This is a genomic window from Polaribacter sp. (genome assembly GCF_049276715.1).
Taxonomy (GTDB): domain Bacteria; phylum Bacteroidota; class Bacteroidia; order Flavobacteriales; family Flavobacteriaceae; genus Polaribacter.
Map to the genome: position 1 here is coordinate 1 of NZ_JBASWY010000015.1, position 57,671 is coordinate 57,671.

Annotated in this window: 50 protein-coding genes and 1 pseudogene (1 of these 51 running past the window's edge); 19 read left to right on the forward strand and 32 right to left on the reverse strand. The window is 29.8% G+C overall.

Features of this window, described 5'->3' with window-relative positions:
• Positions 1-275: 275 nt before the first annotated feature.
• Both WAO74_RS03580 and ligA read right to left on the reverse strand, forming a co-directional pair.
• Complete coding sequence (locus WAO74_RS03580) at positions 276-998, reverse strand: DUF4294 domain-containing protein (protein ID WP_422159757.1); 723 nt, start codon at positions 996-998, stop codon at positions 276-278.
• Between the two features lie 35 nt (positions 999-1,033).
• Positions 1,034-3,031 (reverse strand): NAD-dependent DNA ligase LigA, encoded by a 1,998-nt coding sequence (ligA, locus tag WAO74_RS03585; protein ID WP_422159758.1) that lies wholly within the window; start codon positions 3,029-3,031, stop codon positions 1,034-1,036.
• Positions 3,032-3,107: 76 nt separating this feature from the next.
• Between ligA and WAO74_RS03590 the strand changes: the two genes are divergently transcribed.
• Positions 3,108-3,770, forward strand: coding sequence for a hypothetical protein (locus WAO74_RS03590; RefSeq protein ID WP_422159760.1), 663 nt, complete (start codon positions 3,108-3,110; stop codon positions 3,768-3,770).
• 228 nt (positions 3,771-3,998) lie between these two features.
• Here the strand turns inward: WAO74_RS03590 and WAO74_RS03595 are convergent, their stop codons facing one another.
• Positions 3,999-5,441 (reverse strand): glyceraldehyde-3-phosphate dehydrogenase, encoded by a 1,443-nt coding sequence (locus tag WAO74_RS03595; protein WP_422159762.1) that lies wholly within the window; start codon positions 5,439-5,441, stop codon positions 3,999-4,001.
• Positions 5,442-5,575: 134 nt separating this feature from the next.
• The gene (locus tag WAO74_RS03600) at positions 5,576-6,973 is read right to left on the reverse strand and encodes a trypsin-like peptidase domain-containing protein (RefSeq protein WP_422159764.1); all 1,398 of its coding nucleotides are present in this window, start codon (positions 6,971-6,973) and stop codon (positions 5,576-5,578) included.
• A gap of 131 nt (positions 6,974-7,104) precedes the next feature.
• Between WAO74_RS03600 and dapF the strand changes: the two genes are divergently transcribed.
• The 5 genes from dapF (at position 7,105) to WAO74_RS03625 (ending at position 10,738) form a co-directional block, all read left to right on the forward strand.
• Positions 7,105-7,875, forward strand: coding sequence for a diaminopimelate epimerase (gene dapF, locus WAO74_RS03605; protein WP_422159766.1), 771 nt, complete (start codon positions 7,105-7,107; stop codon positions 7,873-7,875).
• Positions 7,876-7,979: 104 nt separating this feature from the next.
• Entirely contained in the window at positions 7,980-8,372 is a 393-nt protein-coding gene (locus tag WAO74_RS03610; protein ID WP_422159768.1) for a GxxExxY protein, read from the forward strand.
• A gap of 13 nt (positions 8,373-8,385) precedes the next feature.
• A complete protein-coding gene (locus WAO74_RS03615) occupies positions 8,386-8,907 on the forward strand; it encodes a GNAT family N-acetyltransferase (protein ID WP_422159887.1) in 522 nt (173 codons plus the stop codon).
• Between the two features lie 28 nt (positions 8,908-8,935).
• A complete protein-coding gene (gene mltG, locus WAO74_RS03620) occupies positions 8,936-9,964 on the forward strand; it encodes an endolytic transglycosylase MltG (RefSeq protein ID WP_422159770.1) in 1,029 nt (342 codons plus the stop codon).
• Between the two features lie 258 nt (positions 9,965-10,222).
• Positions 10,223-10,738, forward strand: coding sequence for a peptidoglycan-binding protein LysM (locus WAO74_RS03625; RefSeq protein ID WP_422159772.1), 516 nt, complete (start codon positions 10,223-10,225; stop codon positions 10,736-10,738).
• 2 nt (positions 10,739-10,740) lie between these two features.
• On the opposite strand, the gene WAO74_RS03630 is transcribed toward WAO74_RS03625, so the two are convergent.
• The 3 genes from WAO74_RS03630 to dnaA are packed head-to-tail and all read right to left on the reverse strand — an operon-like array spanning position 10,741 to position 13,355.
• Positions 10,741-11,445, reverse strand: coding sequence for an SAM-dependent methyltransferase (locus WAO74_RS03630; RefSeq protein WP_422159773.1), 705 nt, complete (start codon positions 11,443-11,445; stop codon positions 10,741-10,743).
• A 12-nt stretch (positions 11,446-11,457) separates the two neighbouring features.
• A complete protein-coding gene (locus WAO74_RS03635) occupies positions 11,458-11,910 on the reverse strand; it encodes a low molecular weight protein-tyrosine-phosphatase (protein ID WP_422159775.1) in 453 nt (150 codons plus the stop codon).
• Between the two features lie 17 nt (positions 11,911-11,927).
• Positions 11,928-13,355: a chromosomal replication initiator protein DnaA gene (gene dnaA, locus WAO74_RS03640; protein WP_422159777.1), complete on the reverse strand. Its 1,428-nt coding sequence runs from the start codon at positions 13,353-13,355 to the stop codon at positions 11,928-11,930.
• Positions 13,356-13,526: 171 nt separating this feature from the next.
• Here dnaA and WAO74_RS03645 point away from each other — a divergent pair, with 171 nt between their 5' ends.
• Positions 13,527-13,925, forward strand: coding sequence for an acyl-CoA thioesterase (locus WAO74_RS03645; protein WP_422159778.1), 399 nt, complete (start codon positions 13,527-13,529; stop codon positions 13,923-13,925).
• 41 nt (positions 13,926-13,966) lie between these two features.
• Here WAO74_RS03645 and WAO74_RS03650 read toward each other — a convergent pair whose 3' ends face one another.
• From WAO74_RS03650 to WAO74_RS03670, 5 genes are read right to left on the reverse strand one after another with little or no spacing between them, the layout of a single operon-like run.
• Complete coding sequence (locus WAO74_RS03650) at positions 13,967-14,575, reverse strand: IMPACT family protein (RefSeq protein WP_422159781.1); 609 nt, start codon at positions 14,573-14,575, stop codon at positions 13,967-13,969.
• Positions 14,575-15,438: an EamA family transporter gene (locus WAO74_RS03655; protein WP_422159783.1), complete on the reverse strand. Its 864-nt coding sequence runs from the start codon at positions 15,436-15,438 to the stop codon at positions 14,575-14,577. Before WAO74_RS03655 ends, WAO74_RS03650 begins: the two co-directional genes overlap by 1 nt.
• Positions 15,435-16,043: an HAD family hydrolase gene (locus WAO74_RS03660; RefSeq protein WP_422159785.1), complete on the reverse strand. Its 609-nt coding sequence runs from the start codon at positions 16,041-16,043 to the stop codon at positions 15,435-15,437. Before WAO74_RS03660 ends, WAO74_RS03655 begins: the two co-directional genes overlap by 4 nt.
• A complete protein-coding gene (gene ribD, locus WAO74_RS03665) occupies positions 16,036-17,085 on the reverse strand; it encodes a bifunctional diaminohydroxyphosphoribosylaminopyrimidine deaminase/5-amino-6-(5-phosphoribosylamino)uracil reductase RibD (RefSeq protein ID WP_422159888.1) in 1,050 nt (349 codons plus the stop codon). Before ribD ends, WAO74_RS03660 begins: the two co-directional genes overlap by 8 nt.
• 34 nt (positions 17,086-17,119) lie before the next feature.
• Complete coding sequence (locus tag WAO74_RS03670) at positions 17,120-17,581, reverse strand: hypothetical protein (RefSeq protein WP_422159787.1); 462 nt, start codon at positions 17,579-17,581, stop codon at positions 17,120-17,122.
• Between the two features lie 52 nt (positions 17,582-17,633).
• Here WAO74_RS03670 and WAO74_RS03675 point away from each other — a divergent pair, with 52 nt between their 5' ends.
• The 5 genes from WAO74_RS03675 to WAO74_RS03695 all read left to right on the forward strand — a co-directional run bounded on the left by WAO74_RS03675 (position 17,634) and on the right by WAO74_RS03695 (position 22,209).
• A complete protein-coding gene (locus WAO74_RS03675) occupies positions 17,634-18,131 on the forward strand; it encodes a GNAT family N-acetyltransferase (protein WP_422159789.1) in 498 nt (165 codons plus the stop codon).
• Positions 18,132-18,167: 36 nt separating this feature from the next.
• A complete protein-coding gene (gene prmC, locus WAO74_RS03680) occupies positions 18,168-19,046 on the forward strand; it encodes a peptide chain release factor N(5)-glutamine methyltransferase (protein ID WP_422159791.1) in 879 nt (292 codons plus the stop codon).
• A 96-nt stretch (positions 19,047-19,142) separates the two neighbouring features.
• Positions 19,143-20,702, forward strand: coding sequence for an NAD(P)/FAD-dependent oxidoreductase (locus WAO74_RS03685; RefSeq protein WP_422159793.1), 1,560 nt, complete (start codon positions 19,143-19,145; stop codon positions 20,700-20,702).
• Positions 20,703-20,747: 45 nt separating this feature from the next.
• Entirely contained in the window at positions 20,748-21,299 is a 552-nt protein-coding gene (locus WAO74_RS03690; RefSeq protein ID WP_422159795.1) for a Pycsar system effector family protein, read from the forward strand.
• 4 nt (positions 21,300-21,303) lie between these two features.
• On the forward strand, positions 21,304-22,209 hold the full coding sequence (locus WAO74_RS03695) for a hypothetical protein (protein ID WP_422159796.1): 906 nt from the start codon (positions 21,304-21,306) through the stop codon (positions 22,207-22,209).
• Here WAO74_RS03695 and WAO74_RS03700 read toward each other — a convergent pair.
• Positions 22,206-24,047: an adenylate/guanylate cyclase domain-containing protein gene (locus WAO74_RS03700; protein WP_422159797.1), complete on the reverse strand. Its 1,842-nt coding sequence runs from the start codon at positions 24,045-24,047 to the stop codon at positions 22,206-22,208. The two genes, WAO74_RS03695 and WAO74_RS03700, sit on opposite strands and share 4 nt — an antisense overlap.
• Before the next feature lie 190 nt (positions 24,048-24,237).
• Between WAO74_RS03700 and WAO74_RS03705 the strand changes: the two genes are divergently transcribed.
• The 3 genes and pseudogenes from WAO74_RS03705 to WAO74_RS03715 all read left to right on the forward strand — a co-directional run bounded on the left by WAO74_RS03705 (position 24,238) and on the right by WAO74_RS03715 (position 26,506).
• On the forward strand, positions 24,238-24,678 hold the full coding sequence (locus tag WAO74_RS03705) for an ATP-dependent zinc protease (protein ID WP_422159799.1): 441 nt from the start codon (positions 24,238-24,240) through the stop codon (positions 24,676-24,678).
• Positions 24,675-25,551, forward strand: a pseudogene (rimK, locus tag WAO74_RS03710) (30S ribosomal protein S6--L-glutamate ligase). The gene WAO74_RS03705 and the pseudogene rimK overlap by 4 nt, the downstream one beginning before the upstream one ends.
• Positions 25,541-26,506 (forward strand): succinylglutamate desuccinylase/aspartoacylase family protein, encoded by a 966-nt coding sequence (locus tag WAO74_RS03715; protein ID WP_422159800.1) that lies wholly within the window; start codon positions 25,541-25,543, stop codon positions 26,504-26,506. The pseudogene rimK and the gene WAO74_RS03715 overlap by 11 nt, the downstream one beginning before the upstream one ends.
• Positions 26,507-26,646: 140 nt before the next feature.
• Here WAO74_RS03715 and carB read toward each other — a convergent pair whose 3' ends face one another.
• From carB to rpmH, 4 genes are all read right to left on the reverse strand, one after another.
• Positions 26,647-29,502 (reverse strand): carbamoyl-phosphate synthase large subunit, encoded by a 2,856-nt coding sequence (gene carB, locus WAO74_RS03720; RefSeq protein WP_422159802.1) that lies wholly within the window; start codon positions 29,500-29,502, stop codon positions 26,647-26,649.
• Between the two features lie 40 nt (positions 29,503-29,542).
• Positions 29,543-31,063, reverse strand: a complete 1,521-nt coding sequence (gene eptA, locus WAO74_RS03725; protein WP_422159803.1) for a phosphoethanolamine--lipid A transferase EptA — start codon at positions 31,061-31,063, stop codon at positions 29,543-29,545.
• Positions 31,050-31,895, reverse strand: coding sequence for a phosphatase PAP2 family protein (locus tag WAO74_RS03730; RefSeq protein ID WP_422159805.1), 846 nt, complete (start codon positions 31,893-31,895; stop codon positions 31,050-31,052). Before WAO74_RS03730 ends, eptA begins: the two co-directional genes overlap by 14 nt.
• 154 nt (positions 31,896-32,049) lie before the next feature.
• Positions 32,050-32,211 carry a 50S ribosomal protein L34 gene (rpmH, locus tag WAO74_RS03735; RefSeq protein WP_422159806.1) on the reverse strand — a complete coding sequence of 54 codons (162 nt, stop codon included), beginning with the start codon at positions 32,209-32,211 and terminating at the stop codon, positions 32,050-32,052.
• Between the two features lie 223 nt (positions 32,212-32,434).
• Here rpmH and WAO74_RS03740 point away from each other — a divergent pair, with 223 nt between their 5' ends.
• From WAO74_RS03740 to WAO74_RS03750, 3 genes are all read left to right on the forward strand, one after another.
• Positions 32,435-34,048 carry a CTP synthase gene (locus WAO74_RS03740; protein WP_422159808.1) on the forward strand — a complete coding sequence of 538 codons (1,614 nt, stop codon included), beginning with the start codon at positions 32,435-32,437 and terminating at the stop codon, positions 34,046-34,048.
• Positions 34,049-34,277: 229 nt separating this feature from the next.
• On the forward strand, positions 34,278-36,158 hold the full coding sequence (gene yidC, locus WAO74_RS03745) for a membrane protein insertase YidC (RefSeq protein ID WP_422159810.1): 1,881 nt from the start codon (positions 34,278-34,280) through the stop codon (positions 36,156-36,158).
• Between the two features lie 200 nt (positions 36,159-36,358).
• Positions 36,359-36,934 carry a hypothetical protein gene (locus tag WAO74_RS03750; RefSeq protein WP_422159811.1) on the forward strand — a complete coding sequence of 192 codons (576 nt, stop codon included), beginning with the start codon at positions 36,359-36,361 and terminating at the stop codon, positions 36,932-36,934.
• Between the two features lie 40 nt (positions 36,935-36,974).
• Here the strand turns inward: WAO74_RS03750 and WAO74_RS03755 are convergent, their stop codons facing one another.
• From WAO74_RS03755 to WAO74_RS03820, 14 genes are all read right to left on the reverse strand, one after another.
• Positions 36,975-38,294 carry a sugar MFS transporter gene (locus tag WAO74_RS03755; RefSeq protein ID WP_422159812.1) on the reverse strand — a complete coding sequence of 440 codons (1,320 nt, stop codon included), beginning with the start codon at positions 38,292-38,294 and terminating at the stop codon, positions 36,975-36,977.
• A gap of 2 nt (positions 38,295-38,296) precedes the next feature.
• Positions 38,297-39,304, reverse strand: coding sequence for an isoaspartyl peptidase/L-asparaginase family protein (locus WAO74_RS03760; protein WP_422159813.1), 1,008 nt, complete (start codon positions 39,302-39,304; stop codon positions 38,297-38,299).
• 101 nt (positions 39,305-39,405) lie between these two features.
• Positions 39,406-42,372, reverse strand: coding sequence for a GH92 family glycosyl hydrolase (locus WAO74_RS03765; RefSeq protein WP_422159814.1), 2,967 nt, complete (start codon positions 42,370-42,372; stop codon positions 39,406-39,408).
• A gap of 10 nt (positions 42,373-42,382) precedes the next feature.
• Positions 42,383-46,432: an FG-GAP-like repeat-containing protein gene (locus tag WAO74_RS03770; protein ID WP_422159815.1), complete on the reverse strand. Its 4,050-nt coding sequence runs from the start codon at positions 46,430-46,432 to the stop codon at positions 42,383-42,385.
• A 113-nt stretch (positions 46,433-46,545) separates the two neighbouring features.
• A complete protein-coding gene (locus tag WAO74_RS03775; RefSeq protein WP_422159817.1) occupies positions 46,546-47,517 on the reverse strand; it encodes a glycosyltransferase in 972 nt (323 codons plus the stop codon).
• A gap of 189 nt (positions 47,518-47,706) precedes the next feature.
• Positions 47,707-48,522, reverse strand: coding sequence for an enoyl-ACP reductase FabI (locus WAO74_RS03780; RefSeq protein WP_422159889.1), 816 nt, complete (start codon positions 48,520-48,522; stop codon positions 47,707-47,709).
• A gap of 87 nt (positions 48,523-48,609) precedes the next feature.
• Complete coding sequence (recN, locus tag WAO74_RS03785; protein WP_422159818.1) at positions 48,610-50,262, reverse strand: DNA repair protein RecN; 1,653 nt, start codon at positions 50,260-50,262, stop codon at positions 48,610-48,612.
• Between the two features lie 60 nt (positions 50,263-50,322).
• The gene (locus WAO74_RS03790; RefSeq protein ID WP_422159820.1) at positions 50,323-51,213 is read right to left on the reverse strand and encodes a DUF4835 family protein; all 891 of its coding nucleotides are present in this window, start codon (positions 51,211-51,213) and stop codon (positions 50,323-50,325) included.
• Entirely contained in the window at positions 51,206-52,417 is a 1,212-nt protein-coding gene (gene coaBC / locus WAO74_RS03795; protein ID WP_422159821.1) for a bifunctional phosphopantothenoylcysteine decarboxylase/phosphopantothenate--cysteine ligase CoaBC, read from the reverse strand. Before coaBC ends, WAO74_RS03790 begins: the two co-directional genes overlap by 8 nt.
• A complete protein-coding gene (locus tag WAO74_RS03800) occupies positions 52,418-52,738 on the reverse strand; it encodes a DNA-directed RNA polymerase subunit omega (protein WP_422159822.1) in 321 nt (106 codons plus the stop codon).
• A 5-nt stretch (positions 52,739-52,743) separates the two neighbouring features.
• The gene (locus WAO74_RS03805) at positions 52,744-53,604 is read right to left on the reverse strand and encodes an outer membrane protein assembly factor BamD (RefSeq protein WP_422159824.1); all 861 of its coding nucleotides are present in this window, start codon (positions 53,602-53,604) and stop codon (positions 52,744-52,746) included.
• 215 nt (positions 53,605-53,819) lie between these two features.
• A complete protein-coding gene (dapA, locus tag WAO74_RS03810; protein ID WP_422159826.1) occupies positions 53,820-54,695 on the reverse strand; it encodes a 4-hydroxy-tetrahydrodipicolinate synthase in 876 nt (291 codons plus the stop codon).
• A 97-nt stretch (positions 54,696-54,792) separates the two neighbouring features.
• Positions 54,793-55,299 carry a DUF6913 domain-containing protein gene (locus tag WAO74_RS03815; RefSeq protein WP_422159890.1) on the reverse strand — a complete coding sequence of 169 codons (507 nt, stop codon included), beginning with the start codon at positions 55,297-55,299 and terminating at the stop codon, positions 54,793-54,795.
• 45 nt (positions 55,300-55,344) lie between these two features.
• Positions 55,345-56,433, reverse strand: coding sequence for an esterase-like activity of phytase family protein (locus tag WAO74_RS03820; RefSeq protein WP_422159827.1), 1,089 nt, complete (start codon positions 56,431-56,433; stop codon positions 55,345-55,347).
• Positions 56,434-56,518: 85 nt separating this feature from the next.
• On the opposite strand from WAO74_RS03820, the gene WAO74_RS03825 reads away from it, so the two are divergent.
• Positions 56,519-56,911, forward strand: coding sequence for a DoxX family protein (locus WAO74_RS03825; RefSeq protein WP_422159829.1), 393 nt, complete (start codon positions 56,519-56,521; stop codon positions 56,909-56,911).
• A gap of 56 nt (positions 56,912-56,967) precedes the next feature.
• On the opposite strand, the gene WAO74_RS03830 is transcribed toward WAO74_RS03825, so the two are convergent.
• Positions 56,968-57,671, reverse strand: the final stretch of a protein-coding gene (locus WAO74_RS03830; RefSeq protein WP_422159831.1) for an ABC transporter permease/M1 family aminopeptidase. The gene runs 2,953 nt beyond the window's last position; the window shows 704 of its 3,657 coding nt (coding positions 2,954-3,657); its start codon lies off the right edge, out of view; it ends in the stop codon at positions 56,968-56,970.

Sequence of the window (57,671 nt, forward strand, 5' to 3'; positions counted from 1 at the left end):
TTTAATTTAACAATAAAAAATAAATTTATTTTTTTTACTCTTTTTAACACTAACAAATAATGAACTTTTTTCCGAAACGGACTGCAAAGATACAACCCTTTTTTATTATCAACCTAATAAAAATTTAATAAATTATAATCTTTTTAACACACCCCTAAAACCAACCCTATAAATCAATTAGTTATGTGATAAATGAATCAGGAAAAATTAAAATAAATATTTAAATCGAAAAGAAAAACTCGAAATAATAAACTTGAAAATAGGCTTAAATTATACTATTTCCCTTTTTTTCTCATTTTAGAAAACATCAATTTATACTCTTCAACATTAATTTTTGCTTTCTTTTCTAGTATTATTTTGGCAAAATCAAATTCTAACTTGGAATTTTGATTCTTTAATAAATTATCTTGAAAAGCACGCTGAAGAATTTCTTCAATTAAAAAATCTTCGTTCTCAGATTCTGGCCTATATTCATCCTTTAGAGAAAGTTTAAAAAGATTGGCAGTTGTATTATACCAAAATGCCTTCCACCCGCTTCTGAGGCCTTTTATATTATCGAAAGCCGTTAATCCTGTTTGGCGATGAATCAATTTTATTAAAATTCGACCTTCAGTTTTGGTCATTTTCTTTAACTCGGTTGTGAATTCACCTTCAATATATTTTTGAATCTGTCTTGTGTATTTTCTTCTTTTACTTTTAGATTCTATTCTTTCTAGTCTGGCATTTAGAGAATCAAGTCTTTCTGAAGCTAGTTTAGCATAAGGATATGCTTTAAAAACTTTTCTACGAAACCATAAATAGTAACGAATATCTTCTTCTGAATTGAACTTTTGATTTGGAAATAATGTAAATTCATTCAATTGTACTGTAATTGTATCTCCTGGATTTACAAAAATATATTTGTCTGTATTAATGGGTAAAGAATCTAACACTTCCTTTTTTTGAGAAAAAGAAAAGAAAGAGAGACTTATTATATATATGTAGAATAGTTTTTTCAAATTTTTAATTATTCTTGCAATTAAATTAAACCAAATTAAGAAATCTTATCAATAAAATCTTGTTCAGAAATTATTTCGATTCCTAAATCTTGAGCTTTTGTTAGTTTTGATGGGCCCATATTATCTCCAGCAACTATATAATTTGTCTTTTTAGATATTGATGAACTTACTTTACCCCCATTATCTTCGATGGCTTTCTTCAATTCATTTCGACTCATTTGATGAAAAACTCCAGAAACTACATAAGTCTGATTTTCTAATTTATTGGTTTGATTCTCTAAAATTTCTGCAGAGAATTCTAATTTCACTCCATATTGCTTTAATCTATTTATCAATTGAATATTTCCTAAATCTGAAGAGAACTCAATAATACTTTTTGCAATTCTATCGCCAATTTCATCAACATTAATAAGTTCTTCAAAAGTTGATGTCATTAAATTATCTATCGATTTAAAATGTTTGGCTAATTTTTTAGCTACTGTCTCACCTACAAAACGAATTCCAAGTGCAAATAATACTTTTTCGAATGGAATTTCTTTTGATTTTTCAATTCCATCAATCATGTTTTGAGCAGATTTTTCTGCCATTCTTTCTAACGGAATTACTTGCTCAACTTTTAAATCATATAAATCTGCATAGTTTTGAATTAAACCTTCCTTGCGCAACAAATCAACGGTTTCGCCTCCTAAACCATCAATATCCATTGCTTTTCTAGAAATAAAATGTTGAATTCTTCCTGTTATTTGAGGTGCACAACCAAATTCGTTTGGACAATAATGTTTTGCATCTCCTTCTGTTCTGACTAATTCAGTATTGCATTCTGGACAATTGGTTGCGTAAATAGTTGGTGTAGAATTTATAAGTCTTTTTGAAAAATCGACAGCAATAATTTTAGGGATAATTTCACCTCCTTTTTCCACAAAAACAGTATCATTTACCCTAATATCTAACTTTTCAATTTGATCTGCATTGTGCAATGATGCACGTTTTACAGTAGTTCCTGCCAATTGCACAGGCTCTAAATTTGCAACTGGTGTTATTGCACCAGTTCTACCTACTTGATACGTAATTTCGTTTAAAACTGTAGAAACCTGTTCTGCTTTAAATTTGTAGGCAATCGCCCATCTTGGAGCTTTGGATGTGTAACCTAACTCTTCTTGTTGTTGTAAATTGTTCACTTTTATGACAATTCCATCAGTTTCGTAAGGCAATGTGTGACGTTTTGAATCCCAATGATTTACAAAGTTAAAAACCTCTTCTATTGTTTTTGTTAAAGCGATTGTTTTTGGAACTTTAAAACCTACTTTTCTTGCATTTTCTAAACTCTCAAAATGTGTTTTATATTTTCTTTCTTGGGTTACAACTTGATATAATAAACAGTCTAAAGGTCTTTTTGCAACCTCAGAACTGTCTTGCAATTTTAAACTTCCACTTGCTGTATTTCTTGGATTTCTATATTCTTCTTCATCATTTGCAACTCGTTCTTCATTCATTTTGATAAAACCATCAATAGGTAAAATAATTTCTCCACGCATCTCAAAATCTTTAACAAAATCTTCTTTAATTGATAGAGGAATTGAGCGAATCGTTTTTACATTATTGGTTACTTCATCACCTTGAAAGCCATCTCCTCTTGTAACTGCTTTTATAAACTGACCATTTTCATAAGTTAAATTGATGGATGCTCCATCAAACTTTAACTCGCAAGTATATTCAACTTCTGAAGTTCCTAACATTTTTTGAACTCTCTTTTCCCAATCTAACAAATCTTCTTTCGAGTACGAATTGTCTAAAGAATACATTCTATTCTTATGAACAATGGTGTTAAAGTTTTTTGTAATAGTTCCTCCTACTCTTTGAGTTGGGGAGTTTGCATCGAAAAACTCAGGATTTTCTTGCTCTAATTTTTCTAATTCTTTGAGTTTTAAATCAAACTCAAAATCGGAAATTGTTGCATTATCTAACACATAATAATTGTAATTATGATTGTTTAATTCATCACGAAGTACATTTATTCTTTGTTCAGTGGTCATATTTAAAGTTAAAAAAAGTTGTTTAATCTCTTAAAAATTTGTATTTTCAAATGATAATCAAAAATGATTTAAATAAATGAAATACGCTATAAAAATACATAAAATTTCTACAGTTGACGAACTTGAAAATGCTTGGAATATCGAAGATTTTAAAGAACTTTTAAGAAGATTTGATTTTGCAAACGATAATATAAACGATTACAAAGAATTAAAAGAGTTGCTTTTTATGGCAATTTCAGATCAAGATCCAAGTGAGGCTGCAAGAATTGTTTTAGATTACAAATTGTCTGAGCATTTAAACGAACATCAAATAGATTCTGTATCTTATGAAATGTTGGTTGATAAAATATCTGAAGAGTACCCAAAAATAGGGTTGCATAAAGATTTATTTTGCGTAAACCAATTATTATACAAAGCGTTTAATGGTAAATTCCCAAATACAAAAGCAACAATTATAGATTTTGAAATTACGCCTTTAGGAAAAGCCGAAACAACAATTACAAAAGAAATTGCTTTAAAATGTTTTGCACAAAATTTAGATAGCCATAATGTAATTAAAAGATTATTTAGCGATCAATTAAATGCTGAAGAAAAGTTTGTTGAAGCCAATGATATTATTTGGGAAATACAGAAAAAAGAAACGAATTACAGATTAATTACTTCTGATTATTTTATGAGCAGAGAAGAATTTATCAATGAAGAATTTGAAGCTGAAATTGAGTTTTTTGAGGAAGATTAAATTAAACTTCTACAAACTTTAGTTTTTCTAAAAGTTGGCAAACTAGTTTAGCCCTGATTGAGTGGCATGTTTGAGTTCTTTTTTAGTGTCAGTTCGAGTGAATTTGTGAAGAATGAACAAATTTGTATGGAGAACAAACTAAAAAAAACGAGTAACGAAAGCAGGAAATAGCTTCAAAAAAAAACCTGAAACAGATAATATTTCAGGTTTTTGTTATTTGTGTAAATACTAATAATAAGTATATCTTCTCACTTTTGCTATGTGTTTTGCCAAACGCATTACTTGATGAGAATAACCATATTCGTTATCATACCAAACATAAACTACAATAGTTTCTTTGTCTGTAATAGTTGCTTTACTATCGAAAATTGAGGGTGCAGTTGTACCAATAATATCTGCAGAAACCAATTCGTTGTCTAAAGAATATTTTATTTGCTCTACCAAATCGCCTTCTAGCGCATATTTTTTCATAATAGAATTTACAGCATCTGTTGTTACAGGTACTCTTAATTGTAAACTTAAAATTGCTAAAGATCCATTTGGCACTGGAACACGAATTGCATTCGATGTTAATTTACCTTCTAATGCTGGTAAGGCTTTTGCTACTGCTTTGCCTGCCCCAGTTTCTGTAATTACCATATTTAATGCTGCAGCTCTACCTCTTCTATATTTAGAGTGCATATTGTCTACCAAATTTTGATCGTTTGTGTAAGCATGAATGGTTTCTAAATGCCCTTTTTTAATTCCAAAATTGTCTTCTAAAACTTTTAAAACTGGTGTAATTGCATTGGTTGTGCAAGATGCTGCAGAGAAAATATCTACTTTATCAGGGTCATACTGTTTGTGATTTACACCATGCACAATATTTGGAATTCCCTTTCCTGGTGCAGTTAATAAAACCTTGCTTGCACCTTTCGATTTTAAATGTCTACTTAATTCAACATCATCTCTAAAAGCACCTGTATTGTCTATAATTAATGCATCTTTAATATTGTAGGCTGTATAATCTATATCTTCTGGCTTGTTTGCAGAAATCATAAAAACGGTGGTTCCATTAATAATCAATGCTTCATTTTCTATGTCTGTTTGTACGGTTCCTAAAAAATCTCCATGAACAGAATCGATACTTAAAAGTGATGCTCTTTTCTCTAAAACTGTTTGTGTAATTTCACCACGAGTAACAATGGCTCTTAAACGTAATTGAGAACCTTTACCCATTTTAGTCATTAACTCTCTGGCTAATAAACGCCCAATTCTACCAAAACCATATAAAACAACATCTTTTGGAGTAATGTCTTTAGCTTCTTTTACGTTTTTCAATTGTTTTGTTACAAAAGCTACTTTGTCTATACACCCTTTTGGATTTAAATGACATTCGTAAGCCAATTTACCAATATCTAATTTAGAGGATGGTAAATCTATTTGTTGAATGGCCTTTGCAATACTTAATGCATCCTGAATTGTAATAGGTTTATTAACAAATTCTTTAGCATAATTAATTAAGTTTAAAACTTCGCTAGCTCTTTTATCTACTAACGGATTTCTAAAAAGCACTAATTCTATGGATTTATCGTACCATAAATCGTTTACAATATTAATAAACTCTACTGTTGCTCTTCTAGTTTGTGCTTGTTCAATTACTTCTTCTTCGTAATTTAGGGTTGATGACATGGTTTTCTAAACATTTAAAATTTTTGCAAAAGTATTTCTTTTTTTGAAAACACGAAATCGATTTCGTGAAAAATTTAAACATAAAAAAAATCTTGATATTTCTATCAAGACTTTTCATTTATTTATTTGATCATTTATCTAATTGCGTATTTTTCTACTTCACCTTTTAAATTGATTAATTCTAAAAATAACGGATTGCCATTTCCAAAATTACTATCATCTATAGCTGCTTTTGCTTGAGCTGCATTTAATACAATTTTCTTATTTATTTTTGTAATAATAAAGCCTTCTTGAATGCCATAATAACTTAAAGATTTGTTTATATTTTGGGTGATTTTTGCTCCACCTTTAATATCAAACTTTTTCATTTCTTTATCAGATAAATCTTTAAACGAGATACCTAAACTATTAGAAATAAATGTGCTTTTTTTATTTAAAATGACTGTTTTTGTTATTAACTCTCCATTTCTTTCTATAGTTACTTCTACATTATCTCCTGGTCTTTTTGATGTTAACTGACCTTTTAATTCAGAAAACTTCGTAATTTTTACATTGTTTACTTTCTTAATAATATCTCCTGTTTTAAATTGAGAATTGCTAGCTCCATCTTCAAAAAAAACATCAGCTACTTTAACACCTTCATCATCATAATCCTCATCTACTCTGATTCCTAAAATTGCCTCTTGCACAGCTCCAAACTCTAATAAGTCATCTACAACTTTCTTTGCAATGTTAGATGGAACTGCAAAAGAATATCCAATAAAAGAACCAGTTCTAGAAGAAATTGCTGTATTAATTCCTACCAATTCTCCTCTTATATTTACCAAAGCTCCTCCACTATTTCCCGGATTTACTGCTGCATCTGTTTGTATAAAAGCTTCAATATTTCTGTTACCTTCCAAATCTCTACCTTTTGCACTAACAATTCCTGCAGTTACAGTAGATGTTAAATTATAAGGATTTCCAACTGCTAAAACCCACTCACCTATTTTTATATTATCAGAATTTGCAAACGGAGTAAATGGTAATTCCATACCAGCATCAATTTTTAGTAAAGCAATATCATTACCTTTATCTGAACCAATCAACTCAGCTTTATATTTTTTGTTATTATTTAAAGTAATTTCAATATCGTTAGCATTATCTATTACGTGGTTATTTGTAACAATGTAACCATCTGCAGAAATAATTACGCCACTTCCTGTACCAACTTGTTCAAATTGCCTAGTACCACTTCCATTTCCATAAAACAATTCTGCCCAAGGATTTGTTTGTGTTCTAATTGCTGTATTTTTTACATGCACTACAGAATGCACTGTCCTTTCTGCTGCAATAGTAAAATCTATAGTTTCTGCAGCTAATCCTGTTGAATTAGTATTAAATGCTGGATTAAAATTTGTTTGCACTGTTTGAGATGAATCTGGTATTGTTCTCTCTATAACTAAAGTGTCATTAAAAAGCAATTTGTAACCTCCTAAAGTAAGAGCTCCTCCTAAAATCGCCATTCCTACTAAACCGAAAAATTTCTTCATAATTATATTTTTTTTAATTAATCAAATATACAATTTTAACATTTTTAAAAAATCTGTTTAACTTGCTTTTAACTCTTTTTAACCACGTTTTAACAGACTTTTTTTATTCCCTAAATCATTACATTTGCATCATGGAGTTTACATTTTATAAATACCAAGGCACAGGAAATGATTTTGTTATGATAGATAACAGAGCAAAAACCTTTCCAAAAGAAAAAACTGACATCATTTCACAAATTTGTGACAGACATTTGGGTATTGGTGCAGATGGAATTATTTTGATTGAAAATGATGAAAACTTCGATTTTAAAATGATTTATTTTAATGCAGATGGTAGTGAAACCTTTTGTGGAAATGGAGGAAGATGTGCTGTAGCATTTGCAAAAAAATTGAATATAATTGATAATAAAACTTCTTTTATTGCCATTGATGGAGCCCATTTTGCTGAAATAGAAAATGATATTATTTCTTTAAAAATGATAGATGTTAATAATATTGAAGTAAAGCCAAATTCTATTTTTGTTTATACAGGCACTCAACATCATGTGGAGCTTGTAGATGATTTAAATGAGTACCCTGTTTTTGAAAATGGTAAAAAGATTAGATATTCTTATCCAAATCCTGGAAGTAATGTAAATTTTGTGCAACAAATTAGCAATGATACTTTTAGAGTAAGAACCTATGAAAAAGGTGTTGAAAACGAAACTTTAGCTTGTGGAACTGGAGTTACAGCAGTTGCTATTGCCATGCATAAAATTGGTAAAACTACAAGTAATTCAATTTCATTGCCTGTAGAAGGAGGAAATTTAGAAGTTTCATTCACGGAAGAAAATGGTATTTATAAAGACGTCTATTTAAAAGGACCAGCTACTTTTGTTTTTCAGGGTGAAATTGAAATATAACTATTACTTAAAAAAAACGACCACATAGTCACATAGATTTTATAACGGTTTAAAAAATTTAACTATATTATATAAAAATAGTTTTGAAAATTACTAAGCAATATTTGAATGACATTACATACTCATTTTTAGGATGCTGTATTAATGTTCATAAAGAATTAGGTCCTGGATTATTAGAAAATGTCTATCATAAATGTTTATTAGAAGAATTAAAATATGAACAAATTTCCTATATATCAGAATTAGAAGTTCCAGTAATATACAGAGGTAAACAATTAGAAACAAAGTTAAGAACAGATTTATTAATAGAAGGTTGCTTAGTGGTTGAATTAAAATCTGTAAAAGAAATTCAGCCAATATTTGAAGCTCAAATATTAACTTATATGCATTTATTAAGAGCTCCAAAAGGTATAATAGTAAACTTTAATTGTTTAAATATTTTTAAAGAGGGTCAAAAAACTTTTGTAAATAACTTTTTTAATGAATTACCGAAATAAAACTATGATCTCTATGTGCCTATGTGGTCAAATAATTAATTTAAGAGCTTTAGAACCAGAAGATTTAGAATTTTTATTTTCAATAGAGAATAACGAACTTTTTTGGGAAGTAAGTCATACACAAACTCCATTTTCTAGGTATATTTTAAAACAATATTTAGACAATGCACATTTAGATGTTTACGAAGCAAAACAATTACGCTTGGTAATTGAAGAAATTAAATCAAAAAAACAAATTGGAATGATTGATGTTTTCGATTTTAATCCTCAACATAAAAGAGCTGGAGTTGGTATTTTAATTCATCCAGATTATCAAAACAAAGGATTTGCAACAGAAGCATTATCACTGCTAATTTCTTACTGCTTTTCTCTTTTACAACTGCATCAATTATATGCCAATATTACATCAGATAATGCCAAAAGTATTACACTTTTCAAAAAACATCACTTTAAAGAAATTGGTGTAAAAAAAGATTGGATTTTATCTAAAGGAAAATTTAAAGACGAAGTTTTGTTTCAGCTTATAAAAGAGTAATTTTGCACAAGTTTCAAAATAAAAACAATTGAGTAAAAAAATAATTTACGGTATTTTAATTTTATTTTTTGCAGTAGCTTCAATAGCTGGCTATAATTTTTATCAAAAAATTTTTAGCAGAAATGTTATCGAAAGTGGGAATTTATATATAAAATCTACTGATGATTTTAACGATCTTACTAAAAAAATAACTCCTTTTATAAAAGATGTTGGCAATTTTGTTTGGGTTGCGAATAGAAAAAATTTCTCTGAACCAAAAGCTGGTAGGTACATTATTAAAGATAATATGACTAATAACGAACTAGTAAACATGCTAAGAAGTGGCAATCAAACAGCTGTAAATGTATCCTTTAACAATCAAGAAACCATTGAAAAATTTGCTGGTAGAATTGCAGAACAAATAGAAGCAGATTCTATTACTATTTTACAAATGTTTACAGATAAAGAGTTTTTATTAGCGAACAACTTAACTAAAAAATCGTCATTACAAATCTGCATACCAAATAGTTACCAGTTTTACTGGAATGTTTCTCCAAAAAAATTTAGAGATAAATTGCTTACAGAATATCATCGTTTTTGGAATTCTACTAGATTAGAAAAAGCCAAGAAATTAAACATGTCTAAAAGTGAAGTAATTACTTTAGCTTCTATAGTTCAGAAAGAAACTGCAAAAAAAGCAGAACGTCCAATAGTGGCTGGTTTGTACTTAAATAGACTAAAAGATGGCTGGCCTCTGCAAGCAGACCCAACTATTATATATTGTATCAAAGAAGTAAAAGGACAAGATTACGTTGTTAAAAGAGTGCTTTTAGTTGATTTAGAAATAAACTCACCCTATAACACTTATAAGTATAAAGGATTACCTCCTTCTTTAATTTCTATGCCAGATATAGAAACTATTGATGCTGTTTTAAATGCTGATAAACATGAATACTTTTATATGTGTGCAAGTATCGATAAAATAGGATACCATGAATTTGCAAAAAGCTTGTCTCAACACAACAGAAATGCTGCGAAATACCAAAATTGGTTAAATAAAAACGGAATTGGCCGATAATTTTCGTTTTTAGATTGCTTAAAATAGTGTAAAAATTTTACTTTATTCATAAAAAGAAACGATGTAGTTATTCATTTATAACAGAAAAATAACCTTTAAACAGGGTATCTGGTAATTTCGACGAAATTAACCTATTGACTGTCAATCATTTTAAAAAATACATTAAATTTGCATCGTAAAGCAATACGATTATTTATGATCAAAAAGTTTTTATTTTTAAGTGGAATATTTTTACTTGTAAGTGCTACTACTATTTCTATGAAAAAGAATTCGGAAAAAGAAGTTAAACTTCCTTCTTACGTAGATTATAATATTCCATATTTAGATAACAATTTCGTAGCATTTAAAGAAGCTCTGGCTTTTAAAGAATCTCAAGGTGATTATACAGTTATAAATACTTATGGTTATTTGGGAAAATATCAATTTGGCAAAAGCACTTTAGAGCGTTTTAGAATTTACGATGGTGACGCTTTTTTGAGAAATCCTGAATTACAAGAAAAAGCTTTTATTGCGCTTTGTAAAGTAAATAAATGGATTCTAAGAAAAGATATTAAAAGATTTGTTGGTAAAACAATTAATGGTATCAAAATTACTGAATCTGGCATATTAGCTGCAGCACATTTAAGTGGCGCAGGAAATGTAAAAGATTTTTTAAGAAGTAATGGCGAAGATATTTTTGAAGATGCTTATGGAGCAACTATACAAATGTACCTGAGAAAGTTTGCCAATTACAACGTATCTAATATTGTTGCAGATAAAAGCGCAAGTGTTTAGAATTACTTTTGTATAATAAAAATAGCCGGTTTTTTATGCAAATTTGGCTTTTGGTGTTTCCAATCTTTTACAAGCATTGTTTTTATGTATTCTGATGATAAAGTAATATCTGCAGCAATACACAAACTTGTTGTTGGTGAAAGTATAGATGTTAAATCCGCCAGCATTTTGTCATTTCTATAAGGTGTTTCTATAAAAATTTGAGCTTGATTTTTATCCAAAGAAATTCTTTCTAAATCTTTAATTGTTCTTTTTCTATCACCTTTATCAATTGGCAAATACCCGTTAAAAGCAAAATTTTGCCCATTCATTCCAGAACTCATCATAGCCATTAAAATAGAACTTGGCCCAACTAATGGCACCACTTGTATATTTTTTTGATGCGCCAACTTTACAATACTTGCTCCAGGATCTGCAATTGCAGGCACACCAGCTTCAGAAAGTAAACCAACATTAAAGCCTTTTTCGCATACATCTAAATAACTATGCGTTTCTTCTACCACAGCATATTTGTCTAATAACTTTAAGGTTAAAGTTGCTTGTTGTTTTTTTGGTGAAATTTTTTTGATAAATCTTCTTGCCGATTTTTCGTTCTCTACAATATAATAATCTATTTGTTCTACTACTTTTTTTACAGAAATAGGCATTACCTCCAAAGGTTCTGTTTCGCCTAAAGTTGTCGGAATTAAATAGAGTTTACCAATCATTATTTTATAGATTTAAGACAACTTTTTTGCTATCACAACGCAAGCCTTGTCTAACATATTATACACATTTTTAAAACCTTCTTTTCCTCCATAATAAGGATCTGGAACAGATTTGTTTAAATTTGGATGTATTTCGTTAAGTATCATTTTCACTTTATCCTTATCATTTATATTTCTTGCAAGCATCAAAATATTTTGATAATTGCTTTCATCCATTGCATAAATATAATCAAATTCGTCAAAATCTTTTTCGGTAAATTTTCTTGCTCTTTGGTTGGTGATGTTAATTCCGTTTTTACTAGCAACTTCTATAGAACGTTCATCAGGTAAATTTCCTATGTGATAAGCAGCAGTTCCTGCAGAATCTACAAAAATGGAATCAGAATTAATTTTTGATTGTAAAATACCTTCTGCTAATGGCGAACGACAAATATTCCCCAAGCAAACCATAAGTACTTTAATCATTTTAAAAAAAAGGAATTTTAGAAGGTTAACTTCTTCGTTAAATCGTCCACGTATTTTCTGAACTGTTTATCTGTTTCTGATAAGTTATCAACTGTTTTACAAGCGTGCAAAACTGTAGCATGATCTCTTTGCCCAATTTGATTTCCAATACTTGCCAAAGATGTTTTTGTTAATCTTTTTGCAAAAAACATGGCTAATTGACGCGCTTGAACAATGTGTCTTTTTCTAGTTTTAGATTGCAGTGTAGCAACATCCATATCAAAATATTTAGAAACTTCTTTCTGAATGTAATCTATAGAAACTTCTTTTTTTGTGTTCTTAACAAACTTATCTACAATTTGTTTTGCTAATTCTAATGAAAATTCCCTTCTATTAAAAGAAGCTTGTGCAATCATAGAAATAATAACACCTTCTAATTCTCTAACATTAGACTTTATATTCTGAGCAATATATTCTATTATATCTTGTGGCATTTCTACACCATCTCTAAACAATTTATTGTCTAAAATAGAAATTCTAGTTTCGTAATCTGGTGCTTGTAATTCTGCAGATAAACCCCATTTAAAACGAGAAAGTAAACGTTGCTCGATATCTTGCATGTCTACAGGTGCTTTGTCAGAGGTTAAAATAACCTGCTTACCATTTTGATGCAAATGGTTAAAAATATGAAAGAATACATCTTGTGTACCTGCTTTACCAGACAAGAATTGTACATCATCAATAATCAAAACATCGATCATTTGATAAAAATGAATGAAATCGTTTCTTGTATTCGATTTTACAGAATCTATAAATTGCTGTGTAAATTTTTCTGATGAAATATATAAAACAGTTTTATCTGGATATTTATCTTTAATATTAACACCTATTGCGTGTGCTAAATGCGTTTTACCCAAACCAACACCACCATAAATTAAAAGCGGATTGAAAGAAGTTCCTCCAGGTTTGTTGGCAACAGCCATACCTGCAGAACGCGCTAATCTGTTAGAATCTCCTTCTATAAAATTAGCAAAACTGTAATTAGGATTTAATTGAGATTCTATTTTAACTTTCTGTAAACCAGGAATTATAAACGGATTTCTTAATTCTCTTTTATTAGATTCTAGAGAAACTGTAACTTTTTGAGGCTTTAAAGGGTCTCTGTTAGAACTCGGAATTTTAACAATTTGCGGTCTGTTACTGCTGTAATTGTTTTCCATTTTTACATCGTAAATCAATTTAGCATCATTGCCTAATTTTCTTACCAATGCAACCCTTAAAAGTTTAATATAATGCTCTTCTAACCACTCATAAAAAAATTTACTTGGTACTTGAATGGTTAAAGCTTCACCAGAAAGTTTAACAGGCTTTATAGGCTCGAACCAAGTTTTATAAGCCTGTGGCTTAATATTGTCCTTGATAAAAGATAGACAGTCTGTCCAAACGGATTCAGCAGTATAATTCATTTATGGTTTTAGTATGTTATAAAGATAAAATCTTTAATTAAAAAAAACAGTTTTAGCTCTTTCTTTTTTGGTTTACAAAAGTGTGAATAAAATTCAGTATAAAAAAATGAAATCACTATAGGTTTTTAACTTTTTTTTACGTAAAATGCTTTCCTAAACTGTTTAAAAACATTGAAAAAATCATCAACAAAAACAAGAGTTCGTTATTCAGAAACAGATCAAATGGGGGTTGTGTATCATGGAAATTATGCACAATACTTTGAATTAGGTAGAACTGAATGGCTTCGCACTTTAGGTGTTACTTACAAATATATGGAAATTAGTGGGATAATGCTCCCAGTAATTTCGTTAACTTGTAACTTTATTAAATCTGCTATTTATGATGATGTTTTAACGATTGAAACTTTTTTAGTGAAAAAACCGATGGTTAAAATTGAATTCGATTATATAATTACCAACCAGAATAATGAAATTATTTGCAAAGGAAATTCTGTTTTGGCTTTTATGAACATGAAAACTGGAAAACCAACAAGATGTCCAGATTATTTATTGGAGAGTTTGGGGTTTTAGAAAATATGTGATATCACTTTAAATAAATTTCTTGTAAAAAATCAATCTAAAATTTCAATATCTACTTTATAAAAATTATCAAAAATTTCAAAAACAATATCTGCTTCTTTTTTTCTGATAGAAATTACATATTCACAACCTAGTTCCATTTTTTGAGTTACGATGTTCATGTTTTTCTCTTTGATAATTCGCATTACTTTGCTCATTAAATCATATTCAAAATTTAATTTATAAAAAACATCAATCGTTTTTTCTATAATTTCTGATGCTTCTAAAGTAATTTGTGCAGAAGTTTTATAAGCAGAAATTAAACCCCCAACCCCTAATTTGGTTCCTCCAAAATAACGTACAGAAACTATTAAAATATTGGTAACCTCAAAAGATTGAATTTGTCCATAAATTGGCATTCCTGCAGAATTATTAGGTTCACCATCATCATTTGCCCTATATTCTATTTGCTCCACACCTATTTGATAAGCGTAACAAAAATGCCTTGCAGTATGATGTTTTTTCTTCAATTCTTCTAAACAAAGTTTTACATCATCTTCATTTAACACAGGAAAAGCATAGCCGAAAAATTTACTATTTTTATCTTTAAACAGCGTTTCTTCAGAAGGTTTTAAAATTGTTTTGTAACTATCATTTTCCATTAAGCCAAAGCTACAATTACAATTCCTAAGATTGCTAAAGCAACCCCAATTTTATTTTTTAAACTAAATTTTTCTTTAAAAAGAAGTATTCCAACTATTGTCGATAATATTACAATACCCACATTATTAATGGTGAATAATGTAGAACTTTCGAAACCTTCTGTTTGTAAAGCTTTCAATAAAAAAATAATAGAAAAATAATTCGGAATTCCTAAAGCTAAGCCTGCAACAATATTTTTAGTACCAAAAGGTTCTCTTTTTTTGGCAGCTTTTATCAATAAAATTAGAAGTGCAAAAAGAGCAGCAATTCCAAATAAACTGCCAGAGAAAATAGATACGTCTTCTTTTGGCACAAACGATACTTCTATATATTTTAAGCAAGTATCAATTGCTCCAGAACCCAAAAAAAGCAGAATAGGAAAAAGTAAACCTGCATTGTTTTTTACGATTGATTTTTCTTTTACAGAAGCTAAATAAACTGCAATTAAAGCGATTATAATTCCGAATATTTTTAAAAAAGTTACAGATTCATTGTACAAGAAAACACCAAAAAAAACTGGAATTACCACAGACATTTTTCCTGCAACAGAAGCTACAGAAACTCCATTTTTCTGAGCAGTCATTGCCATAATAAAAAAGACACTTACAAACAAAGCGCCTAAAAAAATAGCTCCTAAAAACCATGGTTGTTTTGGAATTTCTACAAAACTAAAATCTCTTTCTGCCAAGGCAAAACCCATAACAAATGCAACAAGATAGTTTACAAAAATCGCCTTTAAAACATCAACTTTATAAATGCCAAAATATTTAAAAATAACAAATAAACCTGTTGATATGATTATGCTTAAGAGTAGAAAAATCAATGGAGTATATTTTTTATAAAAAGTTCAGAAACATCCTCTTCTTCTGGCATTAAATTCCAAACATGAATCCCTAATTTGTTTGCAGCCTCTGTATTTTCTTCTAAATCATCTACAAACAAAGTTTCGCTGGCAATTAAATTATTTTCAGTTAAAACATACTCATAAATTGCTGAATCTGGTTTTCTAAAATGAATTTCATGTGATAAATAAAATTGCTCAAAACAGTTTTTAAACTCATTGTAAAATTCATCCCCTAAAGATTCTTGAACCCATTTTATATGCAAATCGTTTGTGTTGCTCAACAAGAATAATCTGTATTTTTTACTTGCGGCTAATTTTTTTAAAAAGCCCAAACGTTCTCTGGGAAAATCTAACAAAACAGCGTTCCATGCAGTAATCAATTTCTCTTTAGGTATTCGAAACTTTTCATGAAAAAACATTAGAAATGCATGAGTAGTCATCAAACCTTTTTCATAGTTCTGATAAACCTCCATCATTTCGTTCGTAATTTTTGAAACTCCTAACTCAGCCATGGCTTTGTAAGTTCCTTGTTTATCTAAGTTGATAAAAATATCTCCAAAATCGAAGATGATGTTTTTAATCATTTTTATAAATTTTTAATATGTCGTTTTTTATTTTTTGTTCCAAAGCAATTCTTGCGGATAAAATGGGAGCTTTAATTCCATTTTGGAAAGTTGTATCTCCAATAAAAACGCGAGCTTCATCCCAAAGATTTGCATCTATAAAAGTTTGTAAGGTTTGTGTACCTCCTTCTATAATTACAGATTGAATTTTATGTTTTTGCAAAATAGCACAAATTTGTTTTGCAACATTTTTGTTAAAATCAATTTGTTCGAAAATCAAATTTTCTCTTGATTCTTGACTCTTGATTATTGATTCTGTCAATACAATTGTCCTCACACTTTCATCAAAAACCTTCCTGTTTTTTGGAATTCGAAGATCTTTATCCAACACAATTCTTATAGGATTATTACCAAACCAACTTCTAACATTTAATTTAGGATTATCTGCAATAACCGTATTTGTTCCCACCAAAATTGCATGCTCTTCACTTCTCCATTTATGCACTAATTGTTGCGAATATGGGTTTGAAATCCAAATGGGTTTTTGTTCGTTTTTTGATAAAGGAGCAATAAAACCATCTTTGGTTTCTGCCCATTTTAAAATAATAAAAGGTCTATTTTTTTCTTGAATCGTAAAAAATCTTTGGTGATGCTCTCTGCATTCATCCTCTAAAACACCAACAATAACATTAATTCCAGCCGATTTTAAACGCTCAATTCCTTTTCCAGCAACCAAACTATTGGAATCTACACAACCAATAACCACATTTTTAAATTGATGCTTTACCAACAAATCTGCACAAGGTGGCGTTTTGCCAAAATGAGCACAAGGTTCTAGCGTTACATAAATAGTGGCTTCTTTTAAAAGAGATTTATTTGCAACCGAATTTACAGCATTTACTTCTGCATGATTGCCACCATAATTAGAGGTAAAACCTTCACCAATAATTTTATTTTGATGCACAATAACAGCTCCAACACTCGGATTTGGATGCGTTGTTCCAATGCCGTTTTTGGCAATTTGCAAACAACGTTTTATGTAAGTTTTGTGATTGATATTTATTGATTTTTATTAGAAAAAGAAAAAGTGAATCTTATCATTTTATATTTATTTCTTTAGTTGTATCTACCAAAAAATCTTTCTTAAAACCAAAAACCGAATATTCTAAATTACCCTTTATTCTAAGGGTTACTTTGTTGGTTAAAATTGAATTTAACAAACCACCAAGAACGCCATTCTTATTAGAATTCAATAAGTTTTTGGTAGGTATATTTGCAGTTAAAGGTATCGAAAATTCCTTATTTGCTGGTATTTTAAACTCATCAGAAAACACCTGAGCAACTTCTATATCATTTACAAAAATAGCAACATTTTCAGTAGAAATTTTACCCCCAACAACATTCGGGTTTTCAAAAAAAGCATCTGCTTTTAATTTTATTGTATCTGCAGCAAAACTAATTACTTTTACATTATCAACTTTAATAAAAACAGGTTGTTTTTTAACAGAACAACTTAAAATTAATGCGAATAAACTTAAAAAATAGACTATTTTTTTCATCAATACTATTTAAAAAAATGGGTAACTTGCTCTTGCAAAAATACAGTAATAAATGACAACTCCAGATTTTATAATTAGAGAAATTAAACCAGTAGATAGTCCAGAACTTGCCATCGTTATTAGAAGCGTTCTTGTAGAAATGGGCGCTCCAAAAGTTGGCACTGCATATGAAGATAAAGCAACAGATAGTATGTTTGAAACCTATCAAAAAAAGAAAAGTAAATATTTTGTTGTAGAGCATAAAAATAAAGTTGTTGGTGGTGGAGGAATTGCACAATTAGACAACTTTGAAGGCAATACATGCGAATTGCAAAAAATGTATTTTCTGCCAATTGCAAGAGGCAAAGGTTTGGGTACAAAATTAATTTCTGTTTGTTTAGAAAAAGCAAAAGAATTAGGTTTCGAAAATTGTTATTTAGAAACGTTACCATATATGGAAGCTGCAGTAAAATTGTATAAAAAAAATGGTTTTATCAATTTAGATAAACCCTTAGGAAACACCTGCCATTATTCTTGTGATGTTTGGATGATTAAAAAATTGCAGTTGTAGCCTTAAAGTTTGAAGTCGGAAGAAAATATAGAATGAATGAATATCAACAAATTTAAAGAGTACTTTTTTTCTGAACTTACTGTAATTTATCCTAAAACAGAAATAGATTCTTTTTTCTTTATTTTAATGGAAGACTATTTGAAGTTAAAAAGAATTGATACGGTTTTAAAACCCGATTTTAAGATCGACGAAACGCTTTTATCAACCTTAAAAAAAGCCTTAGAAAGATTACAAAAAGAAGAACCAATTCAATACATTATTGGGCATACAGAATTTTATGGCTATCGCTTTTTAGTTGACAAAAGTACCTTAATTCCAAGACCAGAAACTGAAGAATTAGTAGAGTGGGTTTTGGACGAAGTTCAGAAGTTAAAAGCAGTTGAATTAACAATTTTAGATATTGGAACTGGCTCAGGTTGCATACCCATTTCTTTAGCTAAAAATTTATCAAATGTAATAATTTCTGCGATTGATATCTCTGCTGATGCTTTAAAAATTGCACAGAAAAATGCTGATTTAAATAAAGTTGAGGTAAATTTTGTGGAAGCTGATATTCTGAAAATAAATTCATTGGATGAGATTCTGAAACAAGTTCAGAATGACGTGCAATTTGATATTATTGTTTCAAATCCTCCTTATGTTCGAGAGTTGGAAAAAGTAGAAATTGATAATAATGTGTTGCAAAACGAACCTCATTTGGCTTTGTTTGTTTCCGATGAAAATCCGTTAATTTTTTATGATAAAATTGCAGATTTAGCAAAAAAACATCTTTCAAAAAACGGACTTTTATTCTTTGAAATCAATCAATATTTAGGAAAAGAAACTATAAAAATATTAGAAAAAAAAGGGTTTAAAAATATCGAATTGAAAAAAGATTTATTTGGCAATGATAGAATGATAAAAGCCAGTTTTTAACATCTGCTACTTTGATAAAAACACTTCATCTACTATGATAAAAATAAAGCTGATAATAATTTCCTTTAAAATTCAACATTTAAGTATTTTTGTAGTATGATAAAAGAACTTCAACTTCGCATAAATTTAATAGAAGAGCGTAGAGAAAACATATTGCTTTACAAAGCTTCTAAAGAATTAGGCGTTGATAAAAATGAAATTTCTGCTGTAAAAGTTTTACGAAAATCGATAGATGCTCGTAAAAAAGACATCATTTTTAATTATAAAGTGGCAGTATATATCAACGAAACTGTTCCAGAACAATCTGATTATATTTTTGATTATAAAGACGTTTCGAATGCGAAAGAAATTCACATCATCGGTTTTGGTCCTGCAGGTATGTATGCAGCTTTAAGATGTATAGAGTTAGGTTACAAACCAATTGTTTTGGAGCGTGGTAAAAATGTACAAGAAAGACGCAGAGATATACGTGCAATCAATCAAGAACATATTGTAAACGAAAACTCTAATTATTGTTTTGGAGAAGGTGGAGCAGGAACGTATTCTGATGGAAAACTCTACACAAGAAGTTTAAAAAGAGGCGATGTTCGACGTATTTTTGAAAACCTCGTTTTTCATGGAGCCACTGAGCAAATTTTGGTGGATGCACATCCTCATATTGGAACTAATAAATTGCCGAAAATCATTCAAAATATTCGTGAAAATATATTAAAATTTGGAGGAGAAATTCATTTTGAAACGAAAGTTACCGATTTTATTATCAATAATAATAAACTAAAAGCCATACAAATAAATAGCATCAATGAAATGGCTGTTAACTCTGTTATTTTAGCCACAGGCCATTCAGCCAGAGATATTTACGAATTGTTGCATAAAAAAAATATCGCCTTAAAAGCAAAATCTTTTGCAATGGGTGTTCGAGTAGAACATCCTCAAGAAATTATAGACCAAATTCAGTACAATTGTTCTGGAGAAAGAGACGAACTTTTACCTGCAGCTGCTTACAGTTTGGTAAATCAAATAAATAACAGAGGCGTGTATTCTTTCTGTATGTGTCCAGGAGGTTTTATTGTTCCTGCAGCAACTGCCAGTGGCGAAGTTGTTGTAAATGGCATGTCTCCAAGCAGAAGAAATAATAAGTTTGCAAATTCTGGAATTGTTGTTGAATTAGATATAAATAAAGACTTTAAAAAATACGAACATTTTGGAGCTTTAAAAGGTTTAGAGTTTCAAAAAGATTTAGAAAAAATTGCTTTTTTAGCTGGAGGAAGATCTCAAACAGCACCAGCCCAAAGATTGGTAGATTTTGTTGATGGAAAACTATCTTCGACTTTAAATGATTGCTCTTATCAACCAGGTTTAAACTCTGCTCCTTTACATTCTTTATTACCTAAAATTATTGGTAGCAGATTGCGCAAAGGTTTTGCTGCTTTTGGACAAAAAATGCATGGCTATTATACAAACGAAGCCAATATTATTGGTGTAGAATCTAGAACGTCATCACCCGTAAATATTCCAAGAAAAGAAAATTTAGAGCATCCAGAAATCGAAGGTTTATTTCCTTGTGGTGAAGGAGGTGGTTATGCTGGTGGAATTGTTTCTGCAGCTATGGATGGTGAACGTTGTGCAGAAGCTGCTATAAAAGTAACAAGGTAAGTTTGCAAAAATTAAAATTTTAAATTAAGTTTACCGACAGCAATTATGGATACAAAAGAAAAATACGAATCTAAAGACTTAGAAGCTAGAGATTTGCACTTTAGTTATTGGGGAGCCATGAACTATTTTATTGGTTTAATTCGTTCATCAGAATTAAAAGCTGGTTTAATTTTATCATTTTATGGCATCATTTTTAATTTTGTTTATCAAAATATAAATAGTGCCAAAGATGAATTTTCAACTTTTGGTATAAATCACGTTATTGCCATTCTTTGGTTAATTTCTACAATGATTTCTATGTTTCATAGTGTTCGAACTTTTATTCCAAGAATTGAAAAAAAATACGAGCCAAATGTTTTCTTTTTTGGAGATGTAATATCTAAATATGGTGATATTAAAGAATTTTCTAAAACACTTTTAGAAACTAGTATAGATAAATCTAAATTGTATGATCAATTAGGTCAACAAATTTACATCAATGCTAAAATCACAGCTGCTAAGTTTAAAAATGTAAATACATCTTTAAAATATTTATTAATAAGCTTGGGTTTATTGCTTATTTTAGTCATCGAACATATTTTAAAAACTATATTTTAAGTCTTTGAAACATACTAGAAACTCTTTTTTAAAACTCCCAAAAGCCGATGTTCACAATCATTTTCATTTAGGTGGTTCTCAAAAAAAACTACTTGAAAAATACCCAAATGCAACTATTTCTTTTCCAAAAAAATATGATGGTTTAGTAGGAATGATCGATTTTATTTACGGTAATTTAAATAAAATAATGGTCACTAAAGAAGACGTTATCACCTTTATGGAAATATCTATCGAAAGCAGTATAGATGATAATATTTCGCTTTTAGAAGCAAGTGTAGATACCAATTTAGCTCGTTTTTTTGATGGTTCTATTGATTCTGTAATTACAGAAGTAAAAAGGATTAAAGAGAAATATAAAACGAAAATAGACTTTAGACCAGATATAGGAATTAATAAAGATTTACCTCTAGACAAAGTATATGAATATGGTAACGCTTTTATAGAAAGTGGTATTTTTAATGGAATTGATATTTATGGGAAGGAAGACAATCAGAATTTAAAACCTTTTCAAGAATTATTTGAAACCGCAAGAAAACACAACATAAAAACCAAAGCACATATAGGTGAATTTTCTGATTACAAAACCATAGAAGAAACTATTGAACTTTTAAATCCTGATGAATTACAACATGGAATAAATGCAGTCCAATCAGAAAAAACGATGGATTTAATTTTGGAGAGAAACATTCGATTAAATACATCACCACAAAGTAATATTGCTTTAAGAGCTGTAAGAAACTTAAAAGAACATCCTGTAAGAAAATTGTTTGACAAGGGCATAAATGTAACCGTAAACACCGACGATTTAATTTTGTTTGATGCCACTGTTTCTGATGAATTACACAACCTTTATAAGGAAAACATTTTTTCTTGGGAAGAGTTGAAAACGATAAGAATGAATGCTTTTTAAGTAGTTCTTTTTACAAAATACATTTTTATTTTACCTTTTCCTTTGGCCTCTATAGATCCTCTTTCTTCGAATTCGAAAGCTCTATTATTTTTTAATAAATTGTAAGTACTTTCACTGATGTTAATTTTGCCAATTTCTCCAGAACTTTCCATTCTACTTGCTGTGTTTACAGTATCTCCCCAAATATCATAAGCAAACTTTTTAGTACCTACAACACCAGCAACAACAGAACCTGAATTTATACCCACTCTAATATCGAAACTAGCCTCACTATTTAAACTCATGGTTTCGTTTACAAAATCGACAATATCAAAAGCCGCTTTTACCATTTTAAATGCGTGGTTTTTAACTGGAAAAGGCAAACCACTCGCACACATATAGGCATCTCCAACCGTTTTTATTTTTTCTATACCATGTTTTTCCATAATTTCATCGAATTTAGAAAAATAATAATCGATGGTTTTTACCAATTCTTCTGGTGATAAAGTTTCCGAAAACTTTGTAAATCCTTTAAAATCTGTAAATAAAACAGAAACTGAATCGAATCTTTTGGCTTCTACACTTCCTTTTTCTTTTAATTCTTGTGCAGTTTCTTCTGGTAAGATATTTTTTAACAACTCATCTGAACGCTCTTTTTCTTGCTCAATCACTTTACTAGTTTCTACTACTAACTTATTTCTTTTATATAAGAAATATGCTAAAAAACCTATTAAAATTAGGACGATACCAATACCTATATTTAAAATAAATTGTGTCTTTTTTTCTTGTTTAAGTATTTCCTTTTCCTGTTCCTTTTTTGCAAGTTCAAACTTAGAACGTTCTTGCTCCACATCTCTAACAGCGCTTATATTGTTAACACTATCTCTATAAACAATGTGTTTTTCAAAAGCATCTAAGGCTCCTTTATAATTATTAAAAGATTTATAGATTGTTGCAATTCTGGCATTCGCATCACTAATCTGCTGTTTGTATCCAAATTTTTCTGCTAAGCTTAAACTTCTTTGCGCATATTTTAAAGCTTGTTTATTTTTACTTCTTGCTATATATACATCAGCCATACCAATTAAAAATTCGGTAATAGGATCATAATCTTCATATTCTTCAAGAATTTCAATTGCTTCGTTTAAGCTGTTTTCTGCTAAAGTATCATCGTCTAATTGAGCATATACCAAACCTTCACTACCTAATATATAAGCCAAATATTGTTCATACCCTAAGCTTTTAAAATCGTCTGCAGCCTTTTTGTAATAATACAGTGAAGAGTCTAATTTTTGTTGACTATAATATTCATCACCTAAGTTGTACTTTGCTGAAGCAAGATTTATAGAATCATTTATTTTTTCAATTTTTATTTTTTCATATAATAAAATAGCCTCTTTATAATTTTTGACTGATAATTTAGAATCTCCCATCTGAGAATAAATATCAGCAATTGCAACTTTAATTCCTGCTTTACTGCTTTTTAAATCGTTATCATTAGCTACTTTAGCCGCCTTTAACAAATTGGTTAATGCCGTTTTTAGGTCTCCTTTTTGTCCATAAGCTTGCCCTAATTGAAGATAACCTGAATATTCAAAATAAGCTGTATCCCTTTCTATGGCAGTAGCAATTAATTCTTTGCTGTAAATAATAATTTCATCTATATCAGTTTCATAATAAGCGATATCAGCTAGATTCTTAAGTTTATCTTTTCTATCATATAAATTTTTTCTGAGTATATTTTTTAAGCTATCTGCTTTTTTTTGGTCTTGAGAAAAAGTAAAAAAGCTAAACAAACAAAAAAAGCCTATTAAAAAATAGACTTTATAAGTTTTGTATGTAAAGCTTATAAATTGCATTAATTATATATTAGATTAGAAATTTTCAGGTATCTTTTGATTCGAAACATGACCTAAAGTATTGGCTTTTCAAATATAAACATTAAAAGAAAAAGAAAAAATTAATCTTTTAAAATCTAAAAATCTATTTTTTAGAAACTTTTTTTAACCAATAACTATCAGTAATTTTACTAGCAATTAAATTTAAAAAATGAAGATTACAATAGGTAGAGTTGATAAGGCAGATTTTCCAGGTTTGTCTTTAGTAGATATTGATGTAAAAATAGACTCTGGCGCTTACACATCTTCCATTCATTGTTCTAATATTAAAGAAGTTACAGTAAACAATAGCAGTTTTATAGAATTTAATTTATTGGATCCAGAACATACTTTTTACAATAATAAAAAGTTTACTTTTAAAAATTACAGTTCTAAAATTGTAAAAAGTTCGAATGGTATTTCTGAAAAAAGATTTATGATTCAGACAGAAATAGTGATTTTCAATACAACTTTCCCTATATTTTTAACCCTAAGTGAGCGCAAAGACATGACATTTCCTATACTATTGGGAAGGAAATTTTTAAACAAAAAATTTGTGATAGATACCATTAAAAAAAATCTATCCTATAAATTAAAATATTTAAAAAAATGAGAATTGTAATTCTATCAAGAAATCCGAAATTGTATTCTACAAGAAGATTGATTGAAGCTGCAGAGAAAAGAAAACATGAGGTACTTGTTGTAGATCATTTAAAATGCAATATAGAAATAGAAAGAAGAGCTCCAAAAATATTTTACAAAGGTGAGTATTTAGAAAACATAGATGCGATTATTCCGAGAATTGGAGCTTCTGTTACTTTTTATGGGACAGCTGTTATTCGTCAATTTGAAATGATGAAAGTTTTTACCTCAGTTAGTTCTATGGCCTTAACAAGGTCTAGAGATAAACTAAGTAGTTTACAAATTTTGGCTAGAGCAGGTGTTGGTTTGCCAAAAACTGTTTTTACCAATTACACAAAAGATGTAGAACATGTTGTAGATTCTGTTGGTGGTGCGCCTTTAGTATTAAAATTATTAGAAGGAACTCAAGGTTTGGGAGTTGTTTTAGCAGAAACAAAAAATGCTGCAACTTCTGTTTTAGAAGCTTTTAATGGTTTGGGAGCCAGAGTAATTGCTCAACAATTTATTAAAGAAGCTGGTGGTGCAGATATAAGAGCTTTTGTGGTAGATGGTAAAGTTGTTGGAGCAATGAAACGTCAAGGAAAAGAAGGTGAATTTCGTTCTAATTTGCATAGAGGAGGAAATGCAACTGTAATTCAATTAACAGACGAAGAGGAGAAAACTGCTTTAAAAGCAACCAAAGCTTTAGGTTTGGGGGTAGCTGGTGTAGATATGCTACAATCTTCAAAAGGTCCTTTAGTTTTAGAAGTAAACTCATCACCTGGCTTAGAAGGAATATGAAGTTGCTACAGGAAAAAACATCGCAAAAGAAATTATTAGATACTTAGAAATTCATGTCGAATAAACCATTGATTATATTAGGGAAAAATATTCCAGAAGGAAAACGAACAATTTTAGATATAGAAGTTGCAAAATTACACACTAGAACAACTGTAAAAGTTCCAGTAATTGTAGAGCGTTCTTTAGAAGAAGGACCTGTTATATTGTTATTGGCAGGAGTTCATGGAGATGAGGTAAATGGCGTAAGTATTATACGTGAAATAATCAACCAAAAATTAAACGTACCCAAAAAAGGAACAATTATATGTATTCCTGTTTTTAATATTTTTGGCTATTTAATTCAAACTAGAGAATTTCCTGATGGTAGAGATTTAAACAGAATGTTTCCAGGATCTTTAAATGGATCTTTAGCTAGCCAGTTTGCATATCAATTTACAAAAGAAATTGCGCCATTCGTAGATTACGTTATCGATTATCATACAGGAGGTGGAGAACGTGATAATATTGCGCAAATAAGACTAGAAAGTTCTGAAGAAAAAACATTAGAATTAGCCAATGTTTTTAATTCTCCTTTTGTGGTTAACTCTGGCTACATTGCCAAATCTTTGCGTGAATCTTTGAATAAAATGGGTAAAACTGTTTTACTTTTTGAAGGTGGGAAATCTAAAAATTTAAATCCTACAGTTATAAATCATGGAATTAGAGGTACAAAAAATGTTTTAATTCATTTAGGTTTTATTGATGGTGAAATTACCTTGACTGAGAAACCTATCTTTATTAAAAAAGCAAAATGGATACGTTCTAATTATTCTGGAATGTTTAAAATTTTGGTTACCAATGGCTCTCGTGTAAAAAAGAAAGATATTTTAGGTGTAATTCAAGATCCTTTTGGAGAATTTAAAAAACGAATTTATGCTACTGCTGATTGTCATATTTTCTGCATAAATAAAACGCCTATTGTAAATAAAGGTGAAGCCTTGTTTCATGTTAGCGTGGAAGAAGAAGAGGAATCAATTTGATTTTTAAACTTATCTTTTTAGATATAAAATAACTTCTCATACACTTACTAAAACGATTTTAATATGTATTTACTTTTGTAGTAAAACTAAAAAAAAGCATCTCATAACTGAGATGCTTTTTTATAATATAGAAACAAGTTTTACTTATTCAAGTACATTTTACGTCTTGCATATAAATCATAAAACTGGTCATCTTTTAAACTATCAATAAACAAAATACTTTCTCCTGTAGATTTCATTTCTGGTCCTAGTTTCTTGTTTACATTAGGAAACTTGTTAAATGAGAAAACAGGCTGTTTAATTGCATACCCTGTTAATTGTGGGTTAAAAGTAAAATCTGTTACTTTATTATGACCTAACATTACTTTTGTTGCGTAATTTACATAAGGCTCTTTATATGCTTTTGCAATAAAAGGTACAGTTCTAGAAGCTCTTGGGTTAGCTTCGATTATATAAACGATATCCTCTTTAATGGCAAATTGAACATTTATCAATCCAACAGTTTTTAAGGCTCTTGCTATGGTATGTGTATGATCTTTAATTTGTTGCATTACAAATTCACCTAAATTAAAGGCTGGTAAAGTTGCATTAGAATCTCCAGAATGAATTCCACAAGGTTCTATATGTTCCATAATTCCGATGATGTAGACATTTCCATCAGCATCGCAAATCGCATCTGCTTCTGCTTCTATTGCACCATCTAAATAATGATCTAACAACAGTTTATTATTTGGCATTCTACCTAATAAATCTACTACATGTTCTACTAATTCTTCTTTATTGATGACAATTTTCATTCCTTGCCCACCTAAAACATAAGAAGGTCTTACCAAAATTGGGAAGTCCAATTCATCTGCTAATTGCAAAGCTTCGTCTGCAGTTTCTGCAATTCCGAATTCTGGATAAGGAATATTGTTATCTTTTAACATCGAAGAAAAACGTCCTCTATCTTCTGCAATATCTAAAGCTTCGAAAGAAGTTCCGATAATTTTAATTCCGTATTTGGTTAACTTTTCGGCTAACTTTAAAGCAGTTTGTCCACCTAATTGTACAATAACTCCTTCTGGTTTTTCATGACGAATAATGTCATAAATATGTTCCCAAAAAACAGGTTCGAAATATAATTTATCTGCAGTATCAAAATCTGTAGAAACCGTTTCTGGGTTGCAGTTAATCATAATAGTTTCATAGCCACATTCTGCAGCTGCTAAAACTCCATGCACACAACAATAATCGAACTCAATTCCTTGTCCAATTCTGTTTGGTCCTGAGCCTAAAACAACAATTTTCTTTTTATCAGTTACAATACTTTCATTTGCAATAACAATTTCTCCATCTGCAGTTTCAATTTCATTTTCGAAAGTTGAATAATAATAAGGTGTTTTTGCTGTGAATTCAGCAGCACACGTATCTACTAATTTATAAACACGCTGTACTTTTAATTCTTCTCTTTTGTTATAAACTTCGCTTTCCAGACAATCTAGCATGTGTGCTATTTGTCTATCTCCATATCCTTTTTGTTTTGCTTCTAATAATAAATCTCTTTGAATTGTGTCAATAGAAAAGGTAGAAATTTCTTTTTGAAGTTGAAATAATTCTTCATATTGTTTTAAATACCACATATCTATTTTTGTGATATCATATATTTTGCTCAAAGGAATTCCTATTGCAATTGCATCATATATAGCAAAAACTCTGTCCCAACTTGCATTGGTTAACTTATCTATAATTTGGTTATAATCTGTATATCCTTTTCCATCTGCTCCTAAACCATTTCTTTTTATTTCTAAAGATTGTGTTGCTTTGTGCAATGCTTCTTGAAAAGAACGACCTATTCCCATCACTTCTCCAACAGCTTTCATTTGTAAACCCAAAGTTCTGTCTGAACCTTCGAATTTGTCGAAGTTCCAACGTGGAATTTTTACAATTACATAATCTAAAGTTGGTTCAAATAAAGCTGATGTAGATTTTGTAATGCCGTTTTCTAATTCGTCTAAAGTATATCCAATTGCTAATTTTGTTGCCACTTTTGCAATTGGATAACCTGTTGCTTTACTTGCTAATGCTGATGAACGAGAAACCCTTGGATTGATTTCAATGGCAATAATATCTTCTTTTTCGTCTGGTGAAACTGCAAATTGCACGTTACAACCACCTTCAAAATCACCAATAGAACGCATCATATGAATTGCCATATCACGCATTTTTTGATACGTTTTATCAGAAAGTGTCATTGCTGGAGCAACTGTAATCGAATCTCCTGTATGAATACCCATTGGATCCATATTTTCGATAGAACAAATAATAACTACGTTATCATTTTTATCACGCAATAATTCTAATTCATATTCTTTCCAGCCCATCATAGCTTTGTCAATCATCACTTCATGAATTGGTGACGCTTCTAAACCTCTACTTAATAATTCGTCAAAATCTTCTGCTTTATAAACGATAGAGGCTCCTGCTCCACCCAAAGTATAAGAGGAACGAATTACTAATGGAAAACCAAATTGTTGCGCAATTTCTTTTCCTTTTAAAAATGATGTTGCAGTAGCTTGTGGAGCCATTGGTACTCCAATTTTTAACATCAATTCTCTAAACTGTTCTCTATCTTCAGTAACATTAATTGCATCAATATCAACACCAATTAATTTTACATTAAAATCTTTCCAAATTCCTTTATCATCTGCCTCAATACAAAGATTTAATGCAGTTTGACCACCCATTGTTGGCAACACAGCATCAATTTGTGGATGTTCTTTTAAAATCTGAATGATAGACTTCGTAGTTAATGGCAACAAATATATATGATCAGCCATGGATGGATCTGTCATAATAGTGGCTGGATTCGAATTGATTAAAATAGTTTCAATTCCATCTTCTCTTAAAGATCGCAAAGATTGCGAACCAGAATAATCGAATTCACATGCTTGACCAATTACTATAGGTCCAGAACCAATAATTAAAATGGATTTAAGGTCTTCTCTTTTTGGCATAATATTTATAGTTATTGTTCTTGTTATTCTTTATTAAAAATTATTTAAAAATGCTCATACTTTCATCATAAATAGGACTTTCTATCGCTAAAAAATCTAAAACACTATGAAAAACATTATGTTGTGATGCTTCTCTATTACTCTTTAGCTCTTTAGAATTATCTGAAAGCCAGACAATAAATGGAATTTCTAATTGCTCTTCAGGTGCTATACTTGCTGGTATTCCATGCATATATAAGTTATTTTCTCCTAAAGATTCACCATGATCTGAAATATAAAACATAGCACTATTATACGTTTCTAATTGTTTTAATTGATCAATTAAGCTCGATAAAATATAATCTGTATACACAATCGTATTATCGTATGCATTTAATAATTCTTGTTGTGTACATTTTGCCAACTCAACACTTTCGCAAACTGGTGTAAACTTATTAAATTTCTCTGGATATTTTTTATTGTAAGTAGGCCCATGACTTGTACTCGTATGCAGAACTAGTAATATTTTATCTTTTTTACTAGCTAATATTTGTTCTTTTAAACCATTTAGTAATATCTCATCATAATTGCATCCATCTCCTTCACAATCTTTTTCTAAATCACCTCTTTTAAAAAAGTTTTTAATGTTAACAGTAGGTTCTCCCCAATTCGTAGTTCTCCAAATTACCTCTACATCGTTTCTATATAAATAATTAGGTAAAATTTCATACAATTCATTGCTTTTCTTATGTTCTAAAATACACTTTACACCTGCTGTAGTATAAGTTGCGCATGAACTAGCCTTGTAGGTATGTACATTATTTTGTTTTGCTAATAATGGGTTAGTATCTTTCTCATAACCGTACAAAGAAAAGTTTTTACTTCTTGCAGATTCCCCTATTACTAAAACTGAAATAGATTTTTTAGTGTCTTTTATCTTCGCATTTGGTAACAGAATTTGTTGTTTATTTTCTTGATTTTTATGAATATAATATCGAGAAGTATTTACCACATAAGACCAAGGCATAGCCAAGGCTCCTAAAGATTTTGAATTTTTATCAATCCATAACCAATTCGTAGAATTGATATAAACAAAAGCTAAAATAAATATAAAAGTAAGTGCAATATGTATCAGAAATTTTTTAAATTTTACCCTTACAACTTTTGTTTTAATGATTAGAATGCTTGGTATGATTCCTAACAAAACAAGATACATTACCAATCCAAAAGAAAAGAAACTACTTGATTCTTCCAAGTTGGTATTCAATATATTACCAATCATTGTTTTATCAATAATAACACTGTATGTGTTTATAAAATAGACGGCTATGGAATTTACAATTGCAAACACAACCAGTAAAAACTTACCAACAATTGGAGAGATGTACAAGCCTATGTAAAAAAGGAAGGTATTTAATACCAATGCTATTAAGACTAAACTACCAATTAATAAAATACCACTTAAACTGCTAGAATCTAAATTATTTGTTACAAATCTAAAAAATGGTAAATGATATAATAATAAATTGAAAAAACTTATTATTAATGCAAAGTAGCTTATTTTAATGTTATTTTTTAGCATAAACTTTTATCATTACATATAATGTTGAAACTATTGCAATTAATGGAAAATAAAAAATTATCAAATTAGTTTCAGATATTTTCTTTACAATAGCAACTCCACAAATTATTAAAACCAATATAAAAATTGGATAATATTTCTTATTTCCAATCCAATTGAACCAATTCACGTTATTGTTTATGACAATACCTAAAACTGCGGCTATAAAACCTATTGTACTACCAATAACAACATCAATAGGATAATGAGCGCCTACAGCAACTCTAGAAAACACAATAATAAATCCTAAAGAAAGCATAAAAATAGACCATAAAATTTTTGACATAAAATCTTTAGGCATCAATGCAAATAATAATAATGTAATTATTGAAAAAGCAGTTATTGAATGTCCAGAAGGTAAACTTGTATGTCCAGAAAGCGTTTTTCCTACAATTACAAAACGATCAGTATCAAAAAAAGCAGCAGGTCTTGGAACTGCAAATAATCTTTTTAATACATAAGATAAAATAAGTGATATAAAACCCGATGTTAAAACTGCTCCCCAAATTTTAGGTGCATAGATTATAAAAATAGATAACAGAGGAAAAATAATTAATGCATCACCTAATTGGGTTAGGTTAAACTGTAAAATTGGTAATTGAGATAATTTGCTATTCAAAAACAAAAATAAATTTTCTTGAATTTTAATGTATCCATCAATAGAAAAAGCGTTTTTTATTAATAAAATAAGCACTATAACAAATAATAATAAAAAAGGTAAAAAAAGGGATTTTAATCTTGTATTGCTAAGATTGTTACTCACTTTAATATCTAGTTTATCAATAAATAACATCCTAGATTTTATCTTTTAAAATTATTGGTTGTGGTTTTCTTTTTAGCATGTAGTTTGCTCGCCTTTTTAATGATACAAAAATAGTTACTCATTGGGTAAAAAAAAAGGTGTTACCTTAAAAGTAACACCTTATATATTAACAATTGTTAATCATTTATTTTTTATGTCTTGGTTGAGAAGAAACTGTTAAACTTTTTCTTCCTTTAGCTCTTCTACGTGCTAACACCTTTCTACCATTAGCAGAAGCCATTCTCTCCATGAAACCATGTTTGTTTCTTCTTTTTCTTTTTGATGGTTGGTAAGTTCTCTTGCTCATTTTTATATGTCTTAAATGTCTTCTTGCTTAATTTGATACTTTTAAAATTGCTTTCTAAAAGCGTGTGCAAATATACAACTGTTTTTATTTTTGACAAATAGTATTTAAAAAAAAATGAAATTATTTTTATACTTTTAAAAAACACAAAGTTATAAATGTTTTTTATGATTTTTATTTGACGTAAAATCTTTAGTTAGTACTTTTGCCCAAACCTAAAGTAACCATGTACAACACTAAATACGTTTTTGTAACAGGAGGCGTAACTTCATCACTTGGAAAAGGAATTATTGCGGCTTCTTTGGCTAAATTACTCCAAGAACGAGGCTTTTCTGTAACTATTCAAAAACTAGATCCATATATAAATATAGATCCAGGAACTTTAAATCCTTACGAACATGGAGAATGTTACGTTACTGATGATGGTGCAGAAACCGATTTAGATCTTGGGCACTATGAACGTTTTTTAAATATTCCAACAAGTCAGGCAAACAATGTTACTACAGGTCGAATTTATCAATCTGTAATTGATAAAGAAAGAAAAGGAGAATTTTTAGGAAAAACAGTGCAGGTAATTCCTCATATTACTGATGAAATAAAACACCGAATTCAAATTTTAGGTGAAACTGGCGATTATGATATCGTAATCACTGAAATTGGTGGAACTGTTGGAGATATTGAATCTTTACCTTACATAGAGTCTGTTAGACAACTTCTTTGGGAAAAAGGTGAAGAAAATGCCATTGTTATCCATTTAACTTTAGTGCCTTATTTAGCAGCTGCAGGTGAACTAAAAACGAAACCAACTCAGCATTCTGTGAAAATGTTGATGCAAAGTGGAGTGAGCCCAGATATTCTAGTTTGTAGAACAGAACACGAAATTTCTGATGACATTAAACGCAAACTAGCATTATTCTGCAATGTTAAGAAAGAAGATGTTATACAATCTATTGATGCAGAAACTATTTATGATGTTCCTAATTTAATGTTAGAACAAAATTTAGATACTGTAGTTTTAAATAAATTAAAACTTTCTTCTAAAGGTGAACCTGCTTTAAAAGTATGGAATAATTTTTTAAGAAAACATAAAAATCCAACTTCTGAGGTAGAAATTGGTTTGATTGGAAAATATATAGAGTTACAAGATTCTTATAAATCTATTACAGAGGCATTTATTCATGCAGGTTCATCACATGAAACAAAGGTAAAAGTACGTTGGATACATTCTGAAAGCTTATCTCCTAAAACTGTTGAAAAAAAATTAGAAGGTTTGCACGGAATTTTAGTAGCACCAGGTTTTGGAGACAGAGGAATTGAAGGCAAAATAAAAGCGGTAAAATATGCACGTGAAAATAACATTCCTTTTTTCGGAATTTGTTTAGGAATGCAAATGGCAGTTATTGAGTTTTCGAGAAATGTTTTAAACTTAAAAGGAGCAAGTTCTACAGAAATGAACAAAAGCACCAAACATCCTGTTATTAATTTAATGGAGAGTCAGAAAAATGTAGTTAATAAAGGTGGTACCATGCGTTTAGGAGCTTGGGATTGTAAAATTACAAAAGATTCTAAAGTATATAAAGCTTATAAGTCTGAACTAATTAGTGAAAGACACAGACACAGATACGAGTTTAATAATAAGTATTTAAACCAAATAGAAAAAGCAGGCTTAAAAGCAACAGGCATCAACCCAGAAACAGGTTTGGTAGAAGTTGTAGAATTAGATAATCATCCTTGGTTTGTGGGTGTACAATACCATCCAGAATATAAGAGTACTGTTTTAAAACCTCATCCTTTATTTGTAGATTTTATAAAAGCGGCTCTAAAATATTCGAAGATTTAAGGTTTAGAGCTTACTATCCAAAAAATCTATTATGATATCTTTCCTACGTAAGCAGGAATCTAAAAATATTAAAATTTAGACATTAAAAAAATTAGGAATACTAATTGAACTATAAAAAAGTATATAATAAAAGGTAGCAAAATCATAATAAAAAAAGGTTTTTAACTACATTTGTCGCGTTTTTATCAGAAATAATTTTTGATTTAATGACAAATTGACATCAATACATATGGAACAAAAAAAATTCGATTATAATTCTTTTATTGGTATGATTCTTCTAGGAGCAATCATGCTTTGGTATTTTAACACCAACAAACCTGCAGATTTAGAGGAAGTTTCTAAAGAGCAAGTTACAGATACTACAACAACTATTACAAAGCAAAATACTGTTTCTAAGGAAACCGAATTTTATGAAAACGATTCCATAAAACAAATTGCATTTCAAAATAAATTAGGTGCTTTTGCACAAAGTGCTATTACTGGAACTGAAGGAACTACAGTTATACAGAACAGTCTTGTAAAATTAACGATTGATAATAAAGGTGGACAAATTGTAGAAGCTTTAATTAAAAATTATAAGACCTACGATTCTCTTCCTTTGCATATGATAAAGGATAACAACTCGTCTTTTAACATCAATTTCGGAACTACAGACAACAGAATTTTAAATACCAAAGATTTATTTTTCGAACCCACATATACTAAAAACGGAGACAATCAAGTATTGTCTATGAAATTAAAAGTTTCTGAAACTCAGTATTTAGAGTATAGATATGAAATGAAACCAAAGAAATATATGGTCGATTTTTCTGTTCGTTCTCAAGGTTTGAACTCTGTAATAAACTCATCTAATCCAATAAATTTAGATTGGACTTTAAATGGTTACAGACACGAAAAAAGTATTCGTACAGAAAACACAATGTACTCTTACTATTATTATAAAACAGAAGGTGAAGTTGATTATTTAAATGCTGGTAAATCTGAGATTGCGAATGATGTAGATTGGGTTTTTTATCAACAACACTTCTTTTCATCGAGTTTATTAACAGATACACCTTTTAACAATGCCACTGTAACTTCTACAGATTTGGTAAATGATGAAGAAATTGATACTGTTTTTACGAAAAAATACGAGTTAAAAACACCTTTAGCTTTATCTGCTGGCGAATTAAATTATAACATGAAATGGTATTATGGACCAAGTGATTATAATTTATTAAAAAAATACGAAGGCACAGATTTAGAAGAAACTGCAGATTTAGGTTGGGGAATTTTTGGTTTTTTAAACAAAACTATCTTTTATCCTGTATTTAATTTCTTAAAAGGGTTTTTAGGTAATTTCGGATTGATTATCATTTTAATGACGATTGTTGTTAGAATTATCATGTCTCCTTTGGTTTACAAATCTTATTTATCGAGTGCAAAAATGAAGGTTATTAGACCTGAATTAACTGCCTTAAATGAGAAATATCCAGGAAAAGAAAATGCAATGAAACGTCAGCAAGAAACTATGGCAATTCAGCGAAAAGCTGGAGTTAGCATGATGTCTGGTTGTATTCCTGCACTATTACAAATGCCAGTTTTCTTTGCCTTGTTTAAGTTTTTTCCTACAAACTTAGCTTTAAGACAAGAAAGCTTTTTATGGGCACCAGATTTATCTTCTTACGATACTATTTTCACCTTGCCATTTTCCATTCCTTTTTATGGAAATCACGTAAGTTTATTTCCTATTTTGGCTTCTATTGCCATTTTCTTTTACATGAAAATGAATCAGAGTCAGCAAGCAAATATGCAAGCTCCACCTCAAGAAGGCATGCCAGATATGAGCAAAATGATGAAGTATATGATTTACTTCTCGCCTATTATGATGTTGTTTTTCTTTAACAATTATGCAAGTTCTTTAAGTTTGTACTACTTTACATCGAACTTATTAACGATAGCAATTATGTTGATTATTAAAAACTTTGTGATAGATGAAGATAAAATTCACGCACAAATAGAGGAAAACAAAAAACGTCCTGAAAAAGCAAAAAGCAAGTTCAGACAACGTATTGATGATGCTATGAAACAAGCACAAGAACAACAAGCAAAACAGCAAAAAAAGAAATAATAGGCAATGCCTACAAATAATTATAAAAACCCAAAACTTAATTGTTTTGGGTTTTTTGTTTTAAATTAGTTTTTAAAAAAAGGTGTTTTTCTTATTGATTTTCTGCCTAAAAATATAGAAATTCGCTAACGACTAACATCAAAGTAAGTTATGCGTCATTACCAATCAAAAACTTTGAGTTGAAGAATTAATACTAAAAATTGAGAAAAAACTTAATAATATTATTTTTTTTAATAACTACAATATCTTGTGGTATAAAAACATTTAAATTAAAGAATGGTTATTCTAGAGCCGCAATCAACGAAAGAGTATACAAAAATAAAAAGTATTTTGAAAAAAGTATTTTAAGAGATATTGAAACTCAAATAATTTATGAAGAATATAATAAAACATTTTATAAAGGGAATAAACCTATTAATGTTTTAGCGCGGAAAAATTATGAAAATCCTTACAGTTATTATCAAGTTTATAAATTTTATGATAATGGGAATTTTAATTTGTTTATTTTAAACAGGAAAGAACCTGAATTGAAAAGCAATATGTTTGATCCTGAATTTACTGGTTGGCGTGGAGTTTTATATTCTGAAAATAATAAAATAAAAGGAGATTTAATAACTCAAATTTCTGGAACGGGTACTATTGGAGTAATAAAACAAACATTTGAATTTAAAGGAGATACTCTATTTATAGACAGAAAAGGAAATTCATTTGAAAAAAGAGTTTATATAAAGAGAAAAGTACCAATCGAATTATTGAAAAACAATGCTGAATGGTAAAAAAACGAACGTACAATACCTTATAAACTTAGCCAAAAAACTAAACTTTTTTACTCTTAAACCTCCCAAAAAACAAAATATAACCATAACACAAAATCGTTAAAATAAAAGCTGTTTTAAAGCCAAAACCATCAATTAAACTTCCAAATACCAAAGGTATAATTGCTCCACCCACAATTGCCATACAAAGTAAACCAGAAGCTTGTGCTTTTAAATCTCCTAAACCTTCTAAACTTAGTGTAAAAATGGTTGGAAACATAATAGAGTTAAACAAACCAACTGCCAAAACAGACCACATAGAGAGCAAACCTGTGGTGTTTATAGAAATCAAAATCATGGTAATTGCTAAAAAAGCAAAGATGCTTAGCACTTTGCCTGGAGCCATAATTTTGGTTAAATACGCTCCTATAAAACGTCCAATCATTGCTCCTCCCCAATAGAAAATCACAAAAATTCCTAACAAAGATTTTGGGTCAGAATCTGTAAATGATTTATTAAAGGTATTCGCAATAGTGTTAGCAATGTTCATCATGGTTTCATTTTGTGAAACGATGGTTGCTAAATTCATATCAGAAAAATAGTTGACCAAAAAACTACCAATGGCAACTTCTGCTCCCACATAAACAAAGATTCCGAATGCACCCATGAGCATTGCTTTGTTTTTTAATAATTTTATATAGCCGCCTTTTGGAATTTTCTCCATCACTTTTGGTAAGTTGATAAATGCAAAAATGGTTGCTAAAATGGCAATTGAAAAAGCAATCCATAAAAAAGGAGTTTGCACTGTAGAAGCTTCAGCAACATAATAATCTGTTTTTTCAACTTCGCTTAATACATTTATTTCTGCGGATGTTTTTACAGAATCGCTTAATAAAAACAAAGCACCCACAACTGGTGCAATTGTAGTACCCAAAGAATTAAATGCTTGCGATAAATTTAAACGACTGCTTGCACCATCTTCAGTTCCTAATAAAGCTACATACGGATTTGCAGCTACTTGCAAAATGGTAATACCACCTGCCAATGTAAAATAACCAATTAAAAAGACTGAAAAAGTTCTATATTCTGCTGCTGGATAAAATAATAAACAGCCTAAAGCCATGGTTAATAAGCCTAAAACAATTCCTTTTTTATACCCAATTTTAGACAACATAAATCCTGCTGGAAGTGAAAAAACAAAAAACGCTAAAAAAAATGCAAATTGAACCAAGACTGTTTTTGCATACGACATTTCGAAAACATCTTTTAATCTTGGTATTAAACTATCGACCAAAACAGTGATAAATCCCCAAAGGAAAAATAACGTTGTTAAAAATATAAAAGCACTTCTATAGGATTTATTGGTTGTTGATGTTGACATAATTACGCTTTATTAAAATAATCTGATTTTATATTTTTATTCTCTTTGTCTTTATAGATATTGTAACTGAACCATTCATGAATGGAATACGCCCCTGTTTTACCTTGTTTGTTTACTGCGATATAACCTACTTGAAAATCTTTGAAATCTTTACCTGGTTTATTTACAATTCTACCAATAGCCTCTTCACAGGCTTCTTGTGGTGATTTTCCTTGTCGCATTAATTCCACAATTAAAAAACTACCTACCGTTTTTAAAACTTCTTCTCCTAAACCTGTTGCTGATGCTCCTCCAATTTCATTATCCACAAATAAGCCTCCACCAATAATTGGAGAATCTCCTACTCTACCTGCCATTTTATAAGCCAGACCACTTGTGGTGCAAGCACCAGAAATATTGCCATCTTTATCAATAGCCAACATTCCAATGGTATCATGATTTTCGATATTAATAATAGGCTTGTACTCTGATGTTTCTTTCCATTTTTCCCATGCTTTTTTGGATGCTTCTGTGAGTAAATCTTCTCTTTCAAAACCTTTTGAAACAGCAAATTGTTCTGCTCCTTCTGCAACCAACATTACATGAGGTGTATCTTCCATGACTTTTCTTGCCACAGAAATTACGTGTTTTATGTTTTTTACGCCCAAAACTGCTCCATAATTTCCTTTTGAATCCATAATACAAGCATCTAAAGTTACATTTCCATCTCTATCAGGTAAACCTCCTTTTCCAACAGATTGTCCTTGTTCATTGGCTTCTTCAATTCTGCATCCTTGTTCTACAGCATCCAAAGCTGAGCCTCCTTTTTCTAAAACTGCAGCAGCAGTTTCTACTGCCAAATCTGTTTTCCAAGTTGCAATTACCAGAGGTCTAATAGATTCTAAAATTGACGGAACAACTTTCTTTTCTGATGATTTTGAGTCTGAATCACAACTTATTAAGGTTGATGAAATAGCTACCAAACCTAAACCAGTAGCTGATGCTTTTTTTATAAAATTTCTTCTTTTCATTTTTCTACTTTAAATTCTGTGATTCCTGCGAAAGCAGGAATCTTAATTTCATGAGTTCTAGGTATACTTAGATTCCTGCTTTCGCAGGAATCACAACTCTATTATTTTATTTGAATTTCATCCACAAACAACCAACTTCTTCCATCGTGTTTATAACCCAAATGCCATTCTGGAAGTTTGCCTAGTTTTTTTGCGATGATTTTTATGTATCTCACTTTAAAAGTTGGTGGATATTTAAATATAAATTCCTGAATTTTCACAGTTTCATTCTTCCTTTTATTTTCAACATTGAAACTCCCCAAAGACCTATATTTTTTCCCATCAGAAGAAACTGAGATTTCAACTTCACTTGGCAGAAAAATCCAAGAACGTTGGTCCTCTAAGAAATTAATTTCTAATCTACCTTCTTTATTATCTTCTTTCCCTAAATCAACAATAACAATTAAATCTGTATCAAAATAACCTTGCCAAGTTCCAGTTCTAAAATCCTCAGTTCCAATAATCCCATCAATTAAAGCATTATTTCCTCCAGCATTGTATTGATTTGCATAGTTAGTTTTTAAATCGATTTTAATATTGGGATCTATTTTATAAAAATCGGTGGTAATAGTTGCACTTTTTACTCCGTTTTTTTCAGCATAAACAGAAAGATTGATAAATTTATCTAGCACTAAAGGCTGTTCATACTTTTTAAAACCTCCTTTATAGCCTATTCTGTAAAAAATATTAGCATCCTTTTCTGCACATTTTAACTCAACTTCTGTACTTCCTTTAAAAGCTATATCGCCTTTTGCAATAAAAGGCGCAGCTACAATTAGGTTTTCATTAATTTCTGTGGATGGAATAAATTCGTCTTTAGTTCCCCAATTTGAAGGTTGATTTGTCATGTCAAAAACTAAATTTCCACCATTGATAATATCTTGATGATTGATGTATGAAAACTCATAACTCTCTCCATTTAAAGTTACAGATTTAATATATTTATTCTCTTTGGATTGATTTTTAGCTTCAACCATAAACGATTTTCCTGATTCTAAATTGATACTCGCTTTTTCAAACAAAGGACTCCCAACAATGTATTGATTAGAACCTGGTGTAACTGGATAAAAGCCTAAAGAAGAAAAAATATACCATGCACTCATTTGTCCACAATCTTCGTTTCCTGAAATTCCATCTGGAGAATTTGTATATAATTCTGTTAAAATCTGACGAACTTTTTCCTGAGTTTTAGATGGTTTATTTACAAAATTATACAAATACGCCATGTGATGACTCGGTTCATTTCCGTGCGCATATTGCCCAATTAAACCAGTAATATCTACTTGATGACGACCTGAAGTTTTATCTTCTGCAACAAATAATTTATCTAATTGATTTTCTAATTGTTGCTTTCCTCCTAACAAGTTCGTGAAACCAGTAATGTCTTGAGGAACATAAAAACTATACTGCCAAGAATTTGCCTCTGTATAATTAAAATTCACTTCATAAGGATCAAAAGGTGCAAACCACGTATTTCTAAATCGCCCTCGCATAAATTTAGTTTCTGGATCAAAAACGTTCTTATAATATTGCGCTCTTTCAGAATAGGTTTTAAAATCTTCTTCTTTGCCTAAATCTTTTGCCATTTGTGCAATTGTCCAATCATCATAGGCATATTCTAAGGTTTTAGAAACGGATTCAGATTCTTTTTCAACAGGAATAAATCCGAATTTCTTATAAGAATCCAATCCTAATTTATCACGAGTAGCAGAATGTTTCATCGCTTTAAATGCTTTTTCAACATCATAATTTTTGATACCTTTTAAATACGCATCAGCAATTACAGGCACTGCATGATACCCAATCATACAACCTGTATAATTTGCGGATAAATCCCAAATGGGTATAATTCCACCTTCATCATATTTTGCCAAAAATGTATTGATAAAATCGTTGGTTTTTTCTTGCTCAATAATCGTATATAAAGGATGTGCAGCTCTATAAGTATCCCAAAGTGAGAAGACAGTGTAATAATCAAAATCTTTTGTTTGATGAATTTTTAAATCCATTCCTCTATATCTTCCATCTACATCTTGATACAAATTTGGAGCTAAAGCAACATGATACATTGAAGAATAAAAATTGGTTTTATGATCAATATTTGAATCTTCAACCACAATTTTCTCTAATTGTTTTTCCCAGAAATCTTGCGCTGTTTTTTTAACTTGCTCAAAAGTTTGATTTCCTATTTCTGCTTCTAAATTCTTTTTGGCTCCTTCTATATCAACTGCCGAAATTCCAATTTTGATATAAATAGGTTCATTTTTTGGGTTGATAAAATTCAATGCAATTTTTTGCGCGCCATTCATTCCTTTTTTTGGAGGTGACTGTAAAACATCTGTAAATTTATGTGATGTTTTAATCGTAAAAAATAAGCGCTGGTCTTTTGCCCAAGCTTCCGAAAAACGATACCCAGAAAGTTCTGTGTCAGAAATCTTATTAATTTTTGCATCTAACACTTTGTCACGATGCAACAAATCTAAAATCACAAATTGGTTTTCAGAAGAAGGAAAACTGTATTTATGAATGCCACTTCTCTTAGAAACCGTTAATTCTACATCAATATTTGTATCGTTTAAATGTACTTTGTAAAAACCTGGCTCAGCAATTTCTTTGTCATGAGAAAATTTAGATTTGTAACCTTCTTTTCCTGAGCCTGACGAAGTATCAGCTCCATTATTAAAAATTGGTTTATTCGTTGGCATTAACAAAATATCACCATAATCAGAAACGCCTGTTCCACTTAAATGCGTATGTGAAAATCCGTAAATTTCATCATCAGAATAATGGTACCCTGAGCAACCATCCCAACCATCTAAACGTGTGTCTGGAGAAAGTTGCATCATTCCAAAAGGCAATGTTGCTCCAGGATACGTATGTCCATGACCACCTGTGCCAATAAAGGGATTTACATACGAAATTAAAGGTTTATCTTTTTTTGCTTCAGAAACTGATTCTTTTTTACAAGCTTGAAAAAACAGCACGAAAAAGATTGAATATTTAAAAAAGTTGTAAGAAAAATAATTCATTCTCAAATACTTATTGTACTATTAATTTCCATTTATATCCTTTGTTATTCGTCAAGATATAAATGCCAGCTGACAAACCTGGAAATTGTAATGTTGTTCTTTGTAAAGTGGCATCAAATTGTTGATAAATACTAAATGTTCTTCCATTAATATCAGATAGAAAAAACAGCTCTTCTAGACTTGCATTTGATATAAAAATTTCATTTCCAGCAATTACAGGATTTGGAAAAACAATACTTTTATTAAAAGATTCATTTGTATTTACTGAAAGTACATTTTTATTGCTAAAGTAAGGAATTGCAAAATCAAAAGCCTCTACTCCTATTTTTTTGCCAATAATTCTCCCAGGAATATCATCTGCAGGAGGATGAATTCCTCCCCAAATTCTAGACAAACTGCATTGATCTGAAGCATCTCTATAGGTTGCCCATTGCAAAACAATATCTACAGAAGGCCCTTGTTCAAAAACTAAAAACTCGTCCTTTTTTGCTGTAAATTCTCCCATTCCACCAGGAAAAAAAGCGTCTCCAGTAAGTAAAGTCATAACTTCTGCTGCTGTTCTTGAATAGGTTGAATGCCCAGAAACAAAACCAGCAAAAGGTGGCGTTACAAAACTTGGTCTTTGATAAGGCCACCAATTTTCTGCAAGAATCCAACCAACTCCAGCTTGATCAGTATTTGGATTATTTATTTCAGTATGTCCTCTCCATGTAAATAATTTAATTTTGCCTATATTTTGAGAATTACCTAAAGCTAGTGGATCATCTTCAGTAACCAATTCAATATAGCCAGGTTTCAATAGAATCCCATTTGCATGATAATTAGGCAAAGAACTATTTGAACTTTGACCCAAATCTGCCATATAACGAATTGCAGAAATTGGGCGAATATAATCGTACCAACCTTTAATACTCCAAGAAGCAACAGCAGCATCGTGCATTGCACCTGCTAAAATAAAATATGCTTTTACATCCCATTCTAAAGGATTTAAAATTTCACCTGTTCCAGATATTTTTTTCACAAACTGCGGGTGATCATTCACATAATTTAAAATAGTAAACCAATGTCCAGGAGGTGTTTCAGAATCTGGGCCATCTGCCCAAAACTCTGCTAAAACTCTTGTATAATCTCCTCTAGGAACGACTTGTGATTCATAAGAAGCATTTGTTTTTGGATTTAAATCATGGCCTTTACCAATATCACCACCTTCTAGCAGCTTATAAAAATTATCATAATCGTTATATTCTGTAGGAAATGAAGAGGAAGCAATATTACCAATAGATTTTGGAGAAATATCCCAAAGAACTCCATCTTCAGGATCTAAATGACTAGACCAAATTGCAACTTGAGAAAAACCTTTTTTATACGCTTCTGAAGACGTTGCATTTGAGGAATCTAAATAAGGAGGATTGGATGGATTATGGTATACATTATATAGATTTCCTTCTCTTTGATACGTTTTTTTATGGCTTTCATTCATAGAAAAAGGCCAAACATTTCCCCATTCTGGGCTTAAAAAATCAATAACCTCTCCTGAAATTAAATTTCCACTTTGATCTATATAAGTTTCTAAACTTAATGACTGCCAACGATTTGGATTACTTAAATTCGGATTTCCTGAGATGACAGGCACCATTGGAGAATTTATAGGTGAATAATAAGCATTATCATAACCTGTTTGTTCTCTTGCTCCATCTAAATTACCATAATCTATAATCGTTTTTGCTATATAATTTCCGAGTGCAGCAGCATTCCCATCTTCATATTGCAAACTTGTAAAATTAGTATCATATCCAAGTTGATTCATTAATATGTTGAATTTTGCTAATGTAGCTGAAGTGCTTGGAGAGTTTTTAAATCGATGAGACAATAAGCGATAAGCTGCATAACTAATTGCTTTTTTTCTTGAAATTTCTACATTCTCTTGAGGAGTAAAGTTTGATAGTGTACTTGTAAAATTATGAACTTTATAACCTAAAAGATATGTGGAAGCCTCATCACTATAAATTGCCCAAGCATCATACATAGCTATACTTGTATGAAATAAGTTTCTGGCATGAATTGTCGGTCTTGCAAAGTCACCTCTAATGGCTTCTAAAAGGGCTTCATTCCAAATTCTGGCAATTGATTTATCATCAGAAATATTCTCTAAACTTAAAGTAACATCTAAACTAATTTCTTCACTTTTACATAGATTATTTGTAACCACAAGACTTACTTTATTCACTGTTTCGAATTCCCATTTCACTGTAATTGTGGCTGTTCCTTGTCCAGAAATAATTTCACCTCCTTCTACTTGCCAATTTATAGAATAACCTGATGCTAAATTGTATGAATAGTTTTCTGTACTGAAAAAACTTGCATTTTTAGATCCTATAATTTTACCTGTGGTAGCTGCATATGCGCAAGAACCATCGTTAACAGTGGCTTGTGGATTGTAGTTACAAGAATTTGGATCTGTACATCCAACAATTTTAGATGCTGGTGAAATAGTAAGTTTTTGGTAAGAAATATTCTCTATAGCTTTCCCAAATGTATTTAAATCTAAATCAGTGTAAATATCAATATGACCAGAAGGCCATTCTATCTGTAATTCTTCAATAATTGTTGAATCTGCCAAACCAAAATGAACAGGTTTTAAACTTTGACCCAAAAACCCAACTCCAGAATAATATCTGATATAAGTATCTTTATCCGTTTTTAGTTTAACAATGGTTCCAATAGCATCTCTATTTGATAAAGTACCCTGCAATGAAAGTTGAAACCAATTACCATTTTGCTCTTCTGTTATATTGATTGTTGTATTCTCGTAGAAAAAAGAATTATTAGTGCTATTGGTTATAAACACATCTAAATCTCCATCAAAATCATAATCAAAATCCACAACCTCCATACTTTCTGTTAAGGCTTTTAATCCTTGATTATTGGTATTTGAAAATGAAGCTATTCCATTAGTAAAGGTGTTTTCAAAATAATAATTGATATCTACATTTTCGGCTGTATTTTGAAAACCATTAACCACAATTAAATCTTCATCACCATCCAAATCGAAATCAGCAAAAGTGGTTCCCCAAGACCAACCCGTATTTTTTAATTGCATTTCTGATGCTTTTTCGTCAAAAGTACCATCTGGTTTGCCAGTTAATAATGAGTTGTTAGAAATAGTGGTAATATAAAAATCGAAAATGCCATCTTTGTTATAATCGCCAACTGTAATCCCCATATCATTATAATTTATAGCTACATTATAGGTTGCTGCTTTTTCTGTAAATGACACTCCATTATTATTGATAAACAACTGATTAGGTTTTAAAAAATCGTTTGTTACATACAAATCCATCCAACCATCTTTGTTAAAATCGAAAGGAAAAGGATTGTACCCAGGGAAATCTACCAAGGTTTCAATATTTGTGGTTTTCGTAACATTTTCAAAAGTTCCATCGCCATTATTTTTATATAAAGTATTGGTATTACAACCTTTCCAATCTGCTATATAAATGTCTAAAAATCGATCGTTATTGTAATCGAACCAAATAGCACCCGTATTTTCACAATTGTTTTTTCCAACAATACCAGCTGCATTTGTTACATCAATGAAAGTACCATTTCCTTGATTATTAAAAAGTTGCACTTTACTTAAATGTGTAAAAAATATATCTGGATCACCATCATTATCGTAATCACCCCAATAAGCGCCAAATTTGAATCCTTTGAGTCCCAAGAAATTGTTATAAGAAGCATCTAATTCATTAAATAGTAATAAATTCTCAAGCCCTGAACCTTTAGTTACATCTGTGTAAGTTCCATTTCCATTATTTCTAAAAAGTTTACTTTGGGTGTTTTCTTTACCTTGTTCGTCTTTCCAAAGTGATACAACAAACACGTCTAAATCAAAATCTCCATCATAATCTGCCACTGAAATACCATTATTCTCCATCAAATTACCAAAACCTACTAAGTTTTCAATACGCTTGAAAAACTGTTGAGATACTAGTTTTGTTTGAAAAATAAAGAAAAACAAAAAAGATGCTAAAAAAGCTTTAGAGATTCTTATTTTCATTTACTTAATGATTTTTTGCTGCTCATATTATAGATTATAAATATAAATATCTTTAAAACGAATAGAAAACTTTTGTAACTATTTTAACTGATAGAAAACCACAATCAAAAAAATTAATTCTTTTTTGTGAAAAACTGACTTTTTAAAAAACCCAAACCATAACCCAAAAATTGAGTAAAAGAAGTTATTAGACTTAACCAAGCAATAAAAGGGTTTAAATAATTTTTTAAAAAAGAATCCGATAACAAGATAAACATATAGAGAAAATATAAATCAAATAGAATATGATAATCAAAGTACAAAAGAAGTAAACTCAATACCCAACCTAAAATAAATAAACTTGGAAACCAGAATGTAATTTTTGCGCTTTCAGGGTATTTTCTATTTAAAATTGGTCTTGCTTTTCCAAAAGAATACGTCTGTTTAAAAAACTGCTTTAATGAGCTTCTTCGCTTGTGATAAACAAAAGCTTGAGTTATTAATTGAGTTTCCAAGCTATTTTCCCATAAACGAAAGGTTAGATCTATATCTTCTCCTGTTTTCATTGCTGAAAAACCTTGAGTAACTTCGAATGCTTTTTTTGACAACCCCATATTAAAACTTCGAAGTTGAAACCTGCCTACTCCATTTTTCTTACCTCTAATACCTCCTGTTGTTAAAAAACTAGTCATAGAGTAGTTAATGGCTTTTTGAAGGGCAGAAAAATTTTTATGAGCTGCATCTGGCCCACCAAATGCATCTGTGAAATTTGACTCTAACGTGTTTTTTATTACTGATAAATATTGATTAGGTACAATAACATCTGAATCTAAAATGATAAAATAATTTCCAGTCGCTTTTTGCATTCCGAAATTTCTACTTTCTCCTGCTCCACTATTTTCTTTAAAAAAATATTTTAAATCCAGTTGCTTTTTATATTTCTCTGCAATTAAGTCACTTTTTTGGTTTGAACCATCTTCAATAATTAAGACTTCGAAACGATCAGAAAAATTTTGTTTTGTAAGACTTTCTAACAACTCGTCTATTTCTTGTGGACGGTTGTAAACTGGAATTATTATGCTAAAGTTTATTTCTGAAGGTTTCAAAGTTTCAAAGTTTCAAAGTTTCAAAAGTAACGAATAAAAAAATTGAAAGCTCTTAAATAAAGAACTTTCAATTTTGATGTTTATATAAAAGCTTGTAAACAAGTTTAGCCCTGATTGAATGATTTGTTTGAGCTCTTTTGAGGTACGAAAAAAGCGAGTAGTGAAAGCAGGAAATAGCTTCAAATTAGTCTACTCTTCATCAACAAATTTATCCATCACTGGATCTGAAACGCCCATATTTGAGAAACCTCCATCATGAAATAAGTTCTGTAAGGTTACTTTTTTAGTTAAATCTGAGAACATGGTAATTGTATAATCTGCACATTCTAAAGCTGTTGCGTTTCCTAAAGGACTCATTTTTTCTGCATATTCCATAAAACCACCAAAACCTTTTACACCACTTCCAGCAGTTGTTGGTGTTGGCGATTGGGAAATTGTATTTACACGAACCTTGTAATCTCTACCAAAAAAGTATCCAAAACTACGTGCAATACTTTCTAAATAGGCTTTATTGTCGGCCATATCATTATAATCTGGAAACACTCTTTGAGCAGCCATATACGTTAATGCAACAATAGAACCCCATTCTGACATTGCTTTTTTGTTGTATAAAACATTCATTACTTTATGAAAAGAAACTGCAGAAATATCCCAACCTTTTGTGGTAAAATCGTAATTAGAATCTGTATAATGTTTGCCTTTACGAACGTTTACAGACATACCAATTGAATGCAAAACGAAATCTATTTTTCCGCCTAAAATTTCCATAGATTTTTCAACCAAATTGTTTAAATCGTCCATAGAAGTTGCATCTGCTCCAATAACTTGAGAACCTGTTTTTTCTGCTAAAGCGTTTAACTCGCCCATTCTTAACGCAATTGGTGCGTTTGTTAATACAAAAGTTGCACCTTCTTCATGTGCTCTTTCTGCAACTTTCCAAGCAATCGATTGTTCGTTTAAAGCTCCAAAAATAATTCCTTTTTTCCCTTTTAATAAATTATACATATTATTTGTATTTAGTTGTTGGTTTTTGGTTGATGATTGTTCGTCTTTTAATTTTAAAATTGACAAACTCAACTACAAATATAACCTTTAATTTAATAATTGTTTTGCGTGCGTAATTGCGCTATCTGATATATTTTTACCACTCAACATTTCTGCAATTTCTACAATTCTTTCTTTAGAAGATAATTGCTTTAAGTTGGTTGTAGTAATATTATTTACTTCTTCTTTGTATACTTTGTAATGATTTTTTCCTTTGGATGCAATTTGTGGCAAATGAGTTATGGCAATTACTTGCATATTTTTACTCATTTCCTGCATAATTGCAGCAATTTTATTGGAAACTTCTCCAGAAACTCCTGTGTCAATTTCATCAAAAATAATGGTTGGTAATTGGGTGTTTTCTGATAAAACCTTTTTTACAGACAGCATTATTCTAGATAATTCTCCTCCTGAAGCTACTTTTTTTAGCTCACCAAAATTACCTCCTTTATTTGCAGAAAACAAAAAATCTAATTCGTCTTTTCCGTTTGAAAAATAGTTTTTTGTGGGTTTAATTTTGATAGAAAAACGAGCATTTTCCATACCTAAATCTGCTAATAAAACCTCTAATTCTTTGGTTAATTTTGGTATGGAACTATTTCTACTCGTAGAAATTAAGCCTGCAACTTTGTCTAGTTTTTCAGAAACATCATTTACCTCATTTTTCTTTTTATTGATGGTTTCTTCTGCGTTTTCTACTTGACTTACCTTTTCTGATAAAATCTCTAAAACCTCTAATAATTGAGCATTCGAAGAGACAGCATGTTTTTTTTGCAAGTTGTAAATAAGCTGCAATCTGTCGTTAATTTCTTCTATTTCATTAGGGTTGAAGTCTACATTTTCATTGGCATCTTCTAACTCTGAAACAATGTCATCGATTTCTATTTTTACGCTTGTAATTCTCTCTGACAACTCTTGATATTCTTTAGAAAACGAAGCAATTTTAGACAACCTGTTTTCTAAAGTGTATAACAAATTTTGAACACCAATTTCATCGTTTGCAGAAATTTCTAAAGCTTCAGATAAATTGAGTTTGATGTCTTCTATGTTGTTTAGTTTCTCTAACGTTTCTTCTAATTCTTCTTGCTCATCAACTTTTAATTTTGCCTCTTCTAACTCATTAAAAAGATGCAAATTATAATCATATTGTTGGTTCGCTTCTTTCTGAATTAAAACTAATTCTTCCAACTCTTTTTTAAGTTGATTCAGTTTAGAAAAACCTCTTTTGTAAGAATCTATTTTATCTTGATTTTTTGATAAAGCATCTACGATTGCAAATTGAAAACTATTATCTGATAATTGCAAAGTTTGATGCTGCGAATGCACATCTATCAATTTCTCTCTTAAATCATTTAAAGCCGACAAATTAACAGGGGTGTCATTTACAAACGCACGTGATTTGCCTGATGGTAAAATCTCTCTTCTAATAATGGTAAGATCTTCGTAATCTAAATCTGCTTCAGCAAAAAAATCTTTTAAATTGTAGTTAGCAACTGAAACTTTAGCTTCTACAACACATTTTTTTGAGGTATCTTTTAAAGATGACAAATCTGCTCTGTTACCCAAAACCAAACCTAAGGCACCTAATAAAATAGATTTTCCTGCACCAGTTTCACCAGTAATTATAGACAAACCAGAGGGAAAATCAATAGTTAATTGATTGATTAAAGCGTAGTTATTTATGGAAAGTTGTGTAAGCAAATTCGCTAATTTTTATAGGTTAAAATTAGTGAAATAAATTCAGAAAATTACAAGAAATTTCTACTCAATATCTCTCCATTTAGAATTATTGTTTGGAGAAATTTTTCTTAAAGTAGAAGACACCTCTGAACTATTTTTAGTTTTTGGACCCTCAGAATAAATATTAACTATTTCATCTGCTTTTGCATCAAAAAAGACTCGAATTAAATAATTACCAACGGTTTTATTAAAAATAGACTGTAAAGATAAAACACTATCTTCTATAGTTTGTTTTCCAAAATCTTTGTTATTTGCGAAATTATCCAAGCCTTTTATATGATAACTATATAAAGCTTCTCTGTATGCTTTTAAGTTTGGAGATAACATATCGTCTATTAACAAAAATCTATTTTGTTTACCAACTACATTTTGCCAAGAAGCCAAACCACTTTGCTGCGCTTGTAACATGGCATTTTCTGCTTCTTTTAATTCGTATTCACCTCCAAATTGCGAAAACGAATCTGCATCAACCCCTAAAATTGTATATACATAAAAAACAATGGTAGAAATTAAATTGCTATCAAAAGAGTTTCTGTTATAGATTAATGGATCGAATTCATTGTATCTGAAAGTAAAATCGTCGTCTTTTAAATTTAATAATGGACTTGAATAACTCGAACCATAAATAGGTCTTGTAGATTGCACTTGGAGAGTAGCTGTAAATGTATTATCGTTTCTAGAAGTGATGATAATATTCATGGCACAATCTACTTTCTCTTCATTTTTAACAACTCTGTCTGTCCATTTTGTTTGATTGATAAACTCTTTCAATGCAGTTTCTAAAGTGGTAAAAACTTGTCTATTAGAGCCTCCAATTTGTTCGTAATTTATATTGACCAAACAATTTAACTCTTGCGAATTTATATTCGTAGTAAATAAGAATAAAGTGAAAAGAAAAATAATTTTACGCATCTAATTTTGATATAATTTCGTTGATAATATCTTTAGCAACTTCTGTTTTCGATTTTAATTCAAATGGTTTTTCATTCAAATTTTTATCAATAATAGTAATTTTATTTGTGTTTGTTGCAAAACCAGCTCCTTTATCTTGTAAAGAATTTAAAACGATGGCATCTAAATTTTTACGTTTTATTTTACTTTTTGCATTTTCTATTTCGTTATTGGTTTCCAATGCAAAACCTACTAAAAACTGTTTTTCTTTAATTAACCCTAAAGATGCTAATATGTCTTTTGTTGGTTCTAGCTGCATAGTTAACGAACTTGAATCCTTTTTTATTTTCTGATTGGCTATATTTTTTGGTTTGTAGTCTGCTACAGCTGCAGATAAAATAGCAATGTCTACATCTTTAAAATATAAATGAGTGACATTATACATTTCATCAGCAGAAACGACGTTTATTCTATGAACCAAAGAATTTTTAATTTGCTGCTGACTTGGTCCTGAAATTAAAAACACTTCTGCACCTAAATTTGCAGCTTCATTTGCTAAAGCAAATCCCATTTTACCAGAAGAGTGATTACCAATAAAACGAACAGGATCTATAGCCTCGTAAGTTGGGCCAGCAGTAATTAATACTTTTTTCCCTTTTAATGGCAATTTAGAGAGAATATCTTTTTCTATAAAAGAAACTATATCTTCTGGCTCTGCCATTCTTCCTTCACCAATTAAACCACTAGCTAATTCTCCAGAAGTTGCAGGAATTATACTATTTCCAAAAGATTGTAATTTATGCAAACTTGCTTTCGTTGATGGATGTTTGTACATATCCAAATCCATAGCTGGTGCAAAATAAACTGGGCATTTTGCTGATAAATAAGTTGCTAATAACAAGTTATCGCAAACTCCATTTGCCATTTTAGAAAGAGTATTTGCTGTGGCTGGTGCAACTAAAAAATAATCTGCCCAAAGACCTAAATCTACATGATTGTTCCAAAGTTCGTTTTCATCTTCTTTATCATAAAAAGTAGAATGAACTGGGTTTTTTGAAAGTGTAGAAAGTGTAAGAGGTGTTATAAAATCTTTAGACGCAGGCGTCATAATTACTTTGACATCTGCGTCTAATTTTATAAATAAACGAACTAAATTGGCAGTTTTGTAAGCGGCAATTCCAGCAGTGATGCCTAGAAGTATTTTTTTACCACTTAAAACAGACATTTATTCGGTTTCTGGATTTCTATGATATATTTTGCCTTTTAACCATTCTTCCACTGCTAATGCTGTTGGTTTTGGTAAACGCTCGTAAAACTTAGAAACTTCTATTTGTTCTTTATTTTCAAAAACTTCTTCTAAACTATCATTATAAGTAGCAAATTCTTCTAATTTGTCAACCAATTCAATTTTTAAATCGTTGTTAATTTGCTCAGCTCTTTTAGATATAATAGAAATTGCCTCATAAATATTTCCAGTAGGTGCTTCTATTTCATTTTTGTCATAAGTAATAGTACTTATAGCTGCTTTTGTATCTTTATAGTCCATAATTATTATTTCTCGGTTGTATCTTCTAATTCTTTAAACTTTTCTATAAGAGCTTCTACCCTTACTTTTTCTTTTTGCAAAGTTGCCAGCATTTCGTTTGATTCTTCCATGTATTTAGATTCTGGAAAATTCCTTTTTAATTTATCGTAAGCCTCTATAGCATCTTTAATTCTTTCTAATTTTCTTCTATCATAACTTTTTAAAACAAAATCATGAGCCGCTTTTAATCTATAATATAATGCTTCTTCTTTAAATTCAGAACCTAAATAATCTGCTAATAAATTATCGAAAGCTTGAATAGATGCTTTATAGTTTCTTAAATCGTAATCTGCAGTTGTATAGTATACTTTTGCTATTTCGAAGTATTTTTTTTGTAGTATGTAGCGTATTTCCTTGTAGTGCTTATTCGCTTCTTCAAGCTTATCAGAATCTGGATATGTGTTTATAAAACTCTGAAATGACTCTAAGGCTTTATTAGTATCTGTTGGGTCTTTGCTGTAAACTGGAGATGCTAATTTATAACTGTAAGCAGATAAAAATGCTGCTTCTTCTTTCTTAGAACTACTTGGATAATTACTTACAAAACGATCAAAATAATAACCAGCTAAACTGTAATTTTTTTCGTTAAAATTAGATTGAGCAACCATAAATTGGATACGTTCCATTTGTGGCTTACCTCTGTAAGCAGGTGTTATTTTTTCGAACAAACGCAAAGCTTTACCGTATTTTTTACTTTCGTACATTTTTACGGACATTTTATACTGGTCTTCAATAGTACCTTTATTTAGTACTTTTTGATATTCTCCACAAGAAAATAGCAATAAGCTAAACAGTACTAAAAACGCTAAATTTTTAATTTTTTGCATCGTGCAAAATTATGAATTAATTATGGATAATAAAAGCATTTATTTTTAATCAAAATAAATCTTTTTACTTCACAAATATTGCTTATTTAAAAGCTTAGATTTTATCATGACGCTTTATAAAGTATTTTGTAATATCTGTTATGCAAGTATCAGCCAAAAAGCCTTAATTCTTTTATAAAATGATGCTAAATGTTTGTTAAGAAAATTTAGAAAGATTAAAAACTTTCTACAAAAGATGCAATTTTATCCTGTAATTGCTTGGTTGCTTTTACCAAAGGAAGTCTTACATCATTTTTACAAATAGCTAACTCTTGCAAAACTGCTTTAATTCCTGCAGGATTATTCTCTTCAAAAATGTAGTCGATAATATCCATCATTTTAAAATGAATAGCATACGCTTCCTTATTTTTTCCTTCTAAACCTAATTGAATCATTTTAGAAAATTCTTTAGGAAAAGCCTGCCCAATAACAGAAATTACTCCAGAACCACCTGCTAAAGTTACACCTAAAGCTAAATCGTCATCTCCAGAAATAATTAAAAAATCTGCTGGTTTATTCTTTAACAATGTATTGTATTGTTGTTGGTTATTTCCAGCTTCTTTAACTGCCACCACATTCTTAAAATCTTTTGCCAAGCGCAAAGTAGTTGCTGGCTCCATATTTTTTGCTGTTCTACCAGGAACATTATACAAAATTACTGGCAAAATTGTAGCTTCTGCAATGGCTTTATAATGCTGATAAAACCCCTCTTGTGTAGGTTTGCTATAATAAGGAGCCACAGATAAAATTCCGTCAATTCCTGTAAAATCTCTTGTCTTTAGTTCTTTTACAACTTCTAAAGTATTGTTGCCTCCAACACCTAAAACCAAAGGTAAACGCTTATTATTTACTTTTATAATAGTGTCTATAATTAACTGTTTTTCTTCTTTAGAAATAGTAGCACTTTCGCCAGTTGTACCATTAATAACTAAATAGTTTGTACCATTGTTAATGTTATAATTTACCAACTTAATCAGCGCTTCAAAATCTACACTTAAATCTTCTTTAAATGGGGTTATTAAAGCAACACCTGTACCAATAAATTTTTGCATGTTCTTTTATTTTTCGGGGTAAAATTACGATAATCAAATTGAATCTTTTATGAAAAATTAATTTCAAATAAATAATTCACAATTTTTAACAGGAAGTTTAATTTTTAAGTTTTTTTAAAATTAATAAGTACTTTTTTAATTCTAGTAAAAAACCATCTGTATTTGTTGGATATTCTGAAATTTCTAAATCATATAAATCTTGATTTACTTTAGAAATCCCCGTTTTAAAAGTAGCCTTCGATTTTAAAACTGAAAACTGATTATACAGATTTTCTTTATTAAAATAACCGATAAGTAAATCGAAAGGTTTTTCTAAAAAAGCATTAAAATGTGGCTTTTTAATTTCTCCTTTCCAAGAAATATCTTTTTCAGTAAAATGGGATAAACTTGCTTTATCTTTTTTTTTGAAAGGTCTATAACTGTAAATTTCAACATCTTCAACTCCTAAAATAGTTTGCACCTCTTCTTTTAAATTAATCCAATTGGTAATTTCATCAGAAGAAATAATACCAACCGTTTTAATTTCGTTTTTACTTACAACTCTACTATTTTCGCTTTCTATAAGTAGTTTTCGGAATCTTTTTTTTAAAAATACTTTTTTCAGAAGTTAAGGTTTTTAAAGATTTATATTATTTATTTCGTAAAAATACTATTTATTTTCTTTTATTTCTAAAAGGATAAATTGATTCAATTGTTTTCCGTAAATCTGAAAATTATCATCAGAAATTAGAATTAAAGATTTATTTCCATTTGATAAGGTTGGACCAAAAGTAATGCCTTCTATGTTGTCTATAATTTTATCTGTTAATTTATTTTTGATAACATCAAAATCGAGCAATAATCTTTTATTCAAAGTTTTAAATTTGGTTGATTTTAAACTATCAATTTCTAAAATATTTGTGGTAGCTTCATCAATAATTGCTTCAAAAATTCTGATTGTATTTCCATAACTTCCAAATTCGTTTTGATAGGCTCTTTCTAACACAAAAAAATGATTTTCTTTAAATTCTAAAATAGCTGTAACTCCATTTAAATTAATGCTTCCTGAAGAAGGTTTCGAAATATGTTCTAATTGATAGGCGAATTGTTTTGTTGCCTTTTTAGAAGATTTATCAAAATAAGTAATTCTAATGGGCGATGATTGCTTTTTAAAACTAGGTTCTTCTCCATCTACTTTTAAAGGAGCTTCCATAGTTACCCAAAATCCTTTACTATCAAAGCTTTTAGATGAACCTTCGAAAACTGCATTGTGTTTTATGGTATGTAAGTTCGATAAGTTTTTCGGCAACTCAAAACTCTCTAAAAACTTGCCATTTTTATCAGTTTTAAAAACAGTTGGTAGCTTTTCTTTATTGATAGAACCTTCGCTAACCAAATAAATCTCTTCGGTTTTTTCATCCATAAAAACCGATTCTAAATCCAAAATATTTTGGCTGTAAAATTTTGATAATGTATCATTTAACAAAACAACTTTACTAAAACCTACATTTAAAATTTTATCATTTTCTATATTGATATTTCCAATTAGTATTCTCGGATTTCTAGCATCATCGACAACAAAATAATATTGATTGTTTGTAAAATCTAAGCCAGACAAACCTCCAATAATTGTGTTGCTAAAACTTAATGAATCTGCTAAAATATATTCGTCTAAAAAGTTTAACTCAACTTTTTCTTTGTTTACAACACAAGAAAATAAAAAAATTATGAGTACTAAAAAAACGAAATTTTTCATCATTAAAAGCTAATAACCACAAAGATATATTTTTATTGTATTGTAAGCACCTTTAGATTGGTTCGTCTAAAAAAGAAATCAATCCAAAATGAAAAAACACATATTAACTGCATTAAAAATTGTAGCAGTAATTATAATGCTACAAACTTTATTTTATAAATTTTCGGCTGCAGAAGAAAGTGTAGCTCTTTTTACAAAATTAGCTGGCGAAAATGAAGCTTATTTAAGAATTGGAACAGGAGTTTTAGAACTGATAGCTTCTATACTTTTATTTATCCCTAAAACCATTTGGTTCGGAGCATTAATGACTATTGGTTTAATGTCTGGAGCTATTTTAGGGCACTTCACAAAACTAGGAATTAACCATAATAATGATGGTGGTTTGCTATTTGGAGCTGCTGTTTTTATTTTTTTAGTAAGTTTATCTATACTTTATGGAGAACGAAGAAATATCCCTATAATTGGCAAGAAAATAGGATAAAAAGAAACGCTTAAAATTAGAATTTTAAGCGTTTCTTTTAGTTATAAACTATCGAATTAAAATCTCTTTCTGTTATCTGCAGATTGTGTATCTATTAATTTATTATAGGGATCTACACCAACTTCTATTGGTTTTTTATCCACAATAATTGTTATTTTATTATGTATTTGAGTTATTTTATGTTTCTGCAAATACAACTCTATTTCTTTCTTTTCGCCATCAATTTCTTCTTCTCCAAAAATACCAACATCTATATAATCGATTAATTTTACAGATAAAGTTGCTTTTTTCATTTTATCGGTTTTATAGGTTAAAGTATCCCCTACTTTTTCACCATAATATTTTTTCCCTTTTTCATCATTTCTATATTTAGAAACTTCAAACTCAATATCTACTTGATATTTTCCGTTTTCTAAAGGAGTTACTTTGCTTTCTTTTATTGAATTTTGATACAAAGTAATGGTTTCAAACATATCGTGAATTACATATTGCAAAGAATCTGGTGTAACCTCTTTTATATAATTTACCATTTCTATAGATGTTGTGTATGGAGGTTCTTGAAATTGCACTTTTTCTACATACTTTTTTAGTGCTCCATTTAAGTTTTCTTCACCTATATAATCGCTCAAAGCATATAAAACTAAAGAGCCTTTTTGGTAATGAATATACCCTTGACCATCATTGTACATCAATGGTTTTTCACGTTTACTTTCAAATGTTCTTTGCATTAAATAGCCATCTAAAGCATCCTTTAAAAAAG

Coding starts and splice junctions, on each gene's coding strand:
- WAO74_RS03630 (WP_422159773.1), bottom strand. CDS start 11,445: ATGATTGGTAAACTCTATTTAATTCCGACAACTTTAGGCGAAACAGAA.
- WAO74_RS03730 (WP_422159805.1), bottom strand. CDS start 31,895: ATGTTATTTATTGATAAACTAGATATTAAAGTGAGTAACAATCTTAGC.
- WAO74_RS03740 (WP_422159808.1), top strand. CDS start 32,435: ATGTACAACACTAAATACGTTTTTGTAACAGGAGGCGTAACTTCATCA.
- WAO74_RS03705 (WP_422159799.1), top strand. CDS start 24,238: ATGAAGATTACAATAGGTAGAGTTGATAAGGCAGATTTTCCAGGTTTG.
- WAO74_RS03600 (WP_422159764.1), bottom strand. CDS start 6,973: ATGAAGAAATTTTTCGGTTTAGTAGGAATGGCGATTTTAGGAGGAGCT.
- WAO74_RS03770 (WP_422159815.1), bottom strand. CDS start 46,432: ATGAAAATAAGAATCTCTAAAGCTTTTTTAGCATCTTTTTTGTTTTTC.
- dapF (WP_422159766.1), top strand. CDS start 7,105: ATGGAGTTTACATTTTATAAATACCAAGGCACAGGAAATGATTTTGTT.
- WAO74_RS03595 (WP_422159762.1), bottom strand. CDS start 5,441: ATGTCATCAACCCTAAATTACGAAGAAGAAGTAATTGAACAAGCACAA.
- WAO74_RS03760 (WP_422159813.1), bottom strand. CDS start 39,304: ATGAAAAGAAGAAATTTTATAAAAAAAGCATCAGCTACTGGTTTAGGT.
- WAO74_RS03625 (WP_422159772.1), top strand. CDS start 10,223: ATGAAAAAGAATTCGGAAAAAGAAGTTAAACTTCCTTCTTACGTAGAT.
- WAO74_RS03675 (WP_422159789.1), top strand. CDS start 17,634: ATGACAACTCCAGATTTTATAATTAGAGAAATTAAACCAGTAGATAGT.
- WAO74_RS03615 (WP_422159887.1), top strand. CDS start 8,386: ATGTGCCTATGTGGTCAAATAATTAATTTAAGAGCTTTAGAACCAGAA.
- WAO74_RS03755 (WP_422159812.1), bottom strand. CDS start 38,294: ATGTCAACATCAACAACCAATAAATCCTATAGAAGTGCTTTTATATTT.
- WAO74_RS03765 (WP_422159814.1), bottom strand. CDS start 42,372: ATGAATTATTTTTCTTACAACTTTTTTAAATATTCAATCTTTTTCGTG.
- WAO74_RS03650 (WP_422159781.1), bottom strand. CDS start 14,575: ATGGAAAATGATAGTTACAAAACAATTTTAAAACCTTCTGAAGAAACG.
- yidC (WP_422159810.1), top strand. CDS start 34,278: ATGGAACAAAAAAAATTCGATTATAATTCTTTTATTGGTATGATTCTT.
- dapA (WP_422159826.1), bottom strand. CDS start 54,695: ATGCAAAAATTTATTGGTACAGGTGTTGCTTTAATAACCCCATTTAAA.
- WAO74_RS03660 (WP_422159785.1), bottom strand. CDS start 16,043: ATGATTAAAAACATCATCTTCGATTTTGGAGATATTTTTATCAACTTA.
- dnaA (WP_422159777.1), bottom strand. CDS start 13,355: ATGAATTATACTGCTGAATCCGTTTGGACAGACTGTCTATCTTTTATC.
- WAO74_RS03790 (WP_422159820.1), bottom strand. CDS start 51,213: ATGCGTAAAATTATTTTTCTTTTCACTTTATTCTTATTTACTACGAAT.
- WAO74_RS03800 (WP_422159822.1), bottom strand. CDS start 52,738: ATGGACTATAAAGATACAAAAGCAGCTATAAGTACTATTACTTATGAC.
- prmC (WP_422159791.1), top strand. CDS start 18,168: ATGAATATCAACAAATTTAAAGAGTACTTTTTTTCTGAACTTACTGTA.
- WAO74_RS03825 (WP_422159829.1), top strand. CDS start 56,519: ATGAAAAAACACATATTAACTGCATTAAAAATTGTAGCAGTAATTATA.
- WAO74_RS03820 (WP_422159827.1), bottom strand. CDS start 56,433: ATGATGAAAAATTTCGTTTTTTTAGTACTCATAATTTTTTTATTTTCT.
- ligA (WP_422159758.1), bottom strand. CDS start 3,031: ATGACCACTGAACAAAGAATAAATGTACTTCGTGATGAATTAAACAAT.
- WAO74_RS03685 (WP_422159793.1), top strand. CDS start 19,143: ATGATAAAAGAACTTCAACTTCGCATAAATTTAATAGAAGAGCGTAGA.
- WAO74_RS03715 (WP_422159800.1), top strand. CDS start 25,541: ATGTCGAATAAACCATTGATTATATTAGGGAAAAATATTCCAGAAGGA.
- WAO74_RS03670 (WP_422159787.1), bottom strand. CDS start 17,581: ATGAAAAAAATAGTCTATTTTTTAAGTTTATTCGCATTAATTTTAAGT.
- WAO74_RS03700 (WP_422159797.1), bottom strand. CDS start 24,047: ATGCAATTTATAAGCTTTACATACAAAACTTATAAAGTCTATTTTTTA.
- coaBC (WP_422159821.1), bottom strand. CDS start 52,417: ATGTCTGTTTTAAGTGGTAAAAAAATACTTCTAGGCATCACTGCTGGA.
- WAO74_RS03590 (WP_422159760.1), top strand. CDS start 3,108: ATGAAATACGCTATAAAAATACATAAAATTTCTACAGTTGACGAACTT.
- WAO74_RS03690 (WP_422159795.1), top strand. CDS start 20,748: ATGGATACAAAAGAAAAATACGAATCTAAAGACTTAGAAGCTAGAGAT.
- carB (WP_422159802.1), bottom strand. CDS start 29,502: ATGCCAAAAAGAGAAGACCTTAAATCCATTTTAATTATTGGTTCTGGA.
- WAO74_RS03780 (WP_422159889.1), bottom strand. CDS start 48,522: ATGTATAATTTATTAAAAGGGAAAAAAGGAATTATTTTTGGAGCTTTA.
- WAO74_RS03635 (WP_422159775.1), bottom strand. CDS start 11,910: ATGATTAAAGTACTTATGGTTTGCTTGGGGAATATTTGTCGTTCGCCA.
- rpmH (WP_422159806.1), bottom strand. CDS start 32,211: ATGAGCAAGAGAACTTACCAACCATCAAAAAGAAAAAGAAGAAACAAA.
- WAO74_RS03805 (WP_422159824.1), bottom strand. CDS start 53,604: ATGCAAAAAATTAAAAATTTAGCGTTTTTAGTACTGTTTAGCTTATTG.
- eptA (WP_422159803.1), bottom strand. CDS start 31,063: ATGCTAAAAAATAACATTAAAATAAGCTACTTTGCATTAATAATAAGT.